This window comes from Halopseudomonas salina (assembly GCF_014637955.1).
GTDB classification, from domain to species: domain Bacteria; phylum Pseudomonadota; class Gammaproteobacteria; order Pseudomonadales; family Pseudomonadaceae; genus Halopseudomonas; species Halopseudomonas salina.
Genome location: NZ_BMFF01000005.1, coordinates 114,780 through 163,647, shown reverse-complemented (window position 1 = coordinate 163,647; position 48,868 = coordinate 114,780). Strand labels below are relative to the sequence as shown.

General features: G+C 57.9%; 41 protein-coding genes, 1 tRNA gene and 3 pseudogenes (1 of these 45 running past the window's edge). 31 read left to right on the top strand and 14 right to left on the bottom strand.

The genetic code is table 11. The features are described 5' to 3' along the window. Positions 1-217 (top strand): annotated as a pseudogene (locus tag IEV54_RS12850) (type III PLP-dependent enzyme); the annotation flags it as partial. A 383-nt stretch (positions 218-600) separates the two neighbouring features. On the opposite strand, the gene IEV54_RS12845 reads toward IEV54_RS12850, so the two are convergent. Next, positions 601-1,506 carry an SDR family oxidoreductase gene (locus IEV54_RS12845; protein WP_150278058.1) on the bottom strand — a complete coding sequence of 302 codons (906 nt, stop codon included), beginning with the start codon at positions 1,504-1,506 and terminating at the stop codon, positions 601-603. A gap of 317 nt (positions 1,507-1,823) precedes the next feature. Here IEV54_RS12845 and IEV54_RS12840 point away from each other — a divergent pair, with 317 nt between their 5' ends. After that, complete coding sequence (locus IEV54_RS12840) at positions 1,824-3,314, top strand: hypothetical protein (RefSeq protein ID WP_150278059.1); 1,491 nt, start codon at positions 1,824-1,826, stop codon at positions 3,312-3,314. Between the two features lie 2 nt (positions 3,315-3,316). Here IEV54_RS12840 and IEV54_RS12835 read toward each other — a convergent pair whose 3' ends face one another. Continuing rightward, the gene (locus IEV54_RS12835) at positions 3,317-4,495 is read right to left on the bottom strand and encodes a magnesium transporter (RefSeq protein ID WP_150278060.1); all 1,179 of its coding nucleotides are present in this window, start codon (positions 4,493-4,495) and stop codon (positions 3,317-3,319) included. A gap of 130 nt (positions 4,496-4,625) precedes the next feature. Here IEV54_RS12835 and IEV54_RS12830 point away from each other — a divergent pair, with 130 nt between their 5' ends. Both IEV54_RS12830 and IEV54_RS12825 read left to right on the top strand, forming a co-directional pair. Beyond that, positions 4,626-5,591 carry a zinc-binding metallopeptidase family protein gene (locus IEV54_RS12830; RefSeq protein WP_150278061.1) on the top strand — a complete coding sequence of 322 codons (966 nt, stop codon included), beginning with the start codon at positions 4,626-4,628 and terminating at the stop codon, positions 5,589-5,591. Between the two features lie 90 nt (positions 5,592-5,681). Beyond that, on the top strand, positions 5,682-6,575 hold the full coding sequence (locus tag IEV54_RS12825) for a prenyltransferase (protein WP_150278062.1): 894 nt from the start codon (positions 5,682-5,684) through the stop codon (positions 6,573-6,575). Here IEV54_RS12825 and gltS read toward each other — a convergent pair. After that, positions 6,572-7,768, bottom strand: a complete 1,197-nt coding sequence (gene gltS, locus IEV54_RS12820; protein ID WP_150278063.1) for a sodium/glutamate symporter — start codon at positions 7,766-7,768, stop codon at positions 6,572-6,574. The two genes, IEV54_RS12825 and gltS, sit on opposite strands and share 4 nt — an antisense overlap. Positions 7,769-7,968: 200 nt before the next feature. Between gltS and IEV54_RS12815 the strand changes: the two genes are divergently transcribed. Next, on the top strand, positions 7,969-8,643 hold the full coding sequence (locus tag IEV54_RS12815) for a 7-cyano-7-deazaguanine/7-aminomethyl-7-deazaguanine transporter (protein WP_150278064.1): 675 nt from the start codon (positions 7,969-7,971) through the stop codon (positions 8,641-8,643). Between the two features lie 38 nt (positions 8,644-8,681). On the opposite strand, the gene IEV54_RS12810 is transcribed toward IEV54_RS12815, so the two are convergent. Together IEV54_RS12810 and IEV54_RS12805 are read right to left on the bottom strand one after the other, a co-directional pair. After that, complete coding sequence (locus IEV54_RS12810) at positions 8,682-9,401, bottom strand: SGNH/GDSL hydrolase family protein (protein WP_150278065.1); 720 nt, start codon at positions 9,399-9,401, stop codon at positions 8,682-8,684. Between the two features lie 9 nt (positions 9,402-9,410). Next, complete coding sequence (locus IEV54_RS12805) at positions 9,411-10,592, bottom strand: acetyl-CoA C-acyltransferase (protein WP_150278066.1); 1,182 nt, start codon at positions 10,590-10,592, stop codon at positions 9,411-9,413. 216 nt (positions 10,593-10,808) lie between these two features. On the opposite strand from IEV54_RS12805, the gene IEV54_RS12800 reads away from it, so the two are divergent. From IEV54_RS12800 to IEV54_RS12785, 5 genes and pseudogenes are all read left to right on the top strand, one after another. Further along, positions 10,809-12,491, top strand: coding sequence for a fatty acid--CoA ligase (locus IEV54_RS12800; protein WP_150278067.1), 1,683 nt, complete (start codon positions 10,809-10,811; stop codon positions 12,489-12,491). 285 nt (positions 12,492-12,776) lie between these two features. Beyond that, positions 12,777-14,141, top strand: a complete 1,365-nt coding sequence (locus tag IEV54_RS12795) for a DUF1329 domain-containing protein (RefSeq protein WP_150278068.1) — start codon at positions 12,777-12,779, stop codon at positions 14,139-14,141. Positions 14,142-14,231: 90 nt separating this feature from the next. Continuing rightward, positions 14,232-16,574: pseudogene (locus IEV54_RS12790) on the top strand (winged helix-turn-helix domain-containing protein); the annotation flags it as partial. Positions 16,575-16,727: 153 nt separating this feature from the next. Next, positions 16,728-16,922 (top strand): annotated as a pseudogene (locus IEV54_RS17535) (response regulator transcription factor); the annotation flags it as partial. Positions 16,923-17,133: 211 nt separating this feature from the next. Next, on the top strand, positions 17,134-17,793 hold the full coding sequence (locus tag IEV54_RS12785) for a YiaD family glycine zipper/OmpA-like lipoprotein (RefSeq protein ID WP_150278070.1): 660 nt from the start codon (positions 17,134-17,136) through the stop codon (positions 17,791-17,793). Between the two features lie 98 nt (positions 17,794-17,891). Here IEV54_RS12785 and yihG read toward each other — a convergent pair whose 3' ends face one another. From yihG to IEV54_RS12770, 3 genes are read right to left on the bottom strand one after another with little or no spacing between them, the layout of a single operon-like run. Further along, positions 17,892-18,797 (bottom strand): 1-acylglycerol-3-phosphate O-acyltransferase, YihG family, encoded by a 906-nt coding sequence (yihG, locus tag IEV54_RS12780; RefSeq protein ID WP_150278071.1) that lies wholly within the window; start codon positions 18,795-18,797, stop codon positions 17,892-17,894. A gap of 55 nt (positions 18,798-18,852) precedes the next feature. Then, on the bottom strand, positions 18,853-20,979 hold the full coding sequence (gene pta, locus IEV54_RS12775; RefSeq protein WP_150278072.1) for a phosphate acetyltransferase: 2,127 nt from the start codon (positions 20,977-20,979) through the stop codon (positions 18,853-18,855). A gap of 27 nt (positions 20,980-21,006) precedes the next feature. After that, a complete protein-coding gene (locus IEV54_RS12770; protein WP_150278073.1) occupies positions 21,007-22,194 on the bottom strand; it encodes an acetate/propionate family kinase in 1,188 nt (395 codons plus the stop codon). Between the two features lie 146 nt (positions 22,195-22,340). Here IEV54_RS12770 and IEV54_RS12765 point away from each other — a divergent pair, with 146 nt between their 5' ends. From IEV54_RS12765 to IEV54_RS12755, 3 genes are all read left to right on the top strand, one after another. Next, a complete protein-coding gene (locus IEV54_RS12765) occupies positions 22,341-22,826 on the top strand; it encodes an FKBP-type peptidyl-prolyl cis-trans isomerase (protein ID WP_150278074.1) in 486 nt (161 codons plus the stop codon). A gap of 169 nt (positions 22,827-22,995) precedes the next feature. Next, the gene (locus tag IEV54_RS12760; RefSeq protein WP_150278075.1) at positions 22,996-23,583 is read left to right on the top strand and encodes a TetR/AcrR family transcriptional regulator; all 588 of its coding nucleotides are present in this window, start codon (positions 22,996-22,998) and stop codon (positions 23,581-23,583) included. Positions 23,584-23,702: 119 nt separating this feature from the next. After that, positions 23,703-24,812 carry an NADH:flavin oxidoreductase gene (locus IEV54_RS12755; RefSeq protein WP_150278076.1) on the top strand — a complete coding sequence of 370 codons (1,110 nt, stop codon included), beginning with the start codon at positions 23,703-23,705 and terminating at the stop codon, positions 24,810-24,812. Here IEV54_RS12755 and IEV54_RS12750 read toward each other — a convergent pair. Together IEV54_RS12750 and cysZ are read right to left on the bottom strand one after the other, a co-directional pair. Then, positions 24,781-26,019: a glycosyltransferase family 4 protein gene (locus IEV54_RS12750; RefSeq protein WP_150278077.1), complete on the bottom strand. Its 1,239-nt coding sequence runs from the start codon at positions 26,017-26,019 to the stop codon at positions 24,781-24,783. The genes IEV54_RS12755 and IEV54_RS12750 overlap by 32 nt on opposite strands. 53 nt (positions 26,020-26,072) lie before the next feature. Further along, positions 26,073-26,816, bottom strand: coding sequence for a sulfate transporter CysZ (gene cysZ, locus IEV54_RS12745; RefSeq protein ID WP_150278078.1), 744 nt, complete (start codon positions 26,814-26,816; stop codon positions 26,073-26,075). A 197-nt stretch (positions 26,817-27,013) separates the two neighbouring features. Here cysZ and trxB point away from each other — a divergent pair, with 197 nt between their 5' ends. Continuing rightward, positions 27,014-27,961 (top strand): thioredoxin-disulfide reductase, encoded by a 948-nt coding sequence (gene trxB, locus IEV54_RS12740; protein ID WP_150278079.1) that lies wholly within the window; start codon positions 27,014-27,016, stop codon positions 27,959-27,961. Positions 27,962-28,029: 68 nt separating this feature from the next. On the opposite strand, the gene IEV54_RS12735 is transcribed toward trxB, so the two are convergent. The 3 genes from IEV54_RS12735 to IEV54_RS12725 form a co-directional block, all read right to left on the bottom strand. Beyond that, positions 28,030-29,913: an Lnb N-terminal periplasmic domain-containing protein gene (locus IEV54_RS12735; protein WP_188434456.1), complete on the bottom strand. Its 1,884-nt coding sequence runs from the start codon at positions 29,911-29,913 to the stop codon at positions 28,030-28,032. 86 nt (positions 29,914-29,999) lie between these two features. Further along, complete coding sequence (locus IEV54_RS12730; protein ID WP_223825470.1) at positions 30,000-30,500, bottom strand: DUF3015 family protein; 501 nt, start codon at positions 30,498-30,500, stop codon at positions 30,000-30,002. Positions 30,501-30,699: 199 nt separating this feature from the next. Further along, positions 30,700-30,786: transfer RNA gene (locus IEV54_RS12725), tRNA-Leu, on the bottom strand. Between the two features lie 151 nt (positions 30,787-30,937). On the opposite strand from IEV54_RS12725, the gene queA reads away from it, so the two are divergent. From queA to secF, 5 genes are all read left to right on the top strand, one after another. Then, the gene (gene queA / locus IEV54_RS12720; RefSeq protein ID WP_150278081.1) at positions 30,938-31,987 is read left to right on the top strand and encodes a tRNA preQ1(34) S-adenosylmethionine ribosyltransferase-isomerase QueA; all 1,050 of its coding nucleotides are present in this window, start codon (positions 30,938-30,940) and stop codon (positions 31,985-31,987) included. 5 nt (positions 31,988-31,992) lie between these two features. After that, positions 31,993-33,111 carry a tRNA guanosine(34) transglycosylase Tgt gene (gene tgt, locus IEV54_RS12715; protein ID WP_150278202.1) on the top strand — a complete coding sequence of 373 codons (1,119 nt, stop codon included), beginning with the start codon at positions 31,993-31,995 and terminating at the stop codon, positions 33,109-33,111. A 58-nt stretch (positions 33,112-33,169) separates the two neighbouring features. Continuing rightward, positions 33,170-33,502, top strand: a complete 333-nt coding sequence (gene yajC, locus IEV54_RS12710; RefSeq protein ID WP_150278082.1) for a preprotein translocase subunit YajC — start codon at positions 33,170-33,172, stop codon at positions 33,500-33,502. A gap of 61 nt (positions 33,503-33,563) precedes the next feature. Beyond that, positions 33,564-35,432: a protein translocase subunit SecD gene (gene secD / locus IEV54_RS12705; RefSeq protein ID WP_150278083.1), complete on the top strand. Its 1,869-nt coding sequence runs from the start codon at positions 33,564-33,566 to the stop codon at positions 35,430-35,432. Between the two features lie 10 nt (positions 35,433-35,442). Continuing rightward, the gene (gene secF, locus IEV54_RS12700) at positions 35,443-36,357 is read left to right on the top strand and encodes a protein translocase subunit SecF (RefSeq protein ID WP_150278084.1); all 915 of its coding nucleotides are present in this window, start codon (positions 35,443-35,445) and stop codon (positions 36,355-36,357) included. 254 nt (positions 36,358-36,611) lie between these two features. Here the strand turns inward: secF and suhB are convergent, their stop codons facing one another. Next, positions 36,612-37,427, bottom strand: coding sequence for a type III secretion system regulator SuhB (gene suhB, locus IEV54_RS12695; protein ID WP_150278085.1), 816 nt, complete (start codon positions 37,425-37,427; stop codon positions 36,612-36,614). 147 nt (positions 37,428-37,574) lie between these two features. Between suhB and trmJ the strand changes: the two genes are divergently transcribed. From trmJ to der, 12 genes are all read left to right on the top strand, one after another. After that, positions 37,575-38,354, top strand: coding sequence for a tRNA (cytosine(32)/uridine(32)-2'-O)-methyltransferase TrmJ (gene trmJ, locus IEV54_RS12690; RefSeq protein ID WP_223825471.1), 780 nt, complete (start codon positions 37,575-37,577; stop codon positions 38,352-38,354). A 2-nt stretch (positions 38,355-38,356) separates the two neighbouring features. Further along, positions 38,357-39,178 carry a serine O-acetyltransferase gene (gene cysE, locus IEV54_RS12685; RefSeq protein WP_150278087.1) on the top strand — a complete coding sequence of 274 codons (822 nt, stop codon included), beginning with the start codon at positions 38,357-38,359 and terminating at the stop codon, positions 39,176-39,178. Positions 39,179-39,190: 12 nt separating this feature from the next. Next, entirely contained in the window at positions 39,191-40,342 is a 1,152-nt protein-coding gene (locus IEV54_RS12680) for an IscS subfamily cysteine desulfurase (protein WP_229734567.1), read from the top strand. Between the two features lie 132 nt (positions 40,343-40,474). Further along, a complete protein-coding gene (gene ndk / locus IEV54_RS12675) occupies positions 40,475-40,903 on the top strand; it encodes a nucleoside-diphosphate kinase (protein WP_150278089.1) in 429 nt (142 codons plus the stop codon). Between the two features lie 27 nt (positions 40,904-40,930). Then, positions 40,931-42,091, top strand: a complete 1,161-nt coding sequence (gene rlmN / locus IEV54_RS12670) for a dual-specificity RNA methyltransferase RlmN (protein WP_150278090.1) — start codon at positions 40,931-40,933, stop codon at positions 42,089-42,091. 25 nt (positions 42,092-42,116) lie between these two features. After that, on the top strand, positions 42,117-42,881 hold the full coding sequence (gene pilW / locus IEV54_RS12665) for a type IV pilus biogenesis/stability protein PilW (protein ID WP_373286449.1): 765 nt from the start codon (positions 42,117-42,119) through the stop codon (positions 42,879-42,881). Continuing rightward, positions 42,878-43,900, top strand: a complete 1,023-nt coding sequence (locus tag IEV54_RS12660) for a RodZ domain-containing protein (protein ID WP_150278091.1) — start codon at positions 42,878-42,880, stop codon at positions 43,898-43,900. Before pilW ends, IEV54_RS12660 begins: the two co-directional genes overlap by 4 nt. Before the next feature lie 12 nt (positions 43,901-43,912). Continuing rightward, positions 43,913-45,025, top strand: coding sequence for a flavodoxin-dependent (E)-4-hydroxy-3-methylbut-2-enyl-diphosphate synthase (gene ispG / locus IEV54_RS12655; protein WP_150278092.1), 1,113 nt, complete (start codon positions 43,913-43,915; stop codon positions 45,023-45,025). A 15-nt stretch (positions 45,026-45,040) separates the two neighbouring features. Next, on the top strand, positions 45,041-46,318 hold the full coding sequence (hisS, locus tag IEV54_RS12650) for a histidine--tRNA ligase (RefSeq protein WP_263363770.1): 1,278 nt from the start codon (positions 45,041-45,043) through the stop codon (positions 46,316-46,318). Between the two features lie 37 nt (positions 46,319-46,355). Then, entirely contained in the window at positions 46,356-46,997 is a 642-nt protein-coding gene (locus tag IEV54_RS12645; RefSeq protein WP_223825472.1) for a YfgM family protein, read from the top strand. 32 nt (positions 46,998-47,029) lie between these two features. Then, on the top strand, positions 47,030-48,142 hold the full coding sequence (gene bamB, locus IEV54_RS12640) for an outer membrane protein assembly factor BamB (RefSeq protein ID WP_150278205.1): 1,113 nt from the start codon (positions 47,030-47,032) through the stop codon (positions 48,140-48,142). Between the two features lie 95 nt (positions 48,143-48,237). Further along, on the top strand, positions 48,238-48,868 hold the start of the coding sequence (gene der / locus IEV54_RS12635) for a ribosome biogenesis GTPase Der (RefSeq protein WP_150278094.1). It continues 824 nt past the right edge of the window; the window shows 631 of its 1,455 coding nt (coding positions 1-631); its start codon is at positions 48,238-48,240; the stop codon falls past the right edge of the window.

Genomic DNA, 48,868 nt, shown 5'->3' with positions numbered 1-48,868 from the left:
GATCTACACCGAGAAGCAAGGCGAACTGGAAGACGTCGTTATCGCCGGGCCGACCTGCGACAGCGCCGACATCATGTACGAAAGCTACAAATACGGCCTGCCGCTGAACTTGGCCATTGGCGATCGGATGTACTGGCTCTCTACTGGTGCCTACACCACCAGCTACAGCGCTATCGAATTCAACGGCTTCCCGCCTCTGGAAGCGTTCTACATCTGACGCGTTGCTTAGCGGCAAGCTTCAAGCTGCAAGCGACGAGCTGCTTGTGCAAAAGCCTGGCCCTGATATCAGGGCCGGGCTTTTTTATTGTCTGGCGAAAGTGGCACTTTGTTGGGCCTTAGTCTTACTTCACCAGAGATGCTTCCTGAGACCCCGCTGGTCAAGATGGAACTCGACATTCCCAATAAGCACCAACCCTGGGAACGTTCGAGTTTCACCTCACACCGGCCCCCGCCTCTGGGAACGTTCGAGTTCCACCTCGAACAAAGCCGGCCCCGCCGGCCAGAAACCAAAAAGCCCGTACTGCGAAACAGTACGGGCTCTTGATCCACCTAACCACAATCAGCTTAAAGCTTGCCGCTTGTAGCTTGAGGCTTTTATGGTCAGCTGAACTTCTGAATATTAGCCATCAGCTCACGCAGCGCCTCGATGTTGTCCTTCGGATGCACAGCGCCTTCGAAGTCGCACAGCTTCTCGAAGTTGGCAGCCACGTCTTCGGGCGTGAAGCCTTCATCGGGGTTGAAGCCAATACCCAGCGAACGCTCCCAGCGAACCTTACCCATCCAGCCGCCACCGACTTCAAACAAGCTGCCGGTCTCTTTGCTGTCTTCCGAGCAGAGGTATGCAACCAGCGGGCTGACCAGCTCAGGCTTGAGCTTGTCGAAAGCACCTTCCGGGAACAGACCTTCAGTCATGCGCGTGCCGCCAGTCGGCGCAATCGCGTTGACGAAGATGTTGTTCTTGCGGCCTTCGATCGCCAGGGTGCGGGTCAGACCGTACAGACCCAGCTTGGCCATGCCGTAGTTGGCCTGGCCAAAGTTACCGTAGATACCGGAAGTGGAAGCGGTAAATATGATGCGACCGAAATTGCTGTCCTTCATGTAGGGCCAGGCAGCGTGGGTTACCTTGTAGGCACCTTCGACGTGAACCTTGTAGACCAGATCCCAATCAGCGTCGGTCATCTTGGCAAAACTCTTGTCTCGCAGGATGCCCGCGTTGTTGACCACAACGTCCACACGACCGAAGTTATCCATCGCGCACTGCACGATTTTTTCACCGTCGATTACGTTGTCCGGGTTGGCAACGGCAGTACCGCCTGCAGCCTTGATTTCTTCAACAACCTTGAGGGCTGCTTCGCTGTTTGCGCCTTCGCCCTGGGTGCTGCCACCCAGATCGTTGACGACAACTTTGGCGCCGTGCTTGGCGAACAACAGCGCGTGGGCACGGCCAATGCCGCCGCCGGCACCGGTTACGATGACGACCTTGTCGTCAAAACGAATATCGCTCATGAAATGCTCCTGTCTATATGGGCGGTGAAAAAAGGTTTATCAGTGTTAAACACTTGTTTAAATTCAGCAAGGGGTACGGGCAAGGTGAATAGCCAAGCATAAGCCGCTGAGACACGCTTTGCGAAACAACGCTTGGTAACCAATTGCAAAGTGCAGACCGCGAAAAAGGGGTAGATCCCTCCCGAACCGTTCAACCCGCCGCGCAGGCGTGCATAAAACACAAGGGTCTTGTTGTGATTAAAAAGTGTTTATTAACGTTTTTGCTTGTATCAGTCGTGGCTGCTTGTGCTGACTCTGAAAAAGCGGCGCGAACGCTGTTGAATCAGGCGATTCAGCAGTGGGATCGCGGGGAGCTTGAGCTGGCATTGGGCACCTTTGATCGTATTGGTACGCAGTACCTGGATACTGTGGCGGCCACCGAGGCCATCAAGGAGCGCGCGGTGCGGCTCGATACTTATCGCGCTGCATCGAGCACCGAACGCAACCGGGCAATCAACAGCGGCGTAGTGTCACGTCATATATATCAACAGGTGGAGTCCTACTTTGATAGAACCGGGCATTATCCAGAGTTGCTGCACGGTGATGAGACGGTTTATCAGGGGCAGTTCGACGCATTTGTCAGTTACTGTACCTATCAGAAATCGATCCTTGAGTACGGTTACCAGCTTGACTGCACTCGGGCAGACAGCGTCTATGTCGAGGCCCGCAAGCAGCGTTTACGCGAGGCCGTGCAGAAACCACACAGTGTTAAATCAACGGCTTCTGTTGAGGACCGCAATGCCTCAGCGATAAAAACAGCAGCCGATCTGAGTCCTGCCCAATCCAGTTGGGGGGAGCACGCAAATCCCTCTGGCGCGCTGCCAGAGGATGGTTTTCAGGCGTTCTACATTAATACCAACCAGCCTCGCCAGGTGATTGCAACCGAGTCCGTCGGGGGCATAGCTATCAACTATATACGTGATGATTTTCACGGAATTGAATCGGGTGATTTTGGCGGTTACTGGGTGGGGATGCTCGAATTCAAGCAGCAGGAGGTCATGAGCTTTACTGTCAGCCAGAGCTGGTCGAAAACACGAATACTGATCAATGGCCGAGTGTTGTTCGAAGGTGGATCGGACCAGTCGATCCTGTACCGGTTTGAGCCCGGTGAGCACAAGATCGAGGTGGAATACGTCAATAATTGGCACACGACCGAGTTCAGCGTGGGCATACACTCCAGCGTCACTTATCTGGATATGGATCAGATCAAGATGCGCCTGCAGGCGAATCTGCTTGATGACTTTCAGGTGCTGTATGCGGGTCTGTACGAAAGTTCCGCCCGGGACATGACGACCATCGTCAATCTGGAGAAGACGGCTGACCCTGTGGTGTTGGTGCTCAGCTCCTATAGTCCCGTGAAATGGTATGTGTCCAATCCCTTCGGCGTCGAGATACGCGCCATTGTTTACGGCGCCTACAAGCCCGGGTCCACACTGGCCGGGGATATTCCCGGGTCGATACTCAGGCTGCCCGCCAAAACGCGAATCGGTTCCTATCATGTGAGCCCGGACTGTCGCTGTGTGGCCGGCAGTTTTCATTGCGAGGGCAAGGGCAAGATGCCGACCGTGACTGCGCTACAGACGCTGACCAACAAGACGTTATCGGGGTTTACTGGGCACTATTCTGCCGAGTCACTGACGGTGCCGGAGGTACGGGTAGATGCCTGTTTTCTTGAGGAGCTGACAGCCCGGATGAGCAGGATCGAGATGGACCGGGCCGCCTGCAAAGCAGAGAACAATCCTGATTTTGAGAGGATGTTCGAGGGCTAACCCTAGAGCACCAATGAGGTCGCCAGGAACAGCATCAAGCCCATACCGATAATGTCGGTGAAAGTGGTCAGGAAAATGCTGCTGGCCGTTGCCGGGTCTGCGCCGAAGCGTTTGAGCAGCAAGGGGACGGCAACCCCAAATATGCCGCTGGCCATGCAGGCGCCAATCATCGCGATAAAAATAACGAAGCCGAGCATGGCCGGATTGGCAGAATCGGTAAAAAGCGCATAGGCAAACATTGCAGTGCCGGCAATAACCCCGACCGCTGCGCCATTGAGGGCGCCTAGTAGTATCTCTTTGCGCAGCAACTGCCTGAGCGGGTAGTCCTGTATCTTGCCCAACGTTATGCCGCGCAGGGTAATTGCCAGTGCCTGGCAGCCGGTGTTGCCGCTCTGGCCGGCAAGCACCGGCAGAAAGGCGGCGAGGGCGACAATCTGTGAGATGGTGCCCTCGAACATCCCCACCACAAAAGCCGCTGCAAAGGCGGTAATCAGGTTGACCTGTAGCCACGGATGGCGCATCCGGAAGGCGGCCAGTACGGGCGTATTGATCTGCTCCTCCTTTGCCACACCGTATTGGGAGCCGGCCTGGGTGCTGAGCTCGGAGACAATGCGCTCATAGAGTTTCCAGCCGCGCACTTCGCCCACCACACATTGCTGGTCATCCACCACTGGATAGATGCGGTAGTGCCGGTAGAGCACTTCGCTGACTGCGCTCTTGATGGGTGTGCTCTGATGAAACGCGAATGGCTCAAGCACCATGATGCTGGACAGCGCTTCGGATGGCTTGGAGAGAATCAGATCGCGCATGCCCACGAGCCCGACCAGGCGGTTTTCCTCGACTACGAATATGTAGCTGATTTCGGCCACGTTTGCACTTTTCACCATGAACGCCAAGGCTTCGGCAACCGTATAGCTGGAGGGGAGCGTCGCTGTGGCGGGGGTCATCAGCTCGCCAATGGTTTCTTCGATTCCGGACAACACCACGCGCGTGGCGGTGTCCCCTGGAGCGGCGATTTCGCCCAAGTGGGAGGCCACCTGCATAGCCTGATCGGTTGGCAGGCGCGCGAGAATGAACTGGATATCGTCCGCCGGCAGCCCGACCAGCTCCTCGGCGGCATCCCGCGGGGGCAGTTTGCGGATATGTTCGATTCGCTCGGTCAATCCCATTGTCTGTGACATGTCTCGGCCTGCTGTCGCTGTTTGATTCAGACTATAGCAGGCGCTCCATCGGTTTTATTGAGCATCAATAACTTGTAGTTCCAGGCTCAGGGTCCATGCTGAGAGCTAACGCTTTTTCAGGAGCTCGCTTATGCGTGTTTTTTCCAATCCGGTTGGCGCCGGCTCTCTGTGGTTCGACAATCTTGCCACGGCGGAGGGTATGCCAGTCGCGTACGACCCGCAGGCGCGCGCATTTCTGCCCACACCACCTTTTTGTGCCAATCGCGACATCATCGGTTGTAACTGGATAGCACCTGCCGAAGGCGAATTTTGCCGGTCCTGCAGCATGACAGAGCTGGCTCCGGATACGTCGATTGCCAATGCTCTTCCCAACTGGGCACAAACCGAGGCTGCCAAGCGCTGGGCTCTGGATAATCTGGGGCGCTGGCACTGGTTCAGACCAGAGGATCCAGGAGCTCGCCCGGTGTTTCATTTGCTGGCTGAAGGTACAACACCCGTTCCCATGGGGCACGCTGGTGGTGTAGTGACGATCAGTGTGGCGGAGGTGGACCCTGTGCTGGTAACTACTCGCCGTGAGGCACTGGAAGAGCCCTACCGCACCATGATTGGCCATATGCGGCATGAGATTGCTCACATGCTCTGGTGGCGTTTGAGCCTGCGCGAGGACTTTCTGGAGGCCTTTCAGGGCATGTTCGGTGATGTGATGATCGACTACCCTGGCGCGCTGCAATATCACTATGCGAACGGCCCTCCTGAGAACTGGAAGGAGCATTACCTGACCAGCTACGCGTCGGCCCATCCCCACGAAGATTGGGCCGAGACGGCGGCGCATCTGCTCCACCTGACAGATATAGCAGACAGCTTTGTCGCCACCGGCCTTTCCTCGCCGCAGATTCCTGATGCTGGCTGGGACCCTTATTCGGAGCCGGATGCCGATCGACTTATTCACATTGCTGCGACACTGACCGTGGGCGTAAACCACGTCAATCGTGCCATGGGTCTGTCAGATATTTATCCCTTTGTGCTGTCTGACCACGCGCGTCAGAAGCTCGCCTTTGTGCACGACTGGTTGCGCCGAGGTGCCTTGGGTCTTTGACCTGCAGCAATATCCCCTGCACCAGCCTCCGGTAACATCGTTGCTGAAATTCCACGGGTCCGCTTCGGATCTCAGTGACGAGGTTGCCTGGTGACGCTCAAAGCCGTGTTCCAATCCATGCGGTTACCCTTTCTGGTGCTGACGCCAGGCTGTGTGTTCCTGGGCGTTGCAACAGCCTTTGCAGGAACTGAGCCGGTGCTCTGGGCCAACCTGTGGCTGGCAATGATCGGCGCGCTGGCTGCGCATATTGCAGTTAACACACTCAACGAGTATCAGGACTTCCGCAGCGGGCTGGATGCGCTTACTTCGCGCACGCCCTTTAGTGGTGGCAGTGGCGCGTTGATAAGGTGGCCGGATGCGGCAATGGCGGTGCGCTGGACTGCCGGCGGATGCCTGGCGGCAGTTGTTTTGATTGGTTTGTATTTTCTGGCGCAGTTTGGAGCAGCCATACTCCCGATTGGTATCCTGGGGCTGGTCATTATTGTGTTCTATACCCGGTGGGTGAACAGGCTTCCCTGGCTGTGTCTTGTAACTCCGGGTATCGCTTTTGGTCCGCTAGTGGTGATGGGTACCCATTTCGTGCTCACTGGGCAGTACAGCGGGAGTGCGGCTGTTGTGTCACTGGTGCCTTTTTTTCTGGCGAATAACCTGTTGTTGCTCAACCAGTTTCCAGATCTGGAGGCTGACCGCCAGGTCGGACGGCGGCATTTGCCGATTGCCTACGGTGTAGAGTTTGCAACCGGTGTATACGGTTTCATGGCGGCGGCGGCCATGCTTGTTATTGTGCTGAGTGTCGACTCAGGAATCCTGTCATCGCTAACCCTGCTGGCCTTGGTGCCTGCGGCGGCCGGGCTTGTAGCTTGGGAAGGTGCCCGCCGATACGCAGATGAGCTCGAGCGATTAAGCCCCTATCTGGGTTTGAATGTGCTCGCGGCTGTTGTTACACCCCTGGTTCTGTCCAGTACGCTAGTTCTTGGTCGTTAGCTCTGGAACATCTCCAGACTCAGAATCAGCTGCACCAGCGTGGCATTGGCGATGTCGATGAAAAAGGCGCCTAGCAGTGGTATGACCAGATAGGCCTTGGGACTGGGCCCGAATCGGTTGGTCAGTGCGTTCATGTTGGCGATACCGATTGGCGTCGCGCCCAGGCCCATGCCGATAAAGCCGGCGCTGATGCAGGCTGCGTCATAGTCGCGGCCCAGCAGCGGGAAGACTACAAAAATGGTCAGCAGAGTGATGACAGCGGCCTGCATCACCATGACCACGCTGATCATGCCAAGCGCGCCCTGCAGAGATAGCAGCGGCAGGCTGATCAGACTCATACCGAGAAATAGCTGCAGACTCAAGTCGCCCGCGAGCTGTATGGGTCTGTGATCGATGGTGACCTTGAACAACTCCAGGCCGTTGGTAAGTGCTATACCCAGGAACATGGCGGTAAGGAATGCCGGCAAGCGAACCCCAACACCCGATAGCCAGCCGTACATTGTCGCGCCCAGGGCGAAACACAGGGCGATCAACAACACAGCGGTGAGCACGCTGTTCAATTCGATGATGTAGGTAACCTTGTTGCCGGACTCGATATGCTGGATCTCGGCGTGCGCGGCGTCTGAATGCAGATTGTTGCGTCGAATAAGCCAGGCTCCCACCGGACCGCCAATCAACCCGCCCATGATCAGGCCGGCGGTGGCGAAGGTCATGCCCATGGAGCTGGCGTTGGTCAGACCAAAATGCTCTTCGAATAACTGACCCCAGGTGATGGCTGTACCGTGCCCGCCGGCAAGGGAAACGCTCCCGCCAATCAGGCCGAGGAGGGGGCTTTCGCCAGCCACAAGTGCCAAAAGGGTGCCGGTCAGGTTCTGGAATATCAGCAGAACGATTGCCAGCCCGAGCATGATTGCCAACGCCTTGCCGCCCTCCAGCATCTGCCGTAGATGCGCGGAAAGTCCAATGGTGGCGAAGAAGGTGATCAGCAGCAGATCTCGTAACTGAAGATCAAAACGTATGTCCCGGCTGGTAGTGGCTTCGATCACTGCGACCAGCGCACTGATCAGCAAGCCGCCGGTAACGGCGGGAGGGATATTGTAGGTATGCAGCAAGGCCACTCGCCGATTGATATGAAATCCAATCCATAGCGCTATGATCGCGATCGCCACGGTAACGGGCGTGTTTATTTCCATGGATCTGTCCTGGCTGGGCCTGGCGGTAAGACTAGCAGAGCCGCCGTGAAGATAAGTTGACGGGGGTCATCAAGCAGTACACCGCCCGTCTGCATCGGTACCTTTTTGACTGACAAAGCGCTAGAATGCCGGCCGCACGCAGCCAGAGTGGTTGTGGCAATGGGTTCCCTAACCCCATTACATCCCAAAAAGGACATCCCATGTCGTTGCTAGCATCTACGATCAGCCGCTCCGTTCTGGCCGGTCTTATCGCGTTTCACATCCTCATTATCATCGTCAGCAACTACCTGGTGCAGTTGCCGGTCACCCTGTTCGGCTGGCACACCACCTGGGGAGCGTTCAGTTTCCCGTTCATTTTTCTGGCGACTGATCTGACTGTCCGGCTTATGGGCAAGGGTGCCGCACGGCGGGTTATTGCCCGGGTGATGTTGCCCGCATTGGTAGCTTCATACGTGGTGTCGGTACTGTTCCAGGAGGCGCGTTTTGGTGAACTGGCGGCGCTGGGAGAATTCAATCTCTTTGTATTCCGCATCGCCGTTGCGAGCTTTCTTGCCTATGCGCTGGGCCAGTTGCTGGATGTGCAGGTATTCGATCGCCTGCGTCAGTTGCGCCAGTGGTGGATCGCCCCGGCAGCATCGACCGTGATCGGTAATCTGCTGGATACCTACCTGTTCTTCTCGGTGGCGTTCTGGCATAGCGACGATCCGTTCATGGCCGCCAACTGGGTCGAGATTGCCACGGTCGACTATGCGATCAAGCTGATTATCAGCCTGGTATTGTTCGTGCCGCTGTACGGGATGCTGCTGAGCTGGATTGTGCGGATGCTGCCGGCAAAGGCGCTCGGGCCAGGGCCTGTTCTCGGCAAGAATGGCTGAGGTGCCAGGCAAGGTCGCCCACGGGTGATCTGCGCGGGTCAGTGAAGCAGATCTATTCCTTCTTGCATCAGTGCCTCGGCAATATGCCGATACCCCTTCAGGCCGGGGTGATAACCGTCCGAGGCAAGCAGATCGGGGTCGGTTACCAGTGGGTAGCGCAGATGAATAAAGTCACCCGTTCTCTCGTGGGCCAACCGGGCGTATACGTCATCCAGCTGTCGGGCACGCCAGCCCATGACCTGGCGTAACGGTGAAGGCAGGGCGGTAAACGAATGCATGGGTGGCACGCCGAGTAGCACCAGGGGCGCCGAGTAGCGCGCTGCCAGCATCTGACGCAGGGCAATCAGCTGTTGGCGGAAACGATTTCGGGATGTGAATCCCGTAGCATCGTTGACCCCCATGCTCAGGAGCACGAGATCTGCGGGCGGAAGCTCCGCCTTTACCAGCGCGCCGTTGAGTGCTTGCAGGCGAATGCCATTTACCCCGAAGGTGTGCCAGGCGGTCGTGCTCGCTGAGTGCTGGTGGATCAGCCGAGCCAGCTGACTGGCCAGGCCCTGGTCATGAGTGGCGACACCGACGCTGGCCGCCGTGGACTCGCCCAGTACGAGTATGCGCCGCTCAGGCGTGCCCTCGCCGTACTGCCCGCCTGGAGTTCCGCTGCCGTCAGGTAAACGCGGGGTTATGCGCCGCGTCCGCCTGCCCTGGTAGAGCAGAACAGGCGCGAGCACTGCAGTGACCAACCAGAAGGGCAAATGCATCGGGTTTGGTCAGGCCAGCTCGACCGCTACTGCTGTTGCCTCACCACCACCAATGCACAGCGCTGCAACACCACGCTTGCCGCCGGTTTTCTGCAGGGCGTTGATCAGCGTGACGATGATCCGCGAGCCGGTGGAGCCAACCGGATGGCCCTGGGCGCAGGCGCCCCCAAAGATATTCACCTTGGCGTGGTCCAGATCGTGCTCGCGCATAGCCAACATGGTGACCATGGCGAAGGCTTCGTTGATCTCGAACAGATCCACTTCGTCTTTTTTCCAGCCGGTCTTGTCGAACAGGTTGCGCAGCGCGCCGACCGGGGCAGTGGTGAACTCGCTCGGGTCCTGGCTCTGGGTCGCATGGCCAACGATGCGGGCCAGTGGCTGCAAGCCACGCTTTTCAGCTTCGGCTGCAGTCATCAATACCAGGGCGCTGGCGCCGTCGGAAATCGAGCTGGCGTTGGCGGCGGTGATGGTGCCGTCCTTGCCGAAGGCGGCGCGCAGGCCGGGGATCTTGTCGATATTGGCGTTATGCGGCTGCTCGTCGTCCTTTACCACGGTTTCGCCTTTGCGGCTGGTGACCGTGACGGGTACGATTTCGCTATCCAGCGAGCCGTTGTCGATTGCCTTTTTTGCGCGGGTCAGTGACTCGATGGCGTAGGCGTCCATTTCCTCACGGGTAATGCCGTTCTTGTCTGCGGTTTCCTGCGCAAAAGAACCCATCAAGCGGCCGGTGCGGGCGTCTTCCAGGCCATCCATGAACATGTGATCCTTGATTTCGCCGTGGCCCATGCGCATGCCGCCGCGAGCCTTTTCAAGCAGGTAGGGGGCATTGGACATGCTTTCCATTCCGCCGGCGACCATGATCTTGTTGGTGCCTGCCTTGAGCAGATCGTGGGCCAGCATCACGGCTTTCATGCCCGAACCACACAGCTTGTTGATGGTAGTGCAGCCGGTCGCGGCGGGCAGGCCGGCATTCAGGCTTGCCTGACGGGCGGGGCCCTGCTTGAGGCCTGCGGGCAACACGCAGCCCATGATCACCTCTTCCACATCAGTGGGCTGGATGCCGGCGCGGCTGACGGCTTCACGAATCGCCAATGCACCCAGATCCACGGCAGCTACGCTGGCCAGGCTGCCCTGAAAGCCACCCATTGGGGTGCGCGCGCCACTGACGATGACAATGTGATTATCGGACATGCTGTGCTCCTGAAAAATAATGACTGACTTTGATGGCAGGGTCATCTATCGACCTGATTGCAACATTATACCTGCTAAGTATACTCGCTGGATAAGTGTGGCCAGGTTCATACTTAGGAGGGATAGGTAGCCGGGGACAAACTTGGCTATAGTAAAGGCATGCTTGGCCCAAGGCCGCATCCAGACCAGACAAGCCCAACAATACAGGTCATTACAATGCTCAATACCCGTGTCATCAAACCGACGGACGAGGCGCATGCTACGCCGTTGCTGATCAAGAATATTCTGCTATCCGGTCAGCGCTATGAGCGCACCCAGGAAATCGTCTACCGCGACATCAGCCGGTATGACTACGCCACTCTCAATCAGCGGGTCTGCAGGCTCGCCAATGCTCTGACCAATGCGGGCGTCAAGGCGGGCGACACCGTCGCAGTGATGGATTGGGACAGCAACCGTTACCTGGAATGCATGTTCGCTATCCCGATGATCGGCGCTGTATTGCACACCATCAATATCCGGTTGTCGCCCGATCAGATTCTGTACACCATGAATCATGCCGAAGACATTTTCGTGCTGGTCAATAGTGAATTTGTGCCTATTTATAAGGCCATTGAAGGTGATCTGACCACTGTCAAGAAAACCATTCTCTTGACCGATGGACAGGAAAAGACTGCCGAGCTCCCTGATCTGGTGGGCGAGTACGAAGAGTTGCTGGCTGCGGCCGAACCGACGTACGATTTCCCTGAATTCGACGAGAATTCTGTCGCAACGACCTTCTACACCACTGGCACTACAGGCAATCCGAAGGGCGTGTATTTCACCCACCGCCAACTGGTTTTGCACACCCTGACTCAGGCGTCGACCATGGGTGGACTGGATAGCGTGCGCCTGTTTGGCAACCGCGATGTGTACATGCCGATTACACCCATGTTCCACGTGCATGCATGGGGTATTCCTTACACTGCGACGCTGCTGGGCACCAAGCAGGTCTATCCGGGCCGTTATGAGCCGGAAATGCTCTGCAAGCTGATCCGCGAAGAAAAGGTGACCTTCTCCCATTGCGTACCGACCATTTTGCAGATGGTGCTTAACGCTGATGGTGCCAAGGATATGGATTTTGGCGGTATGCGCGTGATTATTGGTGGCAGCGCGCTGAACCGCAGCCTGTATGAGGCGGCCAAGAAGAAGGGCATGGTGTTGTCAGCAGCCTACGGCATGTCCGAGACCTGTCCCCTGATCTCCAGTGGCTACATCAACCTGGAGCTGGAGCAGGGTACTGAAGACGATCGCGCGGCCTACCGCATCAAGGCCGGTATCCCGGTACCCTTTGTTGAAGCGCGTTTGATGGACCCGCAGGGCGGTTTCCTGCCCCACGATGGCAAGACCCAGGGCGAGCTGGTTTTGCGCGCACCCTGGCTGACCCAAGGCTATTTCCGCGAGCCGGAAAAGAGCCAGGAACTGTGGTCCCATGGTTGGATGCATACCGGTGACGTGGCAGCCATTGATGCGATGGGCGCTATCGAGATTCGTGACCGTATCAAGGATGTGATCAAGACAGGTGGCGAGTGGATTTCCTCCCTTGAGCTGGAAGATCTGATTAGCCAGAGCCCTGCGGTGAAGGAAGTGGCCGTGGTGGGCGTGCCTGACCCCCAATGGGATGAGCGTCCCTTTGCGCTGATCGTGGCCCATGACGGTAAAGAGATGGACGCACGCATTTTGCGTGATCACCTCAAGCCCTATGCCGAGGAGGGCCGCATCAACAAGTGGGCCATTCCTAACCAGATTGCGTGTGTTACCGAAATACCCAAAACCAGTGTTGGCAAGCTCGACAAGAAACTGATTCGCGGCGAGATTGTCAAATGGCAAGAGGCTGAAGCCCCCTTCCTGTCTACGCTGTAAGCGTTTTCAGGGTTGCGGCTGGCCGGTAACATCGGTCTGGTCGTGGCGTCTTTGTCGGTCGGGGAGGCAGTCTTCAAGACTGCTTCTTCGGCATGAAGGGTGGGTTTCATGCCTATAAGCGGTGAGGTTCTGCGGTATGTCTGCCTGGCAGATTCATACTTTGGACGGTCTCACCACGGCACGCGCTCGGGTAGAGTGCGCGGCTGCATACGCTGTGCTTCACGGCGATGGCACCCTTCAACCGGTCGGGGTTAGATTCCTGGCCACAGGCAAGGCAGAACAACTATGAAACCTAATTTCAGACAATCCGCATTGGCGGTCTCCCTGCTGGCTTTCAGTTCAGCCGGTATGGCAGCCGCGACGCCCGAGCAGGTTGCATCGCTGGGCAATACACTGACGCCGGTTGGTGCAGAGAAAGCAGGAAACGCTGCAGGCACTATCCCGGAGTGGACTGGTGGCCTGGCAACTGATGCAGCTCCTGTAGGGGCCGACGGTTTTGCATCCAACCCCTTCACCGATGACCAGCCGCTGTTTGTCATTACTGCAGAGAACTATGAGCAGTATGCCGACAATCTTGCCCCTGGCCAGGTAGCGATGTTCAAGCGTTATCCCGAAACTTTCCGTATGCCGGTTTTTGAAAGCCGCCGCAGTGTTTCCATGCCTGATTCGGTCTACAGTGCAGCACGCGACAACGCTGCCAACACCAAGTTGGTTGCCGGTGGTGACGGCTTGGAAAATTACCGTCTGGCCATCGCTTTCCCGATTCCGACCAATGGTCTGGAAGCTGTTTGGAACCACATTACCCGTTTCCGTGGCGAGTCACTGCAGCGCATCATCGTGCAGGCGACCCCACAGACAAACGGCAGCTACACCATAGTACGTTTTAACGAAGACTATGTTATTCCGCAGGGCCTGAGTGATTTCACTCCGGGCACCATGGATAACATCCTTTATTACTTCAAACAGCAGGTGACCGACCCGAGCCGTCTCGCCGGTAACGTGCTGCTGGTCCACGAGACCATCAATCAGGTGGATACGCCCCGCACTGCGTGGATCTACAACGCCGGTCAGCGCCGTGTACGCCGCGCTCCTCAGGTTTCCTATGATGGCCCGGGTACTGCTGCCGATGGCATGCGTACCTCTGACAACCTGGACATGTATAACGGTGCACCTGACCGCTATAACTGGGAGCTCAAGGGCAAGAAGGAAATGTACATTGCCTATAACAGCTACAACCTGGGTTCGCCGGAGCATGAGTACAGCGACATCATCCAGGCCGGTCACCTGAACCCCGATCTGACCCGCTATGAGCTTCACCGCGTGTGGGAAGTCGAGGCAACGGTCAAGCCGGATCAACGCCACATCTATGCCAAGCGTCACATGTTTATTGACGAGGACTCCTGGCAGGCTGCGCATATCGACCATTATGACGGACGTGACACCATGTGGCGCGTAGCCGAAGCCCATGCTCTGCATCGCTACAAGGATCAGGTGCCGGGTTTTGCTGCCGAAACGCTGTATGACGTACTGGCTGGTCGCTATCTGGTCATGGGCCTGAATAACGAAGAAGCTCAGGATTATAATTATCAGCACAGCGCAAGCTCGTCAGACTTCACGCCGGCTGCTCTGCGTCAGGCTGGCGTTCGCTAGTAACCGCCCCGGGCTGTAGCCAAACGCTATGGCCCGGTTCGTTACAAATCGACAATATATCTCCAGGCACATCCCGCTAGACTTGGTGGCATGCACGTTGCCATTTCCTCCCCAGGCAAGATGTTCCGGCCCCCGTTGCCGGCTGACCATCTGCCCAGACCTGAACTTGTCCGCCTGATCCAGGACGCGGCCCAATGTCGTGTGGTGCTGATCTGCGCACCTGCCGGTGCCGGCAAGAGTACGCTCGCCGCTGAAGTGGCCGAACAACTCCCTGATCTCTGGTTATCTGCTTGGCTTGCGCTGGAGCGCCGTGATGCTGCGCCCGCACAAATGCTGCGCAGCCTGATAGAGGCCTTGCAGGCCCTGTTTCCCGGGGTGGGTGCGGCCGAGCTTGCGCTGCTGGCGCAGCAGCAGACGCATCAACCGCTGGCAATCGAGCCGCTGATAGCCTGCCTGGTAAGCGAACTGGAACGGCATAATCTGTCTCAACAGTCCGTGCTGTTGATTCTCGACGATTATCATCTTGCCCGCAACGCGGCCACCGACAGCCTGTGCGCGCTCCTTTTCGAGCGCCTGCCGGCCTCTTTCCAGGTCCTGATTACCAGCCGAGGTCGCCCTACTTGGCCTCTCGGGCGCATGCGCCTGGCCAATCAGGTCCTGGAGCTGGACGAGCGACAACTGCGGCTGCCGCCGGAGTGTGCCCGGATCTTTCTCGAGCGGGCAGGAGTCGACGTTGCCGATCGGCAGTGGCTCCGCCAGCGTATCGAACGTAATGAGGGTTGGTTTGCGGGGCTGCGGCTACTTGCGCTTACGGCCGGATCTGGAGAACCGCAGGCGACGGTGAGTGAAGAGCAGCTGGTACAGGAGTATCTGCTGGAGGAGGTGATCGGGGGGCAGCCCGTTCACGTGCAGGAGTTTCTGTCACAGATTATCTGGCTCGACCACTTCACTCCCGAGCTGTGCGATCAGGTGCGTAATGCCAGTGACAGCCGGGTAATCATTGACTGGCTGTTGGAACATCAGGTTTTTCTGGTGCCCCTGGACCGTCAGAGCACCTGGTATCGCTTTCATCATCTGTTCTGTGATGTGCTTCGACAGCGGGGTGCCGCGCAGGGGCTTCCTGCCCGTCAGGGGGTGCATTTGCGAGCTTGTGACTGGTTCCGCGAACATGGCCGTATTGCTGATGCGGTCGAGCAGGCGCTGGCCGCAGAACGTCCGGATGAGGCTGCGGCGCTGGCGCAGCACCTGCCTCTCGATCAACTGCTTGCCGAGCAGCATGTGAGTACGCTGCTGCGCTGGAAGGCAATCCTGCCGCGCGTCTTGCAAGGCAGTTCTGCCCGTCTGGTGCTGGTGCATGGCTGGACGCTGGCGCTGGCCTGTCAGTTGGAGGATGCTCGCGTCATGCTTGCCCGCCTGGCCTTTTTTCTGCCGCAACCCGACGCTGCAAGCCAGCGCAGGCTGCTGGGGCAGGCGCTGGCCCTGCAAAGTTATGTCGCCAGAGCTGCCGGGGATCTGGGCGAGGCATCCCAGTGTGCCCAGCACAGTCTGCAGTGTCTGAATAGCGAGGATGTCGGTAGTCAACTTATGTCGATGTTGACCCTCGCTGATATTGCGTTGTGCGAAGAAAATATCGACGCGTCCCGGGGCTGGGCCAGAACCGCGCTGGAGCTCGCTCAGCGTAGCGCGAATGTGTTGTTCGAGGCGCAGGTGGTACTGGTACGTGCGCGGTTGCTGCAAGCCCGTGGGCAAGTGGCCCGCGCTTGCCGGATGCTCGGTCAACAGCTTGAAGTGCTTAATAAGCTGGATTACCCCCAGGGCCTGGCGATTCGGGCACGGCTGACGATCCTGCATGGTTATTATGTCGGTCAGCTTGGCGACTCTGAAGCCGCTCGGCGTGAGGTTCGGCAGGGTATTGATGAGGCTAGGAGCTGTCGAGATATCCATGTTTTGCCAGGCTATTGTCTGTTGGCAGGCATTGAGGCGCGTCGGCGTGATGGTTTCAACCAGGCCTTCGAGCTGCTGGCTGAGGCTGAGCGTTTGATGCACCAGTGGGATGTTCCGCCGGTTTTCTATCTCGGCTGGGGCACGGCGCTGAAGAGCGATCTGTGGATCAGCGCCGGGCGGCAGGAGCTGGCCGAGCAGTGGCTGCCGCGGCTGCGCCAGACTTACTGTCTTGAAGAGCCGGCTGCACCGCCGAGCTTTTTCCATGTGCTGCCTGTGGTGATCGAGCGGGTATACGCTCGACTGTTGTGGGGCAGGGGTGAGCAGCGGCAGGCCGAGGCCCTGCTGTGGCAAGTCCTGGAGCGCCTGCAACTGCAGGGTGAGCGCTTGCAGGCGTTGTCTGTCATGACGCAGTTGGTGCAGATGCTGGGTCGTAGCCAGCGACGCGCCCAGGCTCAACAACTGTTGCTCAGGGCCATCGTCTGGGCTGCCGACGATACAATCGTGGGCCCATTCCTGCCCCTGATCTCGCACATGCCTGTGCTGGTCCAGCGCACCCTCCAGAACGCGCCCCCTTCCCGGTTGAAGTTACGGCTGCAGGAGAAACTGCCGATGGCCAGCCAGGCCCCGGAGTCTGGACTGGTCGAGCCTCTGAGCAGTCGGGAGCTCGCGGTGTTGGAGTGTATAGCGCGCGGGCACTCTAATCAGCAGATCAGTGAAGCCCTGTTTATTTCACTGCATACGGTAAAAAGTCATGCGCGGCGCATCAATCACAAACTCGGCGTGGCGCGTCGTACGCAGGCGGTAGCTCAGGGCAAGTTGCTGGGTCTGCTTGGGTAGGCCGACCCCGGATCAGGTAATTGTCTTGCAGTGCGCATCAGAGTGCGGTCTTATGGCTCAGCAATTGATACTCGTCACTACGGTGATACCCAGGTCACGTTTCTCCCACAGAGTTTGATTGGCAGCACAAAGCTTGCCGCGCACGCCAGTGTGTCTTTGAAGGCGTGTGCTAATCTGTCACCACGTGTTTTGAAGAAAAAGGAATCTATACATGAAGAAGCAAATGATGGTTGTTGCGGGTCTGAGCACGCTGCTGCTGGCGGGTTGTACTACCAATCCCTACACGGGTGAGCGTGAAAGCGGCAAATCTGCAATCTACGGCCTGGGTGGTGCGGCAGCCGGCGCTGCTATTGGTGCTGCGACTTCCGGTAGCGATGACCGCGCCAAGGGTGCCTTGATCGGTGCGACTGTTGGTGGCGCCGCGGGTGCTGGTTATGGCTACTACGTGGACCAGCAGGAAGCCCGTTTGCGTCAGGAATTGCGCGGTACCGGTGTGCAGGTTGTGCGCAATGGCGAGAACCTGCAGCTGGTCATGCCAGGCAACATCACCTTTGCCAGCGGTTCGTCTGACATTTCCAGCAGCTTCTATCCCACCCTTAATTCGCTGGTCAAGGTATTCCAGGAATTCGACAAGAATGGTGTCGAGATCGTTGGTCACACTGACAGCACCGGTAGCAATGACCTGAATATGCGTCTGTCCCGTGAACGCGCGCAGAGCGTTGCATCCTATCTCGCTAACAACGGTGTTGCCGGTGCGCGTATCAGTGCAACGGGCGTTGGCCCTAGCCAGCCGATCGCGAGCAACGACACTACTGATGGTCGTGCGCAGAACCGCCGTGTGGAAATCAACCTGCGGCCCCTGCAGCGGTAATTGACTTATGGCCTTATCTGTCTGCGCAAGCAGGTTGATAGAAGACCATGAAAAAAACGCAGCCATCTGGCTGCGTTTTTTTTGTGTGAATTCCCGGGCTACTGGTCAGCTGGATACTGGTCGTGCAGCCTCTCGAGCTGCTGGTCTTTCTCAGCCCACAGCTCGTTGACCCAGGCCTGGAAGGCTTCGCGGAAAGCACTATCGTTCTGATAGTCGCGACCCAGAAATTCCGGGGGTATGGGTTTCAGGTCGCAGCGCATCACGACCTTTCTGACTCGGCCGCTGAGCAGGTCCCAGAACGTCGGACTGCCATCGGGATAGTGGATGGTGACATCCACCAATGAGCGCAACTGCGAACCCATGGCATCAAGCACAAAGGCGATACCCCCCGACTTGGGGCGCAGCAGATAACGGAAAGGCGAGTTCTGTTCGGCGTGTTTGGCGGGGGTCAGACGGGTGCCTTCAAGAAAATTGAAGATAGCGACCGGAGTGGTTTTGAACTTCTCGCAGGCGCGGCGGGTGGTCGCCACATCCTGCCCGGCTTTTTCCGGGTGCCGGGCCAGATAGGCCTTGCTGTAGCGTTTCATGAAGGGAAAGTCGAGCGCCCACCAGCAGATACCGATTACCGGGACCCAGATCAGTTCCTGCTTGAGGAAGAACTTGAGCATAGGCATCTGGCGATTGAGATTGTGCTGCAGTACCAGGATGTCGACCCAGCTCTGGTGATTGCTGGTCACCAGATACCAGCCGTCATAGTCCAGCTGGGAGACGCCCTGTACGTCCCAATCAGTGTTGCCACTAAGCCGCATCCAGCCACTGTTGCACAGCATCCAGAATTCGGCGATCCGGATCAACGCCCGGGTGCAGAGCGCCTGCAGGGCAGGGAAGGGCAGCAGTTTCACCATGGCAATGGGAAACAGTACGCTGAAGCATAGCAGCGTGTTGATTATCAGCAACAGGGTTGCCAGGGCGCCGCGGAGGGCGTGAGGCAGAAAGCTCAGCATCAATGGGTGCTCATTCAGGGACCGCCGGCCAGATGAACCGGCGATCGAGTCATTTTTACTTGTCTGCCTGTATGGCCGTCAAGGCAATGGTATAGACAATGTCGTCCACCAGGGCGCCGCGGGACAGATCGTTTACCGGTTTGCGCAAGCCCTGCAGCATTGGGCCAACGCTGACCACGTTGGCACTGCGCTGCACCGCCTTGTATGTCGTGTTACCGGTATTCAGGTCTGGAAACACGAACACGGTTGCCTTGCCGGCCACCGGACTATCTGGTGCTTTCTGCAGGCCGACGCTGGCAATCGCGGCAGCATCATACTGGAGCGGACCGTCGATCAGAAGCCCGGGCTCGCGCTCGGACGCGATGCGGGTTGCCTCACGGACCTTTTCCACATCTTCCCCGGTACCGGATTTGCCCGTCGAATAGCTGATCATCGCCACCCGTGCTGGAATGCCGAAGGACTCGGCGGACCGGGCGCTCTGAATCGCGATTTCTGCCAGTTCTTCAGCGTTCGGATCCGGATTGACCGCGCAGTCTCCGTAAACCAGCACCTGCTCGGGCAGCAGCATGAAAAAGATCGAAGACACCAGATTGTACCCGGGGGCCGTCTTGATCAGCTGAAATGCCGGTCTGATGGTGTTGGCGGTGGTGTGAATGGCACCGGACACCAGTCCGTCGACCTCATCGAGTGCCAGCATCATGGTACCCAGCACCACGTTGTCTTCGAGCTGTTGCAGCGCCATGGGCGCGTTGAGACCCTTGCCGGCACGGAACTCGACCATCTTGTCGACATACCGCTCACGGACTTCCTCCGGATCGATGATCTCAAGGTCATCCGGCAGGGTGATGTGCTGAGCCCGGGCCACAGCTTCAACCGATTCGCGCTTGGCCAGCAAGACACAACGGGCAATGCCCCTGCGTTGACAAATGGCTGCAGCCTGCACGGTACGAGGCTCGTCGCCCTCCGGCAAAACAATGCGCTTGGCTGCTTTCTGGGCCCGGGTCATCAGTTGGTAACGGAATGCTGGCGGTGACATGCGGGCTTCCCGTGGCGCGTCGCAGCGCCGCTCCAGCCAGGCGTGGTCGATGTGGGAGGCGGCAAACTCGGTTACCTGTTCCGCGCGCTCGTGATCATCTACCGGAATTTCACGATTCATGCGGTCGAGCCGGGTCGCAGTCTCGAAGGTGTTGGTGGTTGTGGACAGTACCGGCAAACCTCCGGTCAGTGCGGGTTGGCACAGCTGCATGACCCGCTCATCGGGGGCGAAGCCACTGGTCAGCATCAGGCCTGCCAGGGGTGTGCCCGCCAGGGACGCCAGACTTGCGGCAATGATGATGTCATCGCGGTCGCCGGGCGTGACGATCAGCGTACCGGGTTTAAGGCGCTCGACGATATTGGGTACCGTCCGTGCACACAGGGCAATCTCCATGACGCGGCGGCTGTTGATCTGGCCTTCGTGCAATACGGTTGCATGCAGCAGTTCGGCCACGTCAGACGTGCGCGGCGCGTTCAGGGTCTCTTCCCAGGGAATGCAGCCGATCAGGCGGAAGTCCTCGGTATCCAGTACCTGGGACTCCTGTTTGAGGGCAATGGCGAACTCTTTCAGGGTACGTTTGAGTTCGCTGCGGTCGCTTGGCAGCCTGTCCGCCAGCTCGAGTCCGCGTACCTTGTTGACGATCACGCCGAGTACCTTGGGATGGCTCGGGCCGCCGAAACCCTGAGCGTGAATTTCGATACGGTCAGCCAGACTCGACATGTCGTCGTCATCCGGCGCGGTGACCAGGATTACATCCGCATCCAGGCTGCGAGCCAGGTGATGGTTGATGCGCGCGGCATAACTGGCCTGACGGGTTGGCACCATGCCTTCGACAATCACCACGTCGGCGTCTATCGCGGCGAGCTGATAACTGCTGACAATGTCTTCCAGAACCTCATCGAGCTGGCCGTTTGCCAGCCGGTGCTCCACATCGGCCAGTGCCAACGGCTTGGGCGGCTTGAGATCGAGCGTGCGGCTGATCAGTTCGGTCGAGCGCTCAGGACCCAGGTCGCCGGGGTGGGGTTGGGCGATGGGTTTGAGAAAATGCACGCGCAAGCCTGCGCGTTGCAGTGAGCGAATCAGGCCGAGGCTGATCGAGGTCAAGCCAACCCCGAAGCCGGTTGGAGCTATGAAAAAAGTGTGCATGCAGTCATACCGCCTGTGATGTAGGTGTCAGTGATCGAGCAGGGCCAGGCTTTCATCCGCTATCTGGCGCTCCTCGTCGGTGGGGATGACCCAGATGGTCGGGGAGCCTTTGGCATGTATAGCAACGGCTTCACCACGGGCATGGCCGTTGTTGGCTGCCTCATCGAGTTTGAGGCCCATTGCACCCATGTGTTCCACCGTGCGTGCGCGAATCTTCGCCGAATTTTCGCCAATACCGCCGGTAAACAGCAGCCCGTCCAGGCGCGGCAGTGCTGCGCACAGGCCGAGTAGAGATCTGGCTAGTCGGTAGCAGAACACCTCAATGGCCAGTTTCGCTCCTTCGTGGTCGTCGTCGGCGGCGGCCTCCAACTGACGCATGTCGTTGGTCAGCCCGGAAAGGCCCAGCAGTCCGCTTTCGCGGTTGAGAAGTTGTTCGATTCTTGGCAAGTCCCAGCCCAGCGTGCGGCCCAGATGAGCATGCAGGTTAGGGTCTACGTCGCCACTGCGGGTGCCCATTACCAGGCCCTCGAGGGGCGTCAACCCCATGCTGGTATCCAGGCTGCGTCCGTCCAGCACCGCACAGCTTGAACATCCGTTGCCCAGGTGGGCACTGAGCCAGGCGCCCCTGCCAGGCGCGTGGCCACTGAGCAGGCTCGCCCGATGGGTAACGTATTGATGGCTGGTTCCGTGAAAGCCATAACGGCGAATGGCGTGCTCCCGGTAAAGGGCTTCCGGTATTGCGTAGCGATAGGCGTACGCGGGCATGCTCTGGTGGAAAGCAGTATCGAATATAGCCACGTGGGGTATGTCGGGAAAAACGGCCATTGCGGCCTGAATACCGGTCAGGTTGGCGGGGTTGTGCAGGGGTGCCAGGTCGGCATTGGCACTGATGGCAGCTATTACTTTGTTGTCTATCAGCTGGGCTTGGGTGAAGTGTTCGCCGCCATGTACCACCCGGTGACCTACCGCGCTCAAGGGTTGGCCGGCGTGCTGTTCGATCAGGGGGAGCAGGGCGGCCATGGCTGATCCATGTTCGCCATCCTCAAGCAAGGTTTCTTCCAGCGCGCTGGCAGTCTTCCATTGGAGTGTGGCCTGATCGCTACCCAGCCGTTCCGCAAGGCCGCTCAGCAGTGCTGCACTGTCGCCCTCGCGGCGCAGTGCGAATTTGATGGAGGAGCTGCCGCAATTGATTACCAGAACCAGTCGCTGGGTCATCGTTACCTCGTCAGTGGTCGGCCAGATGGCGGTCGGAAATCTTTCCGGGTCATAGTCTATACCAGCCTTGCGTCGGTCAACCCGTGCGTTCAGCGGTCAAACGGCGTAAACTGCTCCGTTTTAAGCGAAAAGACAGGTGACGAATTATGCAGATTGCTGCGAACAAAGCCGTATCGATTGAATACACACTCACCGATGATGCCGGCGAAGTACTTGATTCGTCCGCTGGTGGTGGTCCGCTGGTGTATCTGCAAGGTGCGGGTAACATCATCCCCGGTCTTGAGCAGGAGCTGGAAGGCAAGCAGCCTGGCGACGAGCTGAAAGTGACCGTTGAGCCAGAGCATGCCTACGGCGAATTCAGCGCCGAACTGGTAGCCGTGCTGGGCCGCAACATGTTCGAAGGTGTCGATGAGCTTGAGCCGGGCATGCAGTTCCACGCCTCCGGTCCTGATGGCAGCATGCAGATTGTCACCATCACCGCAGTCGAGGGTGACGAAGTGACCGTTGACGGCAACCATCCGTTGGCTGGCCAACGCCTGACTTTTGAAGTCAAGGTGGTTGAAGTGCGTGATGCGACCGAAGACGAAATCGCCCATGGTCACATCCATGGTGAAGGTGGCGTTGAGCACTAAGGCTGGTTGAGGGTCCCGGCTGACGGCCGGGCCAAAGCCATGCAGTGAAAAAGGCTTCCCAAGGGGAGCCTTTTTTGTGAGCGCTGTTTGGCTATTCAGTGTTATCAGTAGAATCCATTATCCTGGGGTGCGCTATTAATAATAGGTGACCGGTCGTATATTAGTCGTCATGAACGCTATTCAAGATAAACGCGCACGCATTCTGGCCGCCGGCACTGAAGTGATGCTGCTCAAGGGTTATAACGGAACGGGTGTGCAGGAAATCACCCAGAGCGCCGGTGTGCCCAAGGGCTCCTTTTACCATTACTTCGAAAGCAAGGAAGACTTTGCCATTCAGGCCCTGCATTACTATTACTTGCCGAGGCTAGAGCGCTTTGGCAGTGCACTGCAGGCCGACGATGCAAGCCCCCGGGAGCGAATTCTGCGTTTTTATCGGGATCTGGTCGGGTATTTTGCCAATCAGCATGAGCCAACTCACCAGTGCTTCATTGGTAGCCTTTGCCATGAGAAGGCAGGCGACAGCCAACCTATAGGTTATGCCGCAAGTGCCATTCTCAATCGCTCTAGTGAGTTGCTGGCTAATTGTCTGGTTGAAGCCCGTGAGGCTGGCGAGTTGCCCTCTGATCAAGACCCCCATGCGTTGGGCGCCTTTATTGGCGCTGCATGGGAAGGTGCCTTGCTGCGCATGAAGGTAGACCGGCAAATAGGCCCGTTACGCGTTTTTATCAGCCAGCTGGAGCGCCTGCTGCGGCCCTGACGGAGCTGTCGGCCGGCTGATGCTATTACACTGACCCTATAACAAGACGACCGGTCCACTCGATAACCGATGAACCGCGGTTGCCAACCAACATTCAACTCACTACAGGAGTTCTATCCATGTCCGCTGACACCAGTTCACTGTTTTCCTCCTTCCAGTACGGTCCCCTCACGCTGAGCAATCGCATCGTGATGGCACCCATGACCCGTAACTTTTCACCCAATGGTGTGCCGACTGACCAGGTTGTCGAGTATTACCGTCGTCGCTCTGAATCCGGTGTGGGCCTGATCATCACCGAAGGCACCACTGTCAATCACGCGGCAGCCAGTGGCTACCCTGACGTACCCGCTTTCCATGGTGAAGAGTCTCTGGCCGGTTGGAAGAAAGTTGTCGACGCGGTCCATTCGGTTGGCGGCAAGATTGCACCCCAGCTGTGGCACGTGGGGAACACCCGTCGTCTGGGCGCGGAGCCGAACGCCGATGTGCCCGGTTACGGTCCCATGGAAAAGCTCAAGGACGGCAGAAAAATCGTCCATGGCATGACCCGTGACGACATCCGTGAAGTAGTTGAAGCCTTTGCCCAGGCTGCCCGCGATGCGAAGGAAATCGGTTGTGATGCGATCGAGCTGCACGGCGCCCATGGTTACCTGATCGACCAGTTCTTCTGGGAGGGTACCAACACCCGCGATGACGAGTACGGCGGCAGCATGGAAAATCGTGGACGCTTCGCGGTGGAAATCATCAGTGCCGTGCGTGCTGCTGTGGGCCCCGAGTATCCGATCATTTTCCGCTTCTCCCAGTGGAAGCAGCAGGACTACACCGCGCGCCTGGCGCCGACGCCTGAGCTGCTGGAAGCTTTCCTGGCACCGCTGGTTGAGGCCGGCGTGGATATCTTCCACTGCTCGCAGCGCCGCTTCTGGGAGCCTGAGTTTGAAGGCTCCGATCTGAACCTGGCTGGCTGGACCCGCAAGATCACTGGCAAGCCCTGCATCACTGTAGGCAGTGTGGGACTGGACGGCGAGTTCCTGGAATTCATGGTCAAGACCGACAAGGTGGCTCAGACTGCCAACATCGACGACCTGTTGGTGCGCCTGGCGGCCAATGAGTTTGACCTGGTGGCGGTAGGCCGTGCGCTGATCGTTGACCCCGAGTGGGCAGACAAGGTCCGCGAAGGTCGTTTCAGTGAAATCCTGCCCTTCAGCCGCGAGGCTCTGAAGACCCTGGCTTGAGCCTCGGGTCTCTGGCGTGGGTGGCGCGTGTCATCTTCGCCGGACCTGATGCAGCTCTGCTCAGGTAACCTTCGAACCGATCAATCACCGGGCCCCAGCCAAGCTGACAGGCCCGGTGTCTAGCATGTATCCGCACGCTTCGCCTTCCCTCAACGTCATCGATCAGCCATAGGAGGTTGCAGGTGAACTGCTTGGCATCTCCCACGGGGGCAAGGCAGCCACTGAAGCGGTCACGTATGTGCTGGTGCGCGGCAGCGGAGTCGAACGCATTGATTGCAAGGCCCGACGCCATTGCCTCGGTCACCACATTGCCAAAGGTTTCGACAATACTTGGAAATACGAATATATCGGCACTGGCGTAAGCGCTGGCCAGTTCTGCTCCGTTCAACCAGCCGGTAAAGAGGGCGTCGGGTAACTGCTTTTGCAATTCTGCCCGCATTGGGCCGTCACCTACTACGACCAGCCGTAATCGCTCCGGATGATCAGTTGTTTCAAGCGCTTCTTTCCAGGCTTGTATCAGAAGTAAAAGATTCTTTTCCGGGGCTAGTCTGCCCACGTGTAGTAGCACGATGTCATTTTCTCCCGCCTGCCATTGCTGGCGCAGGTTCGTGCTGCGATGGCTCGGGTGAAAGCGCTCACAATCCACTCCCCTACCAAGCAGAACAAGATTCTCCAGCCCTGCACGCATCAGCTCCTTCTGCTGAGTAGGGCAGGCGGTCAGGGTCAGCTGCGTACGATTATGAAACCAGCGCAGGTAACTCATGATCGGCTGCTGCAGCAGGCCTACGCCATAGTGGTCGGCATACTGCTGGAAGTGCGTGTGAAAGCCGCTGATGACTGGAATGCCCATTTTCCGCGCAACGCGCAGTGCAGACCAGCCAAGAGGGCCTTCAGTCGCAAGGTAGATGGCGTCTGGCCGCTGCCGTTTCCACATCGCACGCAGGCGGTTGCCGGCTGGCAGGCCCAGTTGCAATTCGGGGTAACGTGGAATGGCCATGCCGTTGACCCGTCGTTCCAGCAGTTCCGGGCCGTTGCTGATGCCTGGATGCTCGCCTGATTGGGCCGGTCGAATCAGTTGTATCTGATGACCGCGGTTCAGGAGCCCTCGGCACAAATGGCCGAGGGTATTGGCAACGCCGTTCACCTGGGGTGCATAGGTTTCGGTGACCAGGGCAAAGCACTTTTGCGGAACGGGATCTGTTTTCATGATCCCAGTATGGAGCGCCGCGATGATGCAAGTGTGACGTTTTGATAACGGTTTTATGTCTGCGCTGACCCCCGTTCGCGCACCCACAGTAATGTTGAACCCGCCACGGCGGAGGGCATCACCAACAGGTTGATCAGCGGAATCAGCATACCCACGTAGACCGGCAGGCCGAACCCCATCGAGAGCAGCCGTCTGCCCCGCATCCAGCGCAGCAGATCGATAAAGCTGACCTGATCGTTGTCGGCCTGCAAATCAATATACTGCACAGCCATCATCCAAACACCAAAGACAATCAACAGTGGTGAGCTGATCAGATTGACCACCGGTACGAAGCTGAGCAGTAACAATATGACCAGCCGTGGCAGGAAGTAAGCTATTTTGCGCAACTCCCGCCCCAGGGCGCGTGGCACCACCAGCATGACGTCCCGCAGGCCGGTAGGCGGGCTGACCTGCCCGCGTTCCTGCTCAGCTATCTTCTCCGCAAGAAAGCCATAAAAGGGCGAAGCAATAAGGTTGGCCAGGATGCTGAAACCGAAGAACAGGACCAGGAGGACCAGCAGCGCAAAGAGTGGCCAGAGCAGCCATTCTATGAAGCTCAGCCACTGCGGTATCGTTGCCATCAACTGTGCCATCCAGATATTGAACTGGCGTATACCCCAGCCGATCAGGGCGGCAAACACCGCCAGATTCAGCAGCAGCGGGATCACCACAAAGCGGCGCAACCCGGGCTGGCGCACGCGTTGCCAGCCTTGACGCAGGTAGTCGGGGCCGCTCAATGGGGCAGAAGTTTGCTTCATGAAACAGATCCTTGCTGAAAGAGGATAAAAGAGCGCTGTGATAGGGTTAAACTATCCGGCTTATACAGTGATTGGAATACCCAGTACCAGCATGCATGGCCTAACATGCAACGCTGCTCTGGTCCGCCGGGGATCCCCGGCCAAAATCGACCGTCCGCATATTAACCCCACCGCGATCGCGGTGCTCTGGAGGCAGCATGACCGATGTACGTCACACCCGTCTGATTATTCTCGGATCCGGCCCGGCAGGTTACAGCGCCGCCGTTTATGCCGCGCGAGCAAACCTCAAGCCCGTGTTGATCACAGGCATGCAGATGGGCGGCCAGCTGACCACTACCACTGACGTCGACAACTGGCCAGGCGACGTGGAAGGCTTGCAGGGACCTGCTTTGATGGAGCGGATGCGCGAGCATGCCGAGCGCTTTGAAACCGAGATTCTCTTCGACCACATCAACAAGGTCGATCTGACCAAGCGCCCCTTCACTCTTTGGGGTGATCAGGGTGAATATCAGTGTGACGCCCTCATCATCGCAACGGGCGCCTCCGCCCGTTACCTGGGCCTGCCTTCGGAAGAGGCCTTCATGGGCAAGGGCGTTTCTGCCTGCGCTACCTGTGATGGTTTTTTCTATCGTAACCAGGACGTGGCTGTGATCGGTGGCGGCAATACGGCAGTCGAGGAAGCCCTGTACCTGGCCAATATCGCTCGCAAGGTCACCGTTGTACACCGCCGCGAAATATTCCGCGCCGAGAAGATCCTGGTGGACAAGCTGTTGGCACGCGTCGCTGAAGGCAAGATCGAGCTCAAGCTCAATGCCACCCTTGATGAAGTGCTGGGTGATCAGACTGGTGTGACCGGTATGCGCATCGCCAAGACCACCGGTGAATCCGAAGATATCCAGCTCAGCGGCGTTTTCATTGCCATTGGCCACACCCCCAATACCAGCCTGTTTGAAGGCCAACTGGATATGAAGGACGGTTACCTGAAGATTCAGAGCGGCACGGAAGGGAACGCGACTGCGACCAATATACCGGGCGTATTTGCCGCCGGCGACGTCGCCGACCATGTCTATCGCCAGGCGATTACTTCCGCTGGTGCTGGGTGCATGGCGGCGCTAGACGCCGAACGGTATCTGGACGAGCTGTAAAGCCCTGCGTCATTGGCAGTCTGTAATCGTATTGGAAATGGCCTCCTTAACAGGAGGCTTTTTCGTTTCTACCAGTACCACCCTAGCGCAAGAGTCAGTTCGTCACCTCGATTGCGCTCGTACATTAGCCGCAGGTCCTGGCTGCTCCCCATGCTTCTTCTCGCTTCCAAGCGCAAGGCGTTGTAGGCGGACACCTTTGCGGCGACTGGGAGCCGATGCTCCACCTGCAATTGCGCCTCCCACAACGATCCGGTTGCGAGATTCAGCCGCGCCCCAATTCGGGCAAAACCATAACCTTCCTGAAGTCGACTTTCCTGTACTGCTGCACCTATATAAGTGGTGCTAAACAGGCTTTCATCAAAACGGTAGCCGTAACCTCTGTCCGCCTGTATGCGTGGTACCAGGCAGTGCTCGCAGTCGAGGCGCAAGGGTTCTACGCCAACCTTGAGGTTCCAAGCCGTGCCTGTGTCTCCCGGGAGCCCGGTTAGAGCAGGGCTAACGCTTGCTATGGAGATAAGGTCCAATTGGCGTAGCTTTATCCCCTGATCGGAAATATGCAGGCGTAGATCGCCCATGCTCAGTGCAGCTCTTTTTACATGGGCATGATCTGCATCCAGAGCGTCGTAATAGGCGGGTCTCAAACGCACCGACAGGGCATGGGAAGTGTCGGAATTGTGGGTAATGCCTAACTGAAACCAGCTTGGAGCCCTGCCCGTATGGGGGGATTCGGGCTTTTTGTTGGCAAATGACGGTAAGCCAGGTGGCAGTTGGTAACGCATTGCCAGCGCCTCGCGGTGCGCCAGGTTGGCAGGGTCCTCCGCGCCAGCTGCTCGATCGCGTATGAACTGATAGTAATCCAGCAGGGTGTCCAGGATGCGCTGGCGAGAAGGCAGGTCCGCGCCAGTGAATGAGGCATCCTCAAAATGGATATCTTCGAGGGCCAGTTGTTTGAACAGTTGCTGTTCGAACGAGCTGAGTGCTTGATATTTCGTGTATAGCCGAGACTGACGAGAGGGGTGGTAGCGCACCTCGGACAAAAGCGGTCTGCTCTGGTAACTGGCGTCGCCCAGGCTCTGGATCAGGCTTTGTGGGATGGTCCAGGGCCGACTATCGGGCACGATTTTCAGGCCCTCAACGATTTCGAGTATTTCGGCCATGCGGTATGCGCAGTTGCGCCGGAAAAAATAGTAGGTGTAACGCTTGCCGAGTACTTCCCAGGCGTGTGCGGTAACCAACTCGACGGCATCGGGGGGCAGATCTAGCTGGTATTCCCACATATCGCGTAGTTCATTTTCGCCATAGTTGTGATTGTGGAAATAGAAATTGATATGGCTGAAACCGCCGTCGTAACCCCCGAAGATACCTTTGAAGATATAGGTTACGGGATCGTCATCGTTTTCCACAATGGCGCCATAATTGAGGCTTGCGTCCATCAGCCCCCCCTCGCTGCCATCGCCTGTAAAATTGAATTTCAGCAAGGTATGGCCGTAATACGAGGCGGGATTGCCTAGATAGCCGGTGGCGAAGACCACGCTGACCGACGAAACGGTATTGTCCCGCGTCCATTTGTCGAGGTCAGTGCAGTTAATATTCTTGTGCAGTTCCAGATCAGTGCCGAGTTGGCTCTGCAGCCAGAGCGCCCGGGCCGGAAACCGGCAGACGGCATGGGATCCAGCCGCATCGTCCGTGGCGACACTCTGTTGCAGTGCTGCAAGGGTAGCCTGTAGTTCAGCGAGCGGGTTCTGATGGCCATCGGCAGCAAGAAAGAATTCAGGGCTCGAAATCGCGCTTTGCAAGCGAGGCTGAAGCAATCCGGCTTTTTCGTAGTGGAGCAGATTCAGCCAGACAGGGTGGCTGGACAACTCCTGAAGAGCGTCCGGTTGTTCGTCGCAGAATGCGTTCTGACTGCTGATCAATAACAGGCAGCCGAACAGGCGGAGCAAATGTCGCACTAGGGAATGGTGCACTTGGAAGTCTTATTGTTCTGGGATACCGCGGGAAGAGGGTCGCCAGTGCATGGCACCGACGACCCGGCGACTCAAGCCTGACAGCTCAGGCTTACAGCCTGATCCATGGCATCGTAAAGGCCAGCGGCTTTTTCGATGTGGCTCATGTTTTCAAAACCATCCGCGCCGACCTGGCCGGACAGAGTGGTACGGGCGCTGGTGATGGCTGCAGGCTGGCGTGCTGCATCGCACTCGAGAATATTCAGCAGGGTAGTCAGGTGCTCGCCTTCACCTTTGGCAGTCTCTTCAGCCAGACTTTCATAGGTGTCATTGATGAAAAGTGCTGCGGCCAGATTTTTGCCCGAGCAGGTTTCAGGGCTCATCGTTGCAGATGTTACCGCGGTGGTGCCGATATCCCAGATCACGTTGGAGGTAACTGCAGCCCAACCGGTGTTGGGGAAGAGAGCTGCGCCGATACCGCAATCCACGAATGGATTCGGGCCGGAGCCGGGAGCTTTGGATTGTGCGAAGGACGGTGCACTGACAGAGACACAAGCAACAATAGCGGCGGCAGCCAAGATTCTAATTTTCATGTTTTTCATTCTTCCTGAATTATTTTTTATTACCTCGGGTCATAAAAAACCGAGGAAACGCAATATATTTCAAGGTCCGAAAAACGGCAATAGCCTTTTGCTAGTATTGAAGACGCTTTGCAAGCGGTACTTGAAGAGAATGCTTTGGTGCGAAATCACCGGGATGGGTCTGTAATTTAATGACCATTTGCTGTGCAAATGGTGCCTCGAGGGAGAATCGAACTCCCACTCTGTCACCAGAAACGGATTTTGAATCCGCCGCGTCTACCAATTCCGCCATCGAGGCCTGTGCTTTAGTACAGACGGCGCGGAGTATACGAATCCCGCGGGTTGATGGTCAATGCCGAAAGCTGTAATAAATGCGCTTTCTTTGGCCCGGGGTTCGGGTTTCGGCTATTATGTGCGGCCATTTTCCTACGTCCGGAAGCGATCTCTGCATGCGTCTCAGTGACTTTCATTTCGATCTGCCAGACAGCCTGATTGCACACCACCCGCTAACGGAGCGGCGTAGTAGCCGTCTTTTGTGCCTGGACGGTCCAAGCGGCAAGGTGACCCACCGGCATTTCGTTGATCTGCTGGAATATCTGCAGCCTGGCGATCTGATGGTATTCAATAATACCCGAGTGATACCTGCGCGGCTCTTTGGTCGCAAGGAAACTGGAGGTCAGCTCGAGATACTTGTCGAGCGTGTGCTCGACGCGCGGCGTGTGCTGGCGCACGTGCGGGCCAGCAAGTCGCCCAAGGCAGGTGGGCGCATTATCGTCGACGGCGGTGCAGTCGCGGTCATGGTTGTGCGTCACGATGCGCTATTCGAGCTTGCCTTCGATGAAGATGTACTGCCATTGCTTGAGCGCGTCGGCCATATGCCTCTACCGCCCTACATCGACCGCGCCGACGAGCCGGCGGACCGTGAGCGCTATCAGACGGTATATGCACAGAAGGCTGGAGCGGTGGCGGCGCCGACCGCGGGCCTGCATTTTGACAATGAAATGCTCCAGGCGATTGCCGACAAGGGCGTGCAGCGCGCTGAGGTAACCCTGCATGTTGGGGCTGGCACCTTCCAGCCCGTGCGGGTCGAGCGTATCGAAGATCACCAGATGCATAGCGAATGGCTGGAAGTCGGCGCGGACGTGGTCAACGCGGTCAAGGCCTGCAAGGCAAGCGGGGGCAGGGTGATCGCAGTGGGCACCACCAGCGTGCGATCCCTTGAAACCGCGGCCCGAGATGGCGAGCTGAAGCCCTTTAGTGGCGATACCGATATATTTATCTACCCGGGGCGACCCTTCCATGTGGTTGACGCCCTGGTGACCAATTTCCATCTGCCGGAATCGACGCTCCTGATGCTGGTGTCGGCGTTTGCCGGTTATACGCAAACCATGGCGGCCTATCAGGCAGCAGTCGCGGAGCATTACCGCTTTTTCAGTTACGGTGATGCCATGTTCATCACCCGCAATCCGGCCGCGGCCGGACCCGAGGACCTAGCATGAGTCACATGAACTTCGAGTTGCTGGCCACCGACGGCAAGGCGCGTCGCGGCAGGCTGACTTTCCCCCGCGGTGCGGTGGAAACCCCCGCGTTCATGCCGGTGGGTACCTACGGCACGGTCAAGGGCATGTTGCCCCGCGATGTGGAAGCGATTGGCGCCCAAATCATTCTTGGCAATACCTTTCACCTGTGGCTGCGCCCTGGCACAGAGGTGATCAAGGCGCACGGGGATCTGCATGACTTCATGCAATGGCAAGGTCCGATTCTGACCGATTCCGGCGGTTTTCAGGTGTTCAGTCTTGGCGCCATGCGCAAAATCAAGGAGGAGGGCGTGTATTTCTCCTCCCCGGTTGATGGCGCCAAGGTATTCATGGGGCCGGAGGAGTCGATGCAGGTTCAACGGGACCTGGGCTCGGATATCGTAATGATCTTCGATGAGTGCACCCCCTATCCCGCGGACGTTGATACTGCTCGCCGCTCGATGGAGTTGTCCCTGCGCTGGGCGAAACGCTCCAAGGACGCTCACGGCGATAATCCCTCTGCGCTGTTCGGGATTGTGCAGGGCGGCATGCATGAAGAGCTACGTTTGCGTTCGCTGGAAGGCTTGAACGAAATCGGCTTCGACGGTCTGGCGATTGGCGGGCTGTCTGTCGGCGAGCCAAAGGAAGAGATGATCAAGGTCCTGGACTTCTTGCCCCAGCACATGCCGGCCGACAAGCCGCGCTATCTGATGGGTGTCGGCAAGCCCCAGGATCTGGTTGAAGGGGTACGCCGCGGGGTGGATATGTTCGATTGTGTGATGCCCACACGCAACGCGCGCAATGGCTACCTCTTTGTTGATGCGGGCGTGATCAAGATCCGCAACGCGGTGCACAAGCACGACTCTTCGACGCTGGATCCGACGTGCGACTGCTACACCTGCCAGAATTTTTCCCGCGGATATCTGCACCATCTGGACAAGTGCGATGAAATGCTCGGCAGTATGCTTAACACCATCCACAATCTGCGCTACTACCAGCGCCTGATGAGCGGTTTGCGCGGTGCCATCCAAACAGGTACATTGAGCGCCTTTGTGGACGACTTCTACGCTCGGATTGGCTTGCCGGTACCTCCCCTGGAGGCCTGAAAAGCGCTCTGGAAGCGCCCTTGATCTTTCTTTCGAGTAAATACTACAGGAGTGTCACATGAGCTTTTTCATACCTGCCGCCATGGCCCAGGAAGCTGGGGCTGCAGCCCCTATGGGTGGTGGTTTCGAGTGGATTTTTCTGGTCGGTTTTCTGGTTATCTTTTATCTGATGATCTGGCGTCCCCAGGCCAAGCGCGCCAAGGAACACAAGAATCTGATTGGCGGTCTGGGCGTAGGTGATGAGGTTGTCACCGGCGGCGGTATTCTTGGCAAGGTCAAGAAAGTTACCGACGAGTTCATCGTGCTGGAAGTGAGCGAAGGCCAGGAGCTGAAGTTCCAGAAGGGCGCTGTTGTAGCGGCGCTGCCCAAGGGCACATTGAAAGCCATCTGATCCGCACCAACCACCTTTCTTCGGGCGCCCTTTGGCGCCCGGATTGTTATCGGGCTCCGATATGCTCAACCGTTATCCCCTCTGGAAATACCTGCTGATCGTCGCCGTACTCGTGCTCGGCGTGATCTACGCATTGCCTAACCTTTATCCGGACGACCCGGCTATTCAGATTTCCGGCGCACAGACTGGTCAGACTATCGAGCAGCGTGAGTTGGATCGTATCGAGTCCGCGTTGCAGTCGGCCGGTATAGAGACCAAGGGCACTGATCTGGGCGATCTTGATCGCTCCGGGCTGGTGCGTCTGGTCAACCGGGCAGACCAGCTGGCAGCGCAGGATGTGGTGCGCCGCACCCTTGGCCAGGAATTCATCGTTGCCCAGAATCTGGCTCCAACCACGCCGCAGTGGCTGATGAACATTGGCGCCGGTCCCATGAAGCTGGGTCTCGATCTGTCTGGCGGTGTGCACTTCCTGCTGGAAGTGGACATGGACAAGGCCATTGAAGCGCGGGTCAATGTGTACGAAAGCGAAATCCGGAATCTGTTGCGCGGGGAGCGTGTGCGCTATCGCAGCATGCCCAATCAGGGCAATGTGCTGCAGTTCGGGTTTACTGATGAGGCGCAGTTGTCGGAAGCACAGCGTCTGATCGGTGCCGACTACAACCAGTTCCAGATGACTACCGTCAGCCGTGAAGAACTGGAAGTGCTGCGTCTGACCCTGACTGAAGCCGAAATGGCAGAAATTCGTGATTATTCGGTGCGTCAGAACCTGACTACGGTGCGTAATCGGGTGAACGAGCTGGGTGTTGCAGAGCCGCTGGTTCAGCGTCAGGGTGCCAATCGCATCGTGGTGGAGCTGCCAGGTGTGCAGGACACGGCCGAAGCCAAGCGTATTCTGGGCAAAACGGCGAACCTCGAGTTTCGCCTTGGTGCGGAGCCGGATGCGCCACGCGCCACTGTTGAGACCTTTGACTTTCGCGGTGACAAGCGGCCACCAGCTGACGTAGAGCGCAGCATCATTCTCACCGGTGACCAGGTCACCGATGCACAGTCCAACTATGACGAGAACGGTCAGCCCCAGGTCAATATTCGTCTGGATGGCCCTGGCGGCGACATGATGACCCGCGCCACGCGCAACAACGTGGGCCGCGGTATGGCGGTGATCTTCATCGAGCAACGGCAGATTTCCCGCAAGGTTCAGCAGGAAGTCGACGGTGAGATGGTCGAAGTGGATGTGCCGGCCTTTATCGAGGAAAAGAGCATCATCAGCCTGGCGACTATTCAGAGTACGCTGGGCAACCAGTTCCGGATTACCGGGCTGGATTCGCCTGCAGAATCTTCTGAACTGGCCTTGTTGCTTCGTGCCGGTGGTCTGGCAGCGCCGATGTACTTCGTTGAAGAGCGTACCGTAGGTCCGAGCCTGGGTGCGGAGAACATCGCCAAAGGCATATCGGCCACGCAAGCCGGTTTCGTGCTTGTGCTGATCTTCATGCTGATTCTGTACAAGGTTTTTGGGGTGTTCGCGGGGATTGCGTTGAGCTTCAACCTGGTGCTGCTACTGGCTCTGATGTCTCTGCTGGGCGCCACGCTGACGTTGCCGGGTATTGCGGGTATCGTGTTGACGCTGGGTATGGCGGTGGACGCCAACGTGCTGATCTTTTCCCGTATCAAGGAGGAAATTGCCGGTGGAGTATCAGCGCAACGGGCTATCCACGAAGGTTACGACAAGGCATTTTCTGCGATCATCGACGGCAGCCTTACAACCCTGCTGGTGGGTGTGATCCTGTTTGCCATGGGCTCCGGTCCGATCAAGGGCTTTGCGGTAACGCTCTCGCTGGGCATTCTTACATCGATGTTCAGTGCCATCATGGTCACCCGGGCGATGGTCAACCTGACCATTGGTGGGCGTGACATCAAGAAGCTGTGGCTGTGAGGAGCGCGTCATGATTACCAGTAAAAGCATCAACTTCATGGGGCTGCGCAAGTTCTTCTTCGCAGTCGCCGTTGTTCTCATGATCGGCTCCATCGCCAGCCTTGCGGTCAAGCAGCTCAATCTGGGCCTCGACTTCACAGGTGGCGCGCTGGTCGAGCTGCAATACGAGTCAGCAGCGGATCTGTCCGAGGTTAGAACCATCCTGCGCGCGGCGGGTTACGACGATGCGGTGGTACAGAACTTTGGTGCATCCACCGACGTGCTGATCCGGCTGGCCAGTGAAGATCCAGATCTGGGTAGCCGGATCGCGGAAATCGTCCAGAGTGAAGAAGGCGGTGAAGTCACCATCAAGCGTATCGAGTTCATCGGGCCGCAGGTAGGTGAAGAGCTGCGTGATCAGGGCGGCCTGGGCATGCTGCTGGCGATGGGCGGAATCCTGCTCTACGTCTCGCTGCGTTTTCAGATGAAGTTCGCCGTGGCCTCCATCGTGGCGCTGGTTCACGACGTGATTTTCACGCTGGGTATCTTCTCGTTCTTCGGCTTGTCCTTCGATCTGACGGTGCTGGCGGCATTGCTGGCGGTGATCGGTTATTCGCTGAACGATACTATCGTGGTGTTTGACCGGGTCCGGGAAAACCTGCGAGTGATGCGCAATGCCGATCTGGAAGAAGTGATCAACGTATCCACTACTCAGACGCTGGCGCGAACCTTGGCAACATCGGCATCGACCTTGCTGGTACTTTTCGCGCTGTACTTTTTCGGTGGCGAGAATATCCAGGGTTTTGCGCTGGCGCTGATCATCGGTGTGGGTATCGGTACCTATTCGTCTATCTATGTGGCCAACGGCCTGTTGATGACGATGAACCTGACCCGCGAAGATCTGATTCCGCCGCAGATTGAAGAAGAAGTGGACGACCGCCCCTAACGGCAGCACGCCGCCGAGCGGCAAGTTTCAAGCGGCAAGCGGCAAGCTAAAAGCTAGAAGCCTCAAGCCTCAAGCGACAAGCGGTAAGCTTCAAGCTGGCCGTGCAGACGTAAAAAAAGGTTCTTGGCTAAAGTCCGTTGCGATACGGACCAAAGCGAAGAACCTTTTTTGCTTCCAGCTTCGAGCCACTCCGGCCTGCTTGAAGCTTGCCGCTTGCCGCTGGAAGCTTGAAGCTTGCAGCTGGCTGAAGCGCCTTAGCGCTTCATGCCTGGCGCCAGGTGCGGCTGAATGGCAGTCAGTACCGCCTTGAAGCACTTGGGGTTGCCGGCCACGATATGGCCTTTCTCCAGGAAGTGGTGGTCACCGGTGAAGTCGCTGACCAGGCCGCCTGCTTCCTGAATCAGCAGTGTGCCAGCTGCCATGTCCCACTCGGCCAGGCCGGCCTCCCAGAAGGCGTCATAGCGGCCAGCTGCCACATAGGCCAAATCCAGGCTGGCTGCGCCGCAGCGGCGGATGCCGGCGGTCTGGCCAACCAGGCTGCGGAACATGCCCAGGTAGTTGTCCAGTGATTCCATCTGGTTCTGGCGGAACGGGAAGCCCGTGCCCAGGAGCGCACCGTCCAGTGTCTTGCGTGAGGTTACCCGCAAGCGCTTGCCGTTGAGGGACGCTCCGCGGCCGCGGCTGGCGGTGAATTCTTCCTGGCGAACCGGGTCCAGCACAACTGCGTGTTCAATTCTGCCCTTGATGCGGCAGGCGATGCTGACTGCATAGTGAGGAATACCGCGGATAAAGTTGGTAGTGCCGTCCAGCGGATCGATGATCCAGACAATGTCGGCGCCGTCACCCTGGCCAGGCTGAAAGCCGGATTCCTCGGCATGAATGCCGTGATTCGGGTAGGCCTTGCGCAGATGGGCGATGATGGTCTGTTCGGCAGCCCGGTCAACTTCGGTAACGTAATCGTTGGCCTCTTTCTCGTTGACGGTCAGAACGTCAAGCCGCTCTACGGAGCGATAGATCAGTTCTCCTGCGCTGCGTGCGGCGCGCAGGGCGATGTTCAACATGGGCTGCATACGGGTGTCTCTGATTAGGGGGTTTCGAAGAGCCAGAAATTGTAGCAGATAAGCCAGCCAACATGAATGCATCATGGCCTTTGTGTGCTGGCTTTTGTAAGATGTGCGGTTCCTCGCCAACCGGCGCAACCGTCGTGGAGTGCTTACGTGCTGGACAACGTTCGAGTGGTTCTGGTCAATACCAGTCATCCCGGCAATATCGGTGGCGCGGCCCGCGCAATGAAAAATATGGGGCTCACCCGCTTGGTACTGGTCGATCCGCAGCGTTTTCCGGATCCCAATGCCGCTGCACGCGGGGCCGGAGCCGACGATGTGCTCGAAGGCGCCTTGATTGTCCCCACCCTTGAGGAAGCTATCGCCGACTGCGTGCTGGTGATGGGTACAAGTGCGCGGGACAGGCGCATCCCCTGGCCGGTAGTAGACCCTCGCGAAGCGGCGGAAAAGGTGCTCGATCAGATAGCCGAGCTGCCGGGTGCACAGGTGGCGCTGGTATTCGGACGGGAAGATTCCGGCCTGACTAGCGAAGAGCTGCAGCGTTGCCAGTTCCATGTGCATATACCTTCGAATCCGGACTTCAGCTCTTTGAATCTGGCGGCCGCGGTACAGGTTCTGGCCTATGAACTGCGTATGCTGGTGCTCAAGCGTCAGGACCAGCCTACCCACATGCAAAAGATCGAAACCACGGCAACCCAGAACGAAATTCCCACTACTGCCGAGGAGATGGAGCAATATTTTGGCCATCTGCAGCAGGTGCTGGTTGAAATCGGCTTCCTCGACCCGCAGAAACCCAGACAATTGATGCCACGACTGCGCCGCCTGTATGGCCGGATCCGGATAAATCGGATGGAAATGAACATTCTGCGTGGCATCCTTACCGAAACACAGAAAGCCATCGGCGTGAAAGCGACCGGTGAGCGGAGACGTTAACCATGTTCAAGCGTATGAAGGAAGATATTGCCAGTGTGTTCCACCGGGATCCGGCAGCACGCAGCACCGTGGAGGTGCTGTTCTGCTATCCCGGGCTGCACGCCATCTGGTTGCATCGACTGGCCCATGCGCTGTGGGTGCGTAACGCCAGACTGGTAGCGCGCATGGTGTCGAACTTCGCCCGCTGGGCGACCGGTATCGAGATTCATCCCGGCGCGAAACTGGGTCGCCGTTTCTTTATTGACCACGGCATGGGGGTGGTCATCGGCGAGACGGCCGAGATCGGTAATGATGTAACGCTGTATCAGGGGGTCACTCTGGGTGGCACCAGTTGGGATAAGGGCAAGCGCCATCCAACCCTGGAAGACGGTGTGGTTGTGGGTGCCGGGGCCAAGGTGCTGGGGCCTTTCACGGTGGGTGCCGGTGCCAAGATCGGATCCAATGCGGTAGTCACCAAGGCTGTGCCTGCTGGTGCAACTGCGGTGGGTATACCTGGTCGTGTCATTCTCAAGGAGTCGGATAAGCGTGCCGACGAGCAATGCGCCAAGCGTCAGGCCATGGCCGAAAAGCTCGGTTTCGATGCCTATGGGGTCACCCGTGATACGCCTGACCCGGTAGCTCGGGCAATCGGTCAGATGCTTGACCATATGCAGGCGGTGGACAGTCGCCTGGAAGGTATGTGCCACGCCCTGGGCGAGCTTGGCAGTGATTACTGTGCCAAGGAGCTGCCAGTGCTGGGCGGCGAGGATTTCGATCTGCTCAAGGCTGAAGTCGATAGCGTTGAAGCCAAATCCGATGATGCCAGCGATGCTGGGCGTTTATAGGACACGATGCCGATGTTGCCGATCTATCTCGATTACGCCGCCACTACCCCGGTTGACCCTGCGGTTGCCGAAAAGATGATGGGTTGTCTGACGATGGACGGCAATTTTGCTAACCCGGCTTCACGCTCACACATCTACGGCTGGAAGGCCGAGGAGGCGGTAGAGCTTGCGCGGCGCCAGGTAGCTGACCTGGTGGGTGCCGACCCGCGGGAAATAGTCTGGACCTCTGGCGCGACCGAGTCCGATAATCTGGCGATCAAGGGTGCGGCGCGCTGTCGTGCCGAGCGTGGACGGCATATCATCACGTCGCAGATCGAGCACAAGGCGGTGCTCGATAGTTGTCATCAACTGGAGCGTGAGGGTTTCGAAGTGACCTGGCTCAAACCGGAAGCTTCGGGGATCATCGAGCCGCAGCAACTACAGCAGGCGATGCGCGAGGACACCATTCTTGTATCGCTTATGCACGTAAACAACGAGATTGGCACCATCAACGATATTGCGGCTCTGGGTCATATTGCCCGCTCAGGGGGGGCGTTGATGCATGTGGACGCGGCGCAGTCCACTGGAAAGCTGCCGATCGATCTGCATCAGTTACCGGTTGATCTCATGTCCTTCTGTGCCCACAAGACCTACGGGCCCAAGGGTGTTGGAGCGCTCTACGTGCGCCGTGATCCCTCCCTGCGGCTTGAGGCGCAGATTCACGGGGGTGGTCACGAGCGTGGCATGCGTTCAGGTACCCTGCCCACCCATCAGATTGTCGGTATGGGAGCCTGTTTTGCTCTGGCCGGGGAATTGATGGACCAGGAACATCAGCGCATTAGCGACCTGCGCGACCTGTTGCTGGCCGGTCTGGCCGAGTTGCCCGAGGTGTTTCTCAATGGTAGCCGTGAGCGTCGCATACCGCACAACCTCAATCTTGCCTTTGCCGGAGTGGACGGGGAGCTACTGCTTCTTGCCTTGAAAGATCTGGCTCTATCTTCGGGTTCGGCCTGTACTTCTGCCTCGGTTGAGCCATCCTATGTGCTGCGTGCACTGGGTATGTCCAATGCGCTTGCCCAGGGGTCGCTGCGTCTCTCGTTGGGTCGCTTTACCTCGGCCGACGAAGTGAAACGTGCTGCGCAGATACTCTGCACTGTGGTTCCCAGGTTGCGCCAGGGCGGCTGAACCGGTTGCCCCCTCGCGCTAGGCTGGTGAATCTGCTGGCCGGTATGTATTTCCCTCTAACCTGCGTATAATCCGCGGGTTAACAATTTCGTAAAATTTCTCACCTCACAATTATTTTCTGGAGAGTTTTCCATGGCCGTAGAACGTACCCTGTCCATCATCAAGCCCGACGCCGTTGCCAAGAATGTTGTTGGTCAGATCATCAGCCGTTTCGAGAAGGCGGGTCTGAGCGTTGTGGCTGCCAAGATGGTTCAGCTGTCCCAGTCCGATGCTGAAGGCTTCTATGCCGAGCACAGTGCACGTCCCTTCTTCAAGGATCTGGTTGGCTTCATGACCTCCGGTCCGGTTGTTGTGCAGGTGCTGGAAGGCGAAGGCGCCGTGCTGAAGAACCGTGAACTGATGGGCGCCACCAACCCCAAGGAAGCCGACGCAGGCACCATTCGCGCTGATTTCGCTGAATCCATCGATGCCAACGCTGTACATGGTTCGGATTCCACTACCTCAGCGGCTCGCGAAATCGGTTATTTTTTCGCAGAAACTGATCTTTGCCCGCGCGGCTGAGACGACTTTCAACACCAGGGTGATGATGTGACTGCTACAACCAATGCCAACGGCAAAGTTAATCTGCTGGGTCTGACCCAGCCGAAAATGGAAGCCTTCTTCGAGAGCCTCGGGGAAAAGCGCTTCCGTGCCGGACAGCTTATGAAGTGGATTCATCACCAGGGTGTCGGTAATTTCGACGAAATGACGAATGTCAGCAAGGCGCTGCGTGAAAAGCTCGCAGCCTGCGCCGAGATTCGTCCGCCGGAAGTGGTCAGCGAAGATATCTCCACCGACGGCACACGCAAGTGGGTCGTACGCGTTGCCTCTGGCAGCTGTGTGGAGACTGTCTACATCCCTCAGAATGGGCGGGGCACCTTGTGTGTGTCTTCCCAAGCGGGATGTGCGCTGGACTGCAGTTTCTGCTCTACCGGCAAGCAGGGTTTCAATAGTGATCTGAGCGTGGCTGAAATCATCGGCCAGGTCTGGATCGCCAACAAGTCGTTCGGCAGTATCCCGGCCAAGACGGACCGCGCCATTACCAACGTGGTGATGATGGGCATGGGTGAGCCACTACTGAACTTCGACAATGTGCTCGATGCCATGTTGTTGATGATGGATGATCTGGGTTATGGGATATCCAAGCGCAAGGTTACGCTGTCGACCTCCGGTGTCGTGCCGATGATCGAGAAGCTGGGCGAGGTGACTGACGTAGCATTGGCCTTGTCGCTGCATGCACCCAACAACGCCCTGCGTAACCAGCTGGTCCCGCTGAACAAGAAGTATCCGCTGGAAGTTCTACTGCCCGCCTGCAATCGATATATGGCCAGACTGGGCGAGAAGCGGGTGTTGACCATCGAGTACACCATGCTCAAGGACATCAATGATCAGCCGGAACATGCCGAAGAGATGATTGAGCTGCTCCGCGAAACGCCGTGCAAGATCAATCTCATCCCATTCAATCCCTTTCCCCATTCGGGTTACGAGCGGCCAAGTAACAACAGTATTCGCCGCTTTCAGGATATGCTGCACAAGGCGGGTTACAACGTTACCGTTCGGACCACCCGGGGTGAAGATATCGATGCCGCCTGTGGCCAACTGGTCGGGCAGGTCATGGATCGTACCCGACGCAGCGAACGCTACATCGCTCTAAGAGAATTACCGGTCGACGGGCAGCCTGTGGAGCAGCCCTCCAGCGCGGACCGGTAAGCCATCCAACCGAGGATCGATTGTGATGAACAGAATGATGATCGCGGTAACATTGTTAACGGCCATCGCCCTCAGCGGGTGTGTAACAACCAGCGACCAGCCGCAAAAAAACAAGCCTGATCCGGACGCCGGGCGTGATGCGTATATTCAGCTGGGCCTTGGCTATCTTCGCGAAGGCGAAACAGAAAGTGCCAAGGCGCCACTCAGCGAAGCACTGAAACTGGATCCTCGCTCGGCTGCTGCACACCTGGCGCTGGCGATGGTGTTTCAGCAGGAAGGTGAAACCGGTTCGGCTGACAAGCATTATCGGGATGCTCTGGCCAGTGAGCCGGCCAATCCGAGAATATTGAACAATTATGGGGTTTTCCTGCTCAGTGAAGAGCGCTATCAGGATGCTCTGGGTTACTTCGAGCAGGCAGCGCAGGACACTTTGTATGGTGAGCGCTCCAGGGTATTTGAGAATATCGGTCTGACTTATCAGCGCATGGACCAGCCGGAGGAAGCCAAGGCGAGCTTCGAGCGTGCCCTGCGATTGAATAGCCGGCAACCTCTGGCACTGCTGGAGATGGCAAAGATCGAGTTCTCTCAGCAGAATTATGTCCCGGCATGGGACTACTATCGCAATTTCACCCAGTTTTCCGGGCAGAATGCCGCCAGCCTCTGGCTAGGCATTCAGCTGGCACGGCGGTTTGAAGATCACAATCGCGCTGCAAGCTACGCGCTGCAGTTGCGTCGCCTGTATCCAACAAGCCCGGAAGCGCAAGCATTGAAGGCAGCAGATCAATCATGAGTACAGAGCAGCGAGATGCGATGCCGCCAAATGGTGAATTTCGGCCTGACGACGGACGGATGGCCCATCCCGGCGCCACCTTGCAGGCAGCGCGTGAAGCCAAGGGGCTGAGCACTGCCGAGGCGGCGACCAGTTTGCGGCTTCCGGAGAAAATACTGGTTCATCTTGAAGCCGGACGCTTCGATCAGTTACCTGGGGACACCTTCGCCCGTGGCTATGTGCGCAGCTATGCTCGCTTGTTGGGCCTGGACGCCAACCGGTTGGTGCTGGAATACGACCGGTCACGGGGTATTGAAGTGCGTGAGCGTCAGGTCAGCGGCATCGACAAGATGACCAAGCCGGGCAAGGCGGGCGGTATGCTGGTGACCTGGACAACGGTGATCGTCGCTCTGGCCATCCTGGCCTCCATTCTCCTTTGGTGGTACGACAGCCAGCCGACGCGTTCTGTCGAGGATGTGTCCAGTATCGCTGGTCAGGCCCTTGATGAGGTTGAGGTAGATGCGCTGGCGTTGCCCGAGAATTTTGCCTCGGAGCCCTCGCCGCCCGGTGAAGCTGCTATGTCGGTTCCCGATCCGGTGACTTCGGTGACAGACGCTGAGGGCCCGGCAGACGCCACTGGTAACCTCGCAGTGCCAGACGACGGAACAATGTCTGATGGTGCGGCCGAGATTCCTGTTGAGGAGCCACAGGCTGCGCTGGATCAGGTTGAACAGCCGCAGCCTACGGCGGTTGTCGAGCAAGAGCCTGTTGTGGAAAGTCAAGAGCAGCCGGCAGTGGCGGGTAGCGGGTTGCAGATGCAGTTCACCGGTGACTGTTGGGTGCAGGTCAGGACCCCAGGTGGCGACTCCTTGCACAGCGGCCTTATGCAGGCAGGTCAGTCGCTGTCAATCGATCATCAGGGGCCAATAGAGGTGGTAATCGGCGCGGTTGAGGCCGTTTCAACAATTGCCTTCAATGGCGAGCCGGTGGACACGCAAAGCGTCCGCGAATCGGGCGTTGTTCGCCTGCGCCTGGGCTGAAGGAGCTACGCGATGCATCACGAGTCACCCATCAAGCGCAGAGTGTCACGGCAGATCCGGGTTGGGTCGGTCCTGGTCGGCGGCGATGCGCCCATCTCCGTGCAGAGCATGACCAATACAGAAACCTGTGATGTGGCCGCCACAGTTGCCCAGATCAGGCAGCTGGAGGCTGTAGGTGCAGACATCGTCAGGGTTTCGGTGCCCAGCATGGAAGCTGCAGAAGCATTCGGCGAGATCCGCAAGCAGACTGCCATGCCGCTGGTTGCGGATATTCATTTTGACTACAAGATCGCGCTTCGAGTCGCCGAGTTGGGCGTTGATTGTTTGCGCATCAATCCGGGTAATATCGGGCGTGAAGACAGGGTTCGCGCGGTTGTTGACGCTGCGCGTCACAATGGTATCCCTATTCGCATAGGTGTGAACGCAGGCTCCCTGGAAAAAGACCTGCAGAAAAAATACGGAGAGCCGACGCCAGAGGCCCTGGTGGAGTCTGCGTTGCGTCACGTCGAGTATCTCGACAAGCTGGATTTTCAGGACTTCAAGGTTAGCGTTAAGGCATCAGACGTGTTCATGGCCGTGGGTGCCTACCGGTTGCTGGCTGCGCAGATCGATCAGCCATTGCATCTGGGTATTACCGAGGCGGGTGCGCTGCGTTCGGGCACGGTCAAATCTGCCGTGGGTCTGGGCATGCTGCTTGCCGAGGGGATCGGAGACACCATCCGAATTTCTCTGGCTGCCGATCCGGTGGAAGAGATCAAGGTAGGCTACGACCTGCTCAAGTCACTGCGCCTGCGCTCGCGGGGCATCAATTTTATCGCTTGTCCAAGCTGCTCGCGTCAGAACTTCGACGTGATCAAGACCATGAATGAGCTCGAGGCACGACTCGAGGATGTCGTGGTACCTCTGGATGTGGCAGTGATTGGTTGCGTGGTGAACGGGCCCGGCGAAGCCAAAGAGGCTGATATCGGTCTGACAGGTGGCTCTCCGAACAACCTGATTTACGTCGGCGGCACGCCGGACCAGAAAGTCGATAATGTTCACCTGGTCGACACGCTGGAAAAACTCATTCGAGACAAGATTGCTGCCAAACAGGCGCTGGAAGCCAATACCATCGCCCGTGGCTGATTAAGGAAAGATGCATTGAAGACCCTGCAAGCCGTGCGCGGCATGAACGACGTACTGCCCGCCGACAGCGCTTTATGGCAGTACTTTGAAAGAACAGTAGCTGATCTATTGACTGGTTACGGGTACCAGCAGGTGCGCATGCCGATCGTCGAGCCTACTGAGCTGTTCAAGCGCTCGATTGGTGAAGTAACTGATATCGTCGAGAAAGAGATGTACACCTTTGCTGATCGCAATGGCGACTCGCTGACATTGCGCCCGGAGGGCACCGCCGGTTGTGTGCGCGCCATGCTCGAGCACGGCCTGCTGGGTGGCGGCATAAGCCAGAAGGTCTGGTACGCCGGCCCGATGTTTCGTCACGAGCGCCCGCAGAAGGGTCGCTATCGTCAGTTCAATCAGATTGGCGTGGAAACCTTCAACATCAGCGGGCCGGATATTGATGCAGAACTGATTCTGTTGAGCTGGCGGCTCTGGAAGCAACTGGGCCTGCAGGACGCGGTCACTCTGGAGCTTAACAGCCTTGGCAGCAGCGACGATCGCGCCCGCTATCGTGATGAGCTGGTGGCTTATCTACGTGAACGTTTTGATCAGCTTGACGAGGACAGCCAGCGCCGTCTTGAGAGTAATCCGCTGCGCGTGCTCGACAGCAAGAACCCTACCACTCAGGCGCTGCTGGCTGATGCGCCGCGGCTGGCCGATTTTCTGAATCAAGACGCACGGCTGCACTTCGAAGGGTTGCTAGCGTTGCTTGATGCCGCAGGTGTGCCTTACGTGATCAATCCGCGCCTGGTACGCGGGCTGGACTATTACGGGCTGACAGTGTTCGAATGGGTCACCGACAAGCTGGGCGCTCAGGGAACGGTGTGTGCAGGTGGTCGCTACGATGGTCTGGTCGAGCAATTGGGCGGCAAGCCAGCCACAGCCGTTGGTTTTGCCATGGGCATTGAACGTTTGCTGCTGCTGATTCAGACATTGGATCGGGTGCCGGCCGAGCTGGCGCGACAGGTGGATGTCTACTTTGTCACTTTGGGAGACGCAGCGGCGGTTGCGAGTTTCAGGCTTGCAGAACAGCTACGTGACGCTTTGCCGGGCGTTCGTCTGGTCGTGCATTGTGGCGGCGGCAGCTTCAAGAGCCAATTCAAGAAGGCCGACAAGTCCGGTGCTCTCTTTGCACTGATTCTGGGCGAAGATGAAGCGGCGGCAGAACAGATCGGGATCAAACCGCTGCGCAGTGATGCGCAGCAGGAAAATATTGCCTGGCACGAGCTGCCGGCACGTCTTCAACAATTATTTTAAGCGCAAGCAGCCGCTTCGTTCAGGCAAGGAGTCTGGGGTGACGTACGAGACAGAAGAAGAACAGGTAGAAAAGATCAAGGAATTGTGGAACAAGCACGGCGTGCCTCTGCTGACCGGTGTTGTTATTGCCCTGGCTGGCGTATTTGGCTGGCAGGGCTGGAACAACTATCAGGATAACCAGGCTGCCAACGCCTCGGCGCTCTATCAGACAATGCTGGAGTCGGTGTTGGCAGATGGTGGTACCGAGGATCGAGCTCGCGGCGCAGAACTGGCCGAGCAGATACGTGACGAGTACAGCGGTACTCGTTATGCCCAGTTTGCTGCATTGATGCAGGCCAGACTGGCCGTGGAAGCAGAGGATCTGCCTGCAGCTGAAGAATTGCTGAATGAAATTGTTGGCGATGCGGGGGATCCGGTACTGGAAGAGGTCGCCCGCCAACGTCTTGCGCGCGTTCTTGCCGCCCAGGATCGCGCCGAAGAAGCACTTGAGGTGCTCATCGGTGACGTCACCGGTGCCTTGCTGGCCAGTCGTGAGGAAATACGCGGCGACCTGTTGCTTGATCTCGGTCGCGAAAACGATGCCCGTACTGCCTACCAGGCTGCCCTGGCGGCACTCGAAGATCCCCAGGCACGCCCGCAATTACAGTTGAAGCTTGATGATCTGGCGGAGGAAGCCTAGTGAAACTGAAGTTCCCGTATTTGGCCATAACCATGGCGGCTCTGCTGGTTGCAGGCTGCAGTGGTTCCGGCAAGAAAGAACTCGCCCCGGCAGAGCTGCAGGATTTCACCGCTGAAGTAGAGTTGGAGCGCAACTGGAAACGCAACATTGGTGCTGGCCAGGGCAAATTGTACAACCAGTTGATGCCATCGCTGGACGGTTTGACTCTCTATGCAGCCGACGCGAAGGGGCGTGTAGTTGCAATGGACCGCGATACCGGCGAGGTAATGTGGCAGGTCAAGCTTGATGAGCGTGTCTCGGGTGCTGTGGGCACCGGTGGCGGTCGTATCATGGTTGGTACGCTGGACGGCGAAGTGATCGTTCTGGATGAAGCGGATGGCTCGGAAATGTGGCGTACACGGGTCTCGAGCGAGGTCCTCGCCCCACCGCAGACCAACGGTGATGTCGTTGTGGTGCAGACCCTGGATGACAAGATCACTGCGCTGGATATTAGTGACGGCAGCCAGCGCTGGATCTATGAATCCAGTGTGCCGGTACTGACCCTTCGTGGACACAGCACTCCGTTGATTTCCCGCGGGCGAGTGTTTGCGGGCCTTTCCAGTGGTCGAGTGGTGGGTCTGGCGGCCGATACCGGCTTGCCGATCATGGAGGCACGAGTCGCGCAACCGCAGGGTCGTACCGAGCTCGAGCGGATGGTCGACGTTGATGGACAAATGCTGCTGATTGACGAGACCCTGTATGTGACCAGTTACCAGGGTGCTCTTGCCGCCGTTGACGTGGCGTCGGGCACTGTTCGCTGGCAGAAAGAAGCTTCGAGTCTGGTTGGACCCGGCGAAGGTTTCGGCAGTGTCTATGTCAGCCATGCGGACGGGCGGGTTGAAGCTCTGGACCGGTCTCGCGGCGAGTCTCTCTGGGTCAACGACAGCCTCATGCGTCGTAACCTCACTGCACCGGTAGCGTTCAGCAGCTACATCGCCGTAGCCGACTTTGACGGTTATGTGCATCTGCTTGCTCAGACCGATGGCCGTATGGTTGGCCGCGTGCGGGTGGATGGTGATGGCGTTCGGGCACCCGCTATAGTGCTCGGCGACACCCTGTATGTGTACGGCAATAGTGGTGATCTGGTGGCGTTGACGCTCCCTTAGATCCAAATAAAGCTATACTTTCCCGGCCGCTGCCCCCTGAAATGGCGCAGCGGCCGTTTTCGTTTATTGCACGGTAGTCCGTGCGCGGAGTAATCATGGTTCCTGTAATCGCCCTCGTGGGGCGGCCCAATGTCGGCAAGTCCACGTTATTCAATCGTCTGACCAAGAGTCGTGACGCAATTGTTGCCGATGTAGCCGGCCTTACCCGTGATCGCCAGTACGGCGAGGCGAGCTGGCAGGGCCAGCGGTATATCCTGGTCGATACCGGGGGCATCAGCGGTGATGAGCAGGGTCTCGACATGATTATGGCCGGGCAGTCCCTGCAGGCTATAGAAGAGGCCGATGCGGTCCTCTTTCTGGTCGATTCGCGCGCAGGTAGAACGGCGGCGGACGAGTTGATTGCCCAGCATCTGCGCAAGCGCAACAAGCATACCTACCTTATTGCCAACAAGATTGACGGTGCCGATCAGGATTCGATCCAGGGTGAATTTTCCAAGCTCGGCCTCGGCTCGCCAATCGGTATTGCCGCAGCCCATGGTCGCAACATCAATCCGATGCTCGAGATGGTGTTTGGTGAAAATGGTATTGGCAGTCTTGCCCAGGAGCCTTTGGCCGAAGGCGAGGAGGGTAAAGCGCCGCGTATCGTTGAGGCGATTGGTACAAAGATTGCGGTAATCGGCAGGCCCAATGTGGGCAAGTCGACCCTGGTCAACCGCATGCTCGGCG

What these genes read in the sequence shown, in the direction of transcription:
- yihG (WP_150278071.1), bottom strand. Translation starts at nt 18,797, where the DNA reads ATGCTGAGCTTTCTGCCTCACGCCCTCCGCGGCGCCCTGGCAACCCTG.
- IEV54_RS12765 (WP_150278074.1), top strand. Translation starts at nt 22,341, where the DNA reads ATGCAGATTGCTGCGAACAAAGCCGTATCGATTGAATACACACTCACC.
- IEV54_RS12815 (WP_150278064.1), top strand. Translation starts at nt 7,969, where the DNA reads ATGTCGTTGCTAGCATCTACGATCAGCCGCTCCGTTCTGGCCGGTCTT.
- secF (WP_150278084.1), top strand. Translation starts at nt 35,443, where the DNA reads ATGATTACCAGTAAAAGCATCAACTTCATGGGGCTGCGCAAGTTCTTC.
- gltS (WP_150278063.1), bottom strand. Translation starts at nt 7,768, where the DNA reads ATGGAAATAAACACGCCCGTTACCGTGGCGATCGCGATCATAGCGCTA.
- IEV54_RS12755 (WP_150278076.1), top strand. Translation starts at nt 23,703, where the DNA reads ATGTCCGCTGACACCAGTTCACTGTTTTCCTCCTTCCAGTACGGTCCC.
- ndk (WP_150278089.1), top strand. Translation starts at nt 40,475, where the DNA reads ATGGCCGTAGAACGTACCCTGTCCATCATCAAGCCCGACGCCGTTGCC.
- trxB (WP_150278079.1), top strand. Translation starts at nt 27,014, where the DNA reads ATGACCGATGTACGTCACACCCGTCTGATTATTCTCGGATCCGGCCCG.
- yajC (WP_150278082.1), top strand. Translation starts at nt 33,170, where the DNA reads ATGAGCTTTTTCATACCTGCCGCCATGGCCCAGGAAGCTGGGGCTGCA.
- ispG (WP_150278092.1), top strand. Translation starts at nt 43,913, where the DNA reads ATGCATCACGAGTCACCCATCAAGCGCAGAGTGTCACGGCAGATCCGG.
- pilW (WP_373286449.1), top strand. Translation starts at nt 42,117, where the DNA reads ATGAACAGAATGATGATCGCGGTAACATTGTTAACGGCCATCGCCCTC.
- suhB (WP_150278085.1), bottom strand. Translation starts at nt 37,427, where the DNA reads ATGCAGCCCATGTTGAACATCGCCCTGCGCGCCGCACGCAGCGCAGGA.
- IEV54_RS12680 (WP_229734567.1), top strand. Translation starts at nt 39,191, where the DNA reads ATGTTGCCGATCTATCTCGATTACGCCGCCACTACCCCGGTTGACCCT.
- bamB (WP_150278205.1), top strand. Translation starts at nt 47,030, where the DNA reads ATGGCGGCTCTGCTGGTTGCAGGCTGCAGTGGTTCCGGCAAGAAAGAA.
- IEV54_RS12835 (WP_150278060.1), bottom strand. Translation starts at nt 4,495, where the DNA reads ATGTCACAGACAATGGGATTGACCGAGCGAATCGAACATATCCGCAAA.
- IEV54_RS12785 (WP_150278070.1), top strand. Translation starts at nt 17,134, where the DNA reads ATGAAGAAGCAAATGATGGTTGTTGCGGGTCTGAGCACGCTGCTGCTG.
- IEV54_RS12660 (WP_150278091.1), top strand. Translation starts at nt 42,878, where the DNA reads ATGAGTACAGAGCAGCGAGATGCGATGCCGCCAAATGGTGAATTTCGG.
- secD (WP_150278083.1), top strand. Translation starts at nt 33,564, where the DNA reads ATGCTCAACCGTTATCCCCTCTGGAAATACCTGCTGATCGTCGCCGTA.
- IEV54_RS12830 (WP_150278061.1), top strand. Translation starts at nt 4,626, where the DNA reads ATGCGTGTTTTTTCCAATCCGGTTGGCGCCGGCTCTCTGTGGTTCGAC.
- IEV54_RS12760 (WP_150278075.1), top strand. Translation starts at nt 22,996, where the DNA reads ATGAACGCTATTCAAGATAAACGCGCACGCATTCTGGCCGCCGGCACT.
- IEV54_RS12795 (WP_150278068.1), top strand. Translation starts at nt 12,777, where the DNA reads ATGAAACCTAATTTCAGACAATCCGCATTGGCGGTCTCCCTGCTGGCT.
- cysZ (WP_150278078.1), bottom strand. Translation starts at nt 26,816, where the DNA reads ATGAAGCAAACTTCTGCCCCATTGAGCGGCCCCGACTACCTGCGTCAA.
- IEV54_RS12800 (WP_150278067.1), top strand. Translation starts at nt 10,809, where the DNA reads ATGCTCAATACCCGTGTCATCAAACCGACGGACGAGGCGCATGCTACG.
- pta (WP_150278072.1), bottom strand. Translation starts at nt 20,979, where the DNA reads ATGCACACTTTTTTCATAGCTCCAACCGGCTTCGGGGTTGGCTTGACC.
- queA (WP_150278081.1), top strand. Translation starts at nt 30,938, where the DNA reads ATGCGTCTCAGTGACTTTCATTTCGATCTGCCAGACAGCCTGATTGCA.
- IEV54_RS12770 (WP_150278073.1), bottom strand. Translation starts at nt 22,194, where the DNA reads ATGACCCAGCGACTGGTTCTGGTAATCAATTGCGGCAGCTCCTCCATC.
- IEV54_RS12810 (WP_150278065.1), bottom strand. Translation starts at nt 9,401, where the DNA reads ATGCATTTGCCCTTCTGGTTGGTCACTGCAGTGCTCGCGCCTGTTCTG.
- IEV54_RS12750 (WP_150278077.1), bottom strand. Translation starts at nt 26,019, where the DNA reads ATGAAAACAGATCCCGTTCCGCAAAAGTGCTTTGCCCTGGTCACCGAA.
- IEV54_RS12845 (WP_150278058.1), bottom strand. Translation starts at nt 1,506, where the DNA reads ATGAGCGATATTCGTTTTGACGACAAGGTCGTCATCGTAACCGGTGCC.
- IEV54_RS12805 (WP_150278066.1), bottom strand. Translation starts at nt 10,592, where the DNA reads ATGTCCGATAATCACATTGTCATCGTCAGTGGCGCGCGCACCCCAATG.
- IEV54_RS12730 (WP_223825470.1), bottom strand. Translation starts at nt 30,500, where the DNA reads ATGAAAATTAGAATCTTGGCTGCCGCCGCTATTGTTGCTTGTGTCTCT.
- tgt (WP_150278202.1), top strand. Translation starts at nt 31,993, where the DNA reads ATGAACTTCGAGTTGCTGGCCACCGACGGCAAGGCGCGTCGCGGCAGG.
- cysE (WP_150278087.1), top strand. Translation starts at nt 38,357, where the DNA reads ATGTTCAAGCGTATGAAGGAAGATATTGCCAGTGTGTTCCACCGGGAT.